This window comes from Natrialba magadii ATCC 43099, from assembly GCF_000025625.1.
GTDB lineage: Archaea > Halobacteriota > Halobacteria > Halobacteriales > Natrialbaceae > Natrialba > Natrialba magadii.
Map to the genome: position 1 here is coordinate 2151973 of NC_013922.1, position 56691 is coordinate 2208663.

General features: G+C 62.3%; 52 protein-coding genes and 2 tRNA genes (2 of these 54 cut by a window edge). 25 read left to right on the forward strand and 29 right to left on the reverse strand.

Annotated elements, in window-relative coordinates; genetic code table 11:
- Together NMAG_RS10075 and NMAG_RS10080 are read left to right on the forward strand one after the other, a co-directional pair.
- Positions 1-301, forward strand: partial view of a DUF4385 domain-containing protein gene (locus NMAG_RS10075; RefSeq protein WP_004267350.1) — the 3' portion only. It extends 170 nt beyond the left edge of the window; only the last 301 of its 471 coding nucleotides appear in the window; the start codon falls outside the window, past its left edge; the stop codon is at positions 299-301.
- A 60-nt stretch (positions 302-361) separates the two neighbouring features.
- Positions 362-1864 (forward strand): serpin family protein, encoded by a 1503-nt coding sequence (locus tag NMAG_RS10080; protein WP_012996634.1) that lies wholly within the window; start codon positions 362-364, stop codon positions 1862-1864.
- 32 nt (positions 1865-1896) lie between these two features.
- Here the strand turns inward: NMAG_RS10080 and NMAG_RS10085 are convergent, their stop codons facing one another.
- Positions 1897-2802, reverse strand: coding sequence for a hypothetical protein (locus tag NMAG_RS10085; RefSeq protein ID WP_004267348.1), 906 nt, complete (start codon positions 2800-2802; stop codon positions 1897-1899).
- A 59-nt stretch (positions 2803-2861) separates the two neighbouring features.
- Between NMAG_RS10085 and NMAG_RS10090 the strand changes: the two genes are divergently transcribed.
- Together NMAG_RS10090 and NMAG_RS10095 are read left to right on the forward strand one after the other, a co-directional pair.
- Positions 2862-3671 carry a lipoate--protein ligase family protein gene (locus tag NMAG_RS10090; protein WP_004267347.1) on the forward strand — a complete coding sequence of 270 codons (810 nt, stop codon included), beginning with the start codon at positions 2862-2864 and terminating at the stop codon, positions 3669-3671.
- A 202-nt stretch (positions 3672-3873) separates the two neighbouring features.
- Complete coding sequence (locus NMAG_RS10095) at positions 3874-4407, forward strand: DUF7529 family protein (protein ID WP_004267346.1); 534 nt, start codon at positions 3874-3876, stop codon at positions 4405-4407.
- Between the two features lie 48 nt (positions 4408-4455).
- Here the strand turns inward: NMAG_RS10095 and NMAG_RS10100 are convergent, their stop codons facing one another.
- From NMAG_RS10100 to NMAG_RS10110, 3 genes are all read right to left on the reverse strand, one after another.
- A complete protein-coding gene (locus NMAG_RS10100) occupies positions 4456-5577 on the reverse strand; it encodes a hypothetical protein (RefSeq protein ID WP_004267345.1) in 1122 nt (373 codons plus the stop codon).
- A 196-nt stretch (positions 5578-5773) separates the two neighbouring features.
- Positions 5774-6499 carry a DUF5806 family protein gene (locus tag NMAG_RS10105; protein ID WP_004267344.1) on the reverse strand — a complete coding sequence of 242 codons (726 nt, stop codon included), beginning with the start codon at positions 6497-6499 and terminating at the stop codon, positions 5774-5776.
- Positions 6426-7127 (reverse strand): hypothetical protein, encoded by a 702-nt coding sequence (locus NMAG_RS10110; RefSeq protein WP_004267343.1) that lies wholly within the window; start codon positions 7125-7127, stop codon positions 6426-6428. The genes NMAG_RS10105 and NMAG_RS10110 overlap by 74 nt, the downstream gene beginning before the upstream one ends.
- Positions 7128-7306: 179 nt before the next feature.
- On the opposite strand from NMAG_RS10110, the gene NMAG_RS10115 reads away from it, so the two are divergent.
- Both NMAG_RS10115 and NMAG_RS10120 read left to right on the forward strand, forming a co-directional pair.
- On the forward strand, positions 7307-8443 hold the full coding sequence (locus NMAG_RS10115; RefSeq protein ID WP_004267342.1) for a thiolase family protein: 1137 nt from the start codon (positions 7307-7309) through the stop codon (positions 8441-8443).
- A 494-nt stretch (positions 8444-8937) separates the two neighbouring features.
- Positions 8938-9375, forward strand: coding sequence for a PLD nuclease N-terminal domain-containing protein (locus NMAG_RS10120; protein WP_004267341.1), 438 nt, complete (start codon positions 8938-8940; stop codon positions 9373-9375).
- Between the two features lie 135 nt (positions 9376-9510).
- Here NMAG_RS10120 and NMAG_RS10125 read toward each other — a convergent pair whose 3' ends face one another.
- The 7 genes from NMAG_RS10125 to NMAG_RS10155 all read right to left on the reverse strand — a co-directional run bounded on the left by NMAG_RS10125 (position 9511) and on the right by NMAG_RS10155 (position 19594).
- Positions 9511-11202 carry an aldehyde ferredoxin oxidoreductase family protein gene (locus NMAG_RS10125; protein WP_004267340.1) on the reverse strand — a complete coding sequence of 564 codons (1692 nt, stop codon included), beginning with the start codon at positions 11200-11202 and terminating at the stop codon, positions 9511-9513.
- Positions 11203-11298: 96 nt separating this feature from the next.
- Entirely contained in the window at positions 11299-11589 is a 291-nt protein-coding gene (locus NMAG_RS10130; protein WP_004267339.1) for a hypothetical protein, read from the reverse strand.
- Positions 11590-11723: 134 nt separating this feature from the next.
- Positions 11724-13742: an AMP-dependent synthetase/ligase gene (locus NMAG_RS10135; protein ID WP_004267338.1), complete on the reverse strand. Its 2019-nt coding sequence runs from the start codon at positions 13740-13742 to the stop codon at positions 11724-11726.
- A gap of 581 nt (positions 13743-14323) precedes the next feature.
- Positions 14324-14689 (reverse strand): cupin domain-containing protein, encoded by a 366-nt coding sequence (locus NMAG_RS10140; RefSeq protein WP_004267337.1) that lies wholly within the window; start codon positions 14687-14689, stop codon positions 14324-14326.
- 63 nt (positions 14690-14752) lie between these two features.
- Complete coding sequence (locus tag NMAG_RS10145; RefSeq protein WP_004267336.1) at positions 14753-16630, reverse strand: acyl-CoA carboxylase subunit beta; 1878 nt, start codon at positions 16628-16630, stop codon at positions 14753-14755.
- A 9-nt stretch (positions 16631-16639) separates the two neighbouring features.
- Entirely contained in the window at positions 16640-18418 is a 1779-nt protein-coding gene (locus tag NMAG_RS10150; protein ID WP_012996635.1) for an acetyl/propionyl/methylcrotonyl-CoA carboxylase subunit alpha, read from the reverse strand.
- Between the two features lie 9 nt (positions 18419-18427).
- Complete coding sequence (locus NMAG_RS10155; RefSeq protein WP_004267335.1) at positions 18428-19594, reverse strand: acyl-CoA dehydrogenase family protein; 1167 nt, start codon at positions 19592-19594, stop codon at positions 18428-18430.
- 488 nt (positions 19595-20082) lie between these two features.
- On the opposite strand from NMAG_RS10155, the gene NMAG_RS20930 reads away from it, so the two are divergent.
- On the forward strand, positions 20083-20352 hold the full coding sequence (locus tag NMAG_RS20930; RefSeq protein ID WP_004267334.1) for a hypothetical protein: 270 nt from the start codon (positions 20083-20085) through the stop codon (positions 20350-20352).
- Between the two features lie 269 nt (positions 20353-20621).
- Here the strand turns inward: NMAG_RS20930 and NMAG_RS10160 are convergent, their stop codons facing one another.
- The 4 genes from NMAG_RS10160 to NMAG_RS10175 all read right to left on the reverse strand — a co-directional run bounded on the left by NMAG_RS10160 (position 20622) and on the right by NMAG_RS10175 (position 24890).
- Positions 20622-22169 carry a UbiD family decarboxylase gene (locus NMAG_RS10160; protein ID WP_004267333.1) on the reverse strand — a complete coding sequence of 516 codons (1548 nt, stop codon included), beginning with the start codon at positions 22167-22169 and terminating at the stop codon, positions 20622-20624.
- Positions 22166-23764 (reverse strand): UbiD family decarboxylase, encoded by a 1599-nt coding sequence (locus NMAG_RS10165; RefSeq protein WP_004267332.1) that lies wholly within the window; start codon positions 23762-23764, stop codon positions 22166-22168. Before NMAG_RS10165 ends, NMAG_RS10160 begins: the two co-directional genes overlap by 4 nt.
- Positions 23761-24378 carry a hypothetical protein gene (locus NMAG_RS10170; RefSeq protein ID WP_004267331.1) on the reverse strand — a complete coding sequence of 206 codons (618 nt, stop codon included), beginning with the start codon at positions 24376-24378 and terminating at the stop codon, positions 23761-23763. The genes NMAG_RS10165 and NMAG_RS10170 overlap by 4 nt, the downstream gene beginning before the upstream one ends.
- 317 nt (positions 24379-24695) lie before the next feature.
- Positions 24696-24890 (reverse strand): cold-shock protein, encoded by a 195-nt coding sequence (locus tag NMAG_RS10175; RefSeq protein WP_004267330.1) that lies wholly within the window; start codon positions 24888-24890, stop codon positions 24696-24698.
- Positions 24891-25111: 221 nt separating this feature from the next.
- On the opposite strand from NMAG_RS10175, the gene NMAG_RS10180 reads away from it, so the two are divergent.
- Positions 25112-25321, forward strand: a complete 210-nt coding sequence (locus tag NMAG_RS10180; RefSeq protein WP_004267329.1) for a hypothetical protein — start codon at positions 25112-25114, stop codon at positions 25319-25321.
- A gap of 9 nt (positions 25322-25330) precedes the next feature.
- Here the strand turns inward: NMAG_RS10180 and NMAG_RS10185 are convergent, their stop codons facing one another.
- On the reverse strand, positions 25331-26074 hold the full coding sequence (locus NMAG_RS10185) for a carbonic anhydrase (protein WP_004267328.1): 744 nt from the start codon (positions 26072-26074) through the stop codon (positions 25331-25333).
- A gap of 113 nt (positions 26075-26187) precedes the next feature.
- On the opposite strand from NMAG_RS10185, the gene NMAG_RS10190 reads away from it, so the two are divergent.
- Positions 26188-27204, forward strand: a complete 1017-nt coding sequence (locus tag NMAG_RS10190; protein ID WP_004267327.1) for an NADP-dependent oxidoreductase — start codon at positions 26188-26190, stop codon at positions 27202-27204.
- Positions 27205-27290: 86 nt separating this feature from the next.
- On the opposite strand, the gene NMAG_RS10195 is transcribed toward NMAG_RS10190, so the two are convergent.
- The 4 genes from NMAG_RS10195 to NMAG_RS10210 all read right to left on the reverse strand — a co-directional run bounded on the left by NMAG_RS10195 (position 27291) and on the right by NMAG_RS10210 (position 31193).
- Positions 27291-27863, reverse strand: coding sequence for a zinc ribbon domain-containing protein (locus tag NMAG_RS10195; protein WP_004267326.1), 573 nt, complete (start codon positions 27861-27863; stop codon positions 27291-27293).
- Positions 27864-27949: 86 nt separating this feature from the next.
- Positions 27950-28762 (reverse strand): ABC transporter permease, encoded by an 813-nt coding sequence (locus tag NMAG_RS10200; RefSeq protein ID WP_004267325.1) that lies wholly within the window; start codon positions 28760-28762, stop codon positions 27950-27952.
- Positions 28762-29829, reverse strand: coding sequence for an ABC transporter ATP-binding protein (locus NMAG_RS10205; RefSeq protein WP_004267324.1), 1068 nt, complete (start codon positions 29827-29829; stop codon positions 28762-28764). The genes NMAG_RS10200 and NMAG_RS10205 overlap by 1 nt, the downstream gene beginning before the upstream one ends.
- 116 nt (positions 29830-29945) lie before the next feature.
- Entirely contained in the window at positions 29946-31193 is a 1248-nt protein-coding gene (locus NMAG_RS10210; protein WP_004267323.1) for a site-2 protease family protein, read from the reverse strand.
- A gap of 281 nt (positions 31194-31474) precedes the next feature.
- Here NMAG_RS10210 and NMAG_RS10215 point away from each other — a divergent pair, with 281 nt between their 5' ends.
- The 3 genes from NMAG_RS10215 to NMAG_RS10225 all read left to right on the forward strand — a co-directional run bounded on the left by NMAG_RS10215 (position 31475) and on the right by NMAG_RS10225 (position 33912).
- Positions 31475-32005: a 50S ribosomal protein L16 gene (locus NMAG_RS10215; RefSeq protein WP_004267322.1), complete on the forward strand. Its 531-nt coding sequence runs from the start codon at positions 31475-31477 to the stop codon at positions 32003-32005.
- Positions 32006-32238: 233 nt separating this feature from the next.
- Positions 32239-32988 carry a hypothetical protein gene (locus NMAG_RS10220; RefSeq protein WP_012996637.1) on the forward strand — a complete coding sequence of 250 codons (750 nt, stop codon included), beginning with the start codon at positions 32239-32241 and terminating at the stop codon, positions 32986-32988.
- 48 nt (positions 32989-33036) lie between these two features.
- Positions 33037-33912, forward strand: coding sequence for an ATP-grasp domain-containing protein (locus NMAG_RS10225; protein ID WP_004267320.1), 876 nt, complete (start codon positions 33037-33039; stop codon positions 33910-33912).
- Positions 33913-34039: 127 nt separating this feature from the next.
- Here NMAG_RS10225 and NMAG_RS10230 read toward each other — a convergent pair whose 3' ends face one another.
- Positions 34040-34441, reverse strand: coding sequence for an Hsp20/alpha crystallin family protein (locus NMAG_RS10230; RefSeq protein ID WP_004267319.1), 402 nt, complete (start codon positions 34439-34441; stop codon positions 34040-34042).
- Positions 34442-34612: 171 nt separating this feature from the next.
- Positions 34613-35626: a type II glyceraldehyde-3-phosphate dehydrogenase gene (locus NMAG_RS10235; RefSeq protein ID WP_004267318.1), complete on the reverse strand. Its 1014-nt coding sequence runs from the start codon at positions 35624-35626 to the stop codon at positions 34613-34615.
- A gap of 196 nt (positions 35627-35822) precedes the next feature.
- Between NMAG_RS10235 and NMAG_RS10240 the strand changes: the two genes are divergently transcribed.
- Positions 35823-36785: an aminopeptidase gene (locus NMAG_RS10240; RefSeq protein ID WP_004267317.1), complete on the forward strand. Its 963-nt coding sequence runs from the start codon at positions 35823-35825 to the stop codon at positions 36783-36785.
- 154 nt (positions 36786-36939) lie between these two features.
- Here NMAG_RS10240 and NMAG_RS10245 read toward each other — a convergent pair whose 3' ends face one another.
- Together NMAG_RS10245 and NMAG_RS22100 are read right to left on the reverse strand one after the other, a co-directional pair.
- Positions 36940-37188 (reverse strand): hypothetical protein, encoded by a 249-nt coding sequence (locus NMAG_RS10245; protein WP_004267316.1) that lies wholly within the window; start codon positions 37186-37188, stop codon positions 36940-36942.
- A 29-nt stretch (positions 37189-37217) separates the two neighbouring features.
- Complete coding sequence (locus NMAG_RS22100; protein WP_160165662.1) at positions 37218-37391, reverse strand: hypothetical protein; 174 nt, start codon at positions 37389-37391, stop codon at positions 37218-37220.
- A gap of 144 nt (positions 37392-37535) precedes the next feature.
- Between NMAG_RS22100 and NMAG_RS10250 the strand changes: the two genes are divergently transcribed.
- The 3 genes from NMAG_RS10250 to NMAG_RS10260 all read left to right on the forward strand — a co-directional run bounded on the left by NMAG_RS10250 (position 37536) and on the right by NMAG_RS10260 (position 39798).
- Positions 37536-38189: an HVO_0476 family zinc finger protein gene (locus tag NMAG_RS10250; protein ID WP_004267315.1), complete on the forward strand. Its 654-nt coding sequence runs from the start codon at positions 37536-37538 to the stop codon at positions 38187-38189.
- 103 nt (positions 38190-38292) lie between these two features.
- Entirely contained in the window at positions 38293-38958 is a 666-nt protein-coding gene (locus NMAG_RS10255; protein WP_004267314.1) for a protein-L-isoaspartate(D-aspartate) O-methyltransferase, read from the forward strand.
- 93 nt (positions 38959-39051) lie between these two features.
- Positions 39052-39798, forward strand: coding sequence for a protein-L-isoaspartate O-methyltransferase family protein (locus NMAG_RS10260; protein ID WP_004267313.1), 747 nt, complete (start codon positions 39052-39054; stop codon positions 39796-39798).
- Between the two features lie 252 nt (positions 39799-40050).
- On the opposite strand, the gene NMAG_RS10265 is transcribed toward NMAG_RS10260, so the two are convergent.
- The 4 genes from NMAG_RS10265 to NMAG_RS10280 all read right to left on the reverse strand — a co-directional run bounded on the left by NMAG_RS10265 (position 40051) and on the right by NMAG_RS10280 (position 44017).
- The gene (locus NMAG_RS10265) at positions 40051-42189 is read right to left on the reverse strand and encodes a bacterio-opsin activator domain-containing protein (protein WP_004267312.1); all 2139 of its coding nucleotides are present in this window, start codon (positions 42187-42189) and stop codon (positions 40051-40053) included.
- Positions 42190-42425: 236 nt separating this feature from the next.
- Positions 42426-42854, reverse strand: coding sequence for a group I intron-associated PD-(D/E)XK endonuclease (locus NMAG_RS10270; protein ID WP_004267311.1), 429 nt, complete (start codon positions 42852-42854; stop codon positions 42426-42428).
- Between the two features lie 484 nt (positions 42855-43338).
- Positions 43339-43411, reverse strand: a tRNA-Asp gene (locus tag NMAG_RS10275).
- Positions 43412-43944: 533 nt separating this feature from the next.
- A tRNA-Asp gene (locus NMAG_RS10280) sits at positions 43945-44017 on the reverse strand.
- A 324-nt stretch (positions 44018-44341) separates the two neighbouring features.
- Here NMAG_RS10280 and NMAG_RS10285 point away from each other — a divergent pair.
- The 7 genes from NMAG_RS10285 (at position 44342) to NMAG_RS10315 (ending at position 54423) form a co-directional block, all read left to right on the forward strand.
- Positions 44342-44569 carry a DNA-directed RNA polymerase subunit H gene (locus NMAG_RS10285; protein WP_004267310.1) on the forward strand — a complete coding sequence of 76 codons (228 nt, stop codon included), beginning with the start codon at positions 44342-44344 and terminating at the stop codon, positions 44567-44569.
- Positions 44570-46150 (forward strand): DNA-directed RNA polymerase subunit B'', encoded by a 1581-nt coding sequence (locus NMAG_RS10290; RefSeq protein WP_004267309.1) that lies wholly within the window; start codon positions 44570-44572, stop codon positions 46148-46150. It begins immediately after the preceding gene.
- A 6-nt stretch (positions 46151-46156) separates the two neighbouring features.
- Positions 46157-47986, forward strand: coding sequence for a DNA-directed RNA polymerase subunit B (gene rpoB, locus NMAG_RS10295; RefSeq protein ID WP_012996638.1), 1830 nt, complete (start codon positions 46157-46159; stop codon positions 47984-47986).
- Positions 47987-47993: 7 nt separating this feature from the next.
- Positions 47994-50924, forward strand: a complete 2931-nt coding sequence (locus NMAG_RS10300) for a DNA-directed RNA polymerase subunit A' (protein ID WP_004267307.1) — start codon at positions 47994-47996, stop codon at positions 50922-50924.
- Complete coding sequence (gene rpoA2, locus NMAG_RS10305) at positions 50917-52116, forward strand: DNA-directed RNA polymerase subunit A'' (protein WP_012996639.1); 1200 nt, start codon at positions 50917-50919, stop codon at positions 52114-52116. Before NMAG_RS10300 ends, rpoA2 begins: the two co-directional genes overlap by 8 nt.
- Positions 52117-52119: 3 nt before the next feature.
- Positions 52120-52620: a NusA-like transcription termination signal-binding factor gene (locus NMAG_RS10310; RefSeq protein WP_004267305.1), complete on the forward strand. Its 501-nt coding sequence runs from the start codon at positions 52120-52122 to the stop codon at positions 52618-52620.
- Between the two features lie 291 nt (positions 52621-52911).
- On the forward strand, positions 52912-54423 hold the full coding sequence (locus NMAG_RS10315; RefSeq protein ID WP_004267304.1) for an aldehyde dehydrogenase family protein: 1512 nt from the start codon (positions 52912-52914) through the stop codon (positions 54421-54423).
- 183 nt (positions 54424-54606) lie between these two features.
- On the opposite strand, the gene NMAG_RS10320 is transcribed toward NMAG_RS10315, so the two are convergent.
- Complete coding sequence (locus NMAG_RS10320; protein WP_004267303.1) at positions 54607-55260, reverse strand: hypothetical protein; 654 nt, start codon at positions 55258-55260, stop codon at positions 54607-54609.
- A gap of 394 nt (positions 55261-55654) precedes the next feature.
- On the opposite strand from NMAG_RS10320, the gene NMAG_RS10325 reads away from it, so the two are divergent.
- Positions 55655-56083 carry a 30S ribosomal protein S12 gene (locus NMAG_RS10325; protein ID WP_004267302.1) on the forward strand — a complete coding sequence of 143 codons (429 nt, stop codon included), beginning with the start codon at positions 55655-55657 and terminating at the stop codon, positions 56081-56083.
- 2 nt (positions 56084-56085) lie between these two features.
- A protein-coding gene (locus NMAG_RS10330; RefSeq protein WP_004267301.1) for a 30S ribosomal protein S7 crosses the window boundary here: on the forward strand, positions 56086-56691 show its 5' portion. 3 nt of this gene lie beyond the right edge of the window; 606 of the gene's 609 nt are visible here — the first part of the coding sequence; the start codon lies at positions 56086-56088; its stop codon lies off the right edge, out of view.

Consider the following 56691-nt stretch of genomic DNA (forward strand, 5'->3'; position numbering starts at 1 on the left):
GGCGTCCGCCGAGGCAATCTATGACCAGTACGAACAGTACCGAGCGAACGACGAGTTCCCCGGGATGGATATGGCCCGCAAGTACCTCCAGATGGGCTATACGCGGGCGATGCGCTACGCGAAGTACCCTGGCGGACAGAAGTACGACGAGGACGGTACCGAGCGCGACCCCGAACAGTGGGCAGACCCCGACAAACGCGAGGCAGCGCTCGTCTTCGAGTCCTACTGGGAACGAGTGCGCGAAGACGACGTCTACCAGCAGGCGAAAGAGCGCCACCGCGAGCGCACCGCCGAGCCGTAAGCTGAAACCGTCGTTTCACTTTGGAGAACACGTTTGCTATCCCAGTTCGTTGTATCGTATATGTCACAGGGTCACACCGATCGGCGGACGATGCTCGCCCTCTCCGGTGCCTTTCTCGCGGGGATGGCCGGCTGTACAGGGACGGCTCCCGATTCGGAAGACGAGGCCGGAAACGGGGATTCGAACGGAACCGAACCCGACGGCGAGACAGGTGGGTCCGACTCCGATATCGACTTCGACGGCGAGTTTCCTGAACTCGAGTTCGTCACTGATCCCGACCTCGAGGACGACCTGCTCGCAGCACAGATTCGACACAACGTTGCGTTCTCGCTCGACCTACTTTCGCAGCTCCGAGCGGACCGACCGGATGAGAATCTCTTTTTCTCCCCGTACAGCGTCTCCGTGGCGCTGGCGATGACCTACGCCGGTGCGCGCGGTGAGACGGCCGACGAGATGCGCGAGGCACTGCGGTACGATCTGCCGGGAAGTGGCGACGACTGGTCGACAGCAACCGGATCCGATGACGCGACTCTCCACGCAGCCTTCGGTGCACTCGAGTCCGAGTTCGATCGGCGAAACGAAGACGGGGAGGAAGTCGACCAGCCGCGGGCTGATTCGGATGGAGATGACGACGGCGCTACCGAGAACGAAGACGTGGACGACAGCGAGGACGAGCTGGGCTTCCAGCTCTCGAGTGCCAACGCCGTCTGGGCGGCTGAGGATCATCCGTTCGACGACGCGTACTTCGACCTCCTCGATGCCTACTACGGGGCCGGCGAGCACCTCGTGGACTTCTCGGGCAGTCCCGAAGCAGCGCGAGAGGAGATCAACACCTGGGTCGAGGAACGGACGAACGACCGCATCGAGGACCTTCTGCCTCAGGGCTCGGTGGACGCCTCGACGCGGCTCGTGCTGACGAACGCGGTTTACTTCCTCGCGGCCTGGAAGCACGATTTCGACCCTGCGAACACCGAGCCGGAGACGTTCACCGGGCTTGCTGGTGCCGAGACCGAGGTCGAGATGATGCACCAGACCGCCCAACTGCGCTACGCCGAGCACGATGGTCACCAGTTCGTCGAACTTCCCTACGCCAACGAGGAGACGAGCATGGTCATTATCTTCCCCGCAGAGGACGAGTTCGAGTCCTTCGAGGAGTCGTTCTCGGTGGACGTCCTCGCGGCGATGCTCGACGATGCCTCGGCCTCACAGGTCGACCTCGCGATGCCGAAGTTCGGTATCGAGTCGAAGTTCAGTCTCGTCGAAATCATGCAAGACCTCGGGATGCAGCGAGCATTCACCACCAGCGCAGATTTCAGCGGGATGGTTGACGGTGAGACGAGTGACCTCTTCATCGGCGATATCGTCCACCAGAGTTTCGTCGAGGTGGACGAGGAGGGAACCGAAGCCGCCGCGGCGACGGCCGTCACGATGCCGGTTTCGGCTCCAACGAATCAGGTCGAACTGGTGCTCAACCGGCCGTTTCTCTTCTACATCCGTGACCAGCCGACCGAGACGCCGCTGTTTCTGGGTCGTGTCGTCGACGGTGAGACAATCGAGGACTGACTCAGCGAGTCTGTTCCGCCACCGTTACTCCGCTATTGCCTTCGAACGCGGACCTGTACCTGCTCGCCCTCTTCGAATGCCCGATCCGGGCAGATCAGTTTCGCACCGAAATCCGCATCTCGCGCACAAAATAGCGAGAGTCCTGTAATCGGATCGCCGTTCGCCATGACCACCACATCGTTCCACGTGATCGAGCGGCCGTCGTCTGCGACCGAGCCGAGTTCGTCCCCGTTCAGCGAAATCGGTGACGGAAGCCGGGTACTCGAGTACACACCGCCGCCGTCGTAATGCGGGAGCCCGCCGTCGAGGACGCCGCTCGTGTCGTTGCCGTCGGCTCCGACACCGACGAATTCCGTGCCCGGATTCGGGTGTGTCGGCGCGTCGAGGACGGCGTACGTTTCGCCGGTCGCGACGACGGTTCCCGTCCCGTCCCATGCGAGTGGCCGCGGGCGGACGTCGTCTGTGAGGTCGATCGGAATTGACCCCGACGCACGGTACGGGTTCTGCTCCGGTGTTCGAAAGCCGACGTGGAGGTGGTTGTCGACCCACGGCGCGAAGAAGCCGGCGCGGACGAGTGAGCCGAGCGAGTCACCCGGTTCGACGCGGTCGCCGGCCTCGACGGCGGGGTCGACGTGGAGGATTCGGGCTGTCAGCCCCGCGCAGGCATCGGGGCCGTCGCAGTCGATCAGGATGAGGTAGTCGTGTTCTGGCGCGTATGATTTCGGCGGTGCGCGGACCGTTCGCGTCTCGCGGACGGTGCCGGCGACGGGGCTCGGTGCGGCGGTCGTTCGGCCGTCGCGCAACGTCCCGGGATAGAGGTCGATCGCACACCCTGCGTCGTGGGCCGGATACGGCGAGTTGTACAGCGAGAAGCGGGCGTACGGTGCCAGTGCTGCCGCCGAGAGCGGTACCGCGTCCGTGTCCGTCAGATCGATCACAACTGTACCGACGACTCGCAGCGAGAGCGTTTAGGTGCGTCGACACAAATGTCACTGGTATGCGAGTGCTTCGCGGCCGCGCCGACACGATCGACGCAGACCGGCGGGCAAGCGAGTCGCTACTCGAGTTCGCCGCCAACGGCGAACCCGCAGTTCGGGTCTGGCGACCGCACCGACAGGTCGCCTTCGGCCGGCGTGATCGCAGGCAAGAGGGGTACGACGAGGCTTACGAGGCCGCACGCGAGCACGGATTCGCACCGATCGAGCGGGCGGTCGGTGGCCGCGCGGTCGCCTACGACGGCGAGACATCGATTGCGTTCGCGCGCGCTGACCCGGTCGACGACTTCCGGCGCGGGACCGACGCGCGCTACGAACGAACCACGAACGCGACGGAGCGGGCACTCTCCGAATTGGGTGTCGACGCCGAGCGCGGCGAGCCGGCGGATGCGTTCTGTCCCGGCTCGCACTCTGTCTCAGCCGGGCTCACCGCCGACGCGGAACCATCACTCGGCAAACTCGTCGGCCTCGCCCAGCGCGTTCGGCAGGACGCCGCCGTCACGGCAGGAATCGTGCTCGTCGATAACCGCGAGCTGATTGGAACGGTACTCGAGTCGGTCTACAGCGCGCTCGGGATTGCGTTCGACCCCGACTCGGTGGGGTCGATTGCAGCGGTCGGTGGCGAGGCGGAGCCGGCTGTTGTCCGTGCGCGGTTCGAGGACGAACTTGTCGGCGATGTCGACTCGGAGGCCGTCACTGTCGAGTCTGTGCCGGTCGAGGGCGATGGTGATCCGGCAGATAGCGGTCAGTCCAACGGTGGTCCGGCGGCACAGCAACCGGATGCCGATGTGGTAGACGACAGATCGATGTGAGGGGGGAGTGGCATTTGGTGTGCGAGAGCGGGTGTGTGAGTGGGTGGGAGTGCGAGAGCGGGTGTGTGAATGAGTGAGAGCGACGAGCGAAAAGCGAAAAGCGAAAGGTACTGTTTTCGGGCTTCGGCCCGTCGGCCTCGAGTATGCACACCGACGCAACGATGATTCTACAGCGTAGCGGCGGAACCGCGGAGGGATCGCGATGAGGAACGACGCACCCACAGCCGACGACCGGTGGACGGAACTGCTCACCGACGCGAACGCAATCGCCGCGGAGTACGACGACGACGGCTGGGAGTCGGTCGTTCTCGAGCCATCGTCGGTCTCACCGAGCGAGGCCGAGGAGCGTTTCGGGCTCAACGTTAGCATCGATCGAGAGACGTTCGAGCAGGTTGAAGCGCACGTCGCGGATTCGGAGGCGACGTTCGGCGACGCGGAGGTGTACTATCTACCGGTCGACGAGGATGGCACCACTCACGACGACAGCCGTCGCTTCGCACTCGCCGTCGAACGCGACGCCGACAACTCGATCGCTGTGTTCGTCCCGGTGACTTACACCCTCCCCGAAGCGAAAACAGTCTTCGAGACGGCACTCCTCGAGGAGCAATTGCTGCTCCACGTTCGGGCGACCGATGCGGACGAGACGGACCCGTGGGTGACGTTTTCGCACGACGATCCGTCGCTGTTTCTCTCGAAGTCGGACGTGCAGTCGTGGGAGTTCTCGCCAGGTGAGTGACGACTGCTTCAGACAGGTTCAGTCAGGTTCAGTCAGGTTCAGACTGATTCAACATGGTTCGAACTCGAACGCCCCGTTCAACGCCATCGAGTGGTCGTCGTAGTAGGCATAGAGATTCTGCGGTGCGGTGTACTGGCCGCCGTAGTGCCCCGCGGGACCGTTCGAATCGATGATGTTGTCCGCGTGGTCCGTCGTGAACCGAAGATCCTCGCGCTCGTAGACGAGGTCGTCGTCGAGCCAGTAGCGAACGATCCCGTCCGGATTCGCCGCGCCGTCGGTCACGGTGTTCACACAGACGTAGTACTCGAACTCGTACCAGTTCCCGAGGACGAGCTCGGGCTGGCCGAGCGCGTACGGCTCACCCTCCATGACGAAATCGTGGTCCTGGTTCTGATCCAGATGGTACGTGTGCGAGAGCAGATAGAACGGGCCGTCGGGGTCAGACCCCTGGTTGGTGATGTAGAGGCGATTACTCCAGCCGTTCGTCCCGTCAGGCCTCCCGCCACCGGCGCTCCCTTCGCCGAGCGCCATCGCACAGTTCCAGAGCCGGCAGTTCGCCGGATACCGGCCTGTCATTTCCCAGCCCGTATCGAGTGCGAACCGGACGCGCCCGGTGAGTTCGAACAGGCCGTCCGAGAAATCGTAGTGCGTGCTCGCACCCCAGTGCCCACCCTCCTGCATGCGCATCTGCAGCGCCCGGTTCCCGGAAGCGGTCGGATCAGCGACGAGGTCGAGCGCCGCCGGATCGCCGTTCGACAGGCGATAGACGTCGTTCCACTCGTCGTACTCGTCGTAGTCGAGATGAACTACGTCATCCGGCCGACCACACTGCATTGTGTCCGGTGTCTGTGCTGCACCGACGTTTGTTCCGAACTCGAGTCCTCCTACGATTCCACCCAGTCCGAGCGCTCCCAGAACGCCACTTGCGCGTATCGTTTGTCTGCGACTCAGGTTCGGGCTCAGGTCCTGGTTTTGGTTCTGATTGTGGTTCTGGTTCTGATTGTGGTTCTGGTTCTGGCTCTGGTTCTGACCCAGGTTATCCGCTGCTGGCGGAGCACTCGAGTTTGCGCTGGTATCGGCATCAGAAGACTCACCAGTGGTTACAGTCTCGCATCGGTCGCGGCTCTCGTCGGTGTCGCTGGTCCCGTCGTCTGCTGCGTGGGATGTCATGCACGACTCGCTCTCACAGGAGGACGGTTAGTATCGAGTCAGCTACCGGACAGTCCCGATTCAGAAACGGTGTTTTCCGATGGTTACTACCACTCTGGACGATTTTGCTCGGTGCAACGGTCGCTTCCGTTTGCGGGTAGTCCCTGCATTCGCACTGCGTGGGGTCTCCGCTACTCTGCTTCGGCTGCGTCTTCCGTTACTCCGCCTCGTCTTCTCCTGTTCCTTCCTGTTCGCGCAATTCCTCGCTTGCCTCGCGAACCTCGCGCATCACACTGGAGATTCGTTCTTCGGCCTCGAGTTCGTCCTCGACGGAGAGGTCGACGCCCTCGACCTCCAGCAGGAATTTTGCGACTTCGGTGGACTCGTACATCACGTCGTCGAGTTCTTCGGCGGTGAAGAAGTCACACATCGCGCCGTAGAGGAAGGTTGCGCCGGCGGTTCGGACCTTGTCTTCGAAGGAGGAACGGGCCTGGTTGACTGCCTGGGGCGTGTAGGTGTCGGTCATGAACGGCACGAGTTCGGGCAGATTCTCGCCGATTTTGGTCATCTCGACGCCGGTTTCGGTCCGGAAGTCAGAACAGAGCCGCGCGATGGCCCACTCGCGGGCGGTGATGTAGGTTCGATCGCGCAGGAACTCGTTGACTCGGTCGTACTGCGCGCCGTCCATCTTCTTGAAACGGGCGTACTTCTGGACGTCTTCGGGGACATCGGACTCTTCGGGTTCGGTGTCCGGGACGTTCGGTAGTGGGTCAGTGTCGTCGCCCGCTCGTGCTTGGTCCTCGCTGCTCGATTGCTCCGTAGGCGAACTTTCGGCGACGGTTTGTGATTGGTCCCCCGCTGATTCACCGTCACTGTCGGCGTCGGCGTTGGTCCCGGTCGATCGGTCCGACTCCGTGCTGACTTTCGGGCCGTCCTCGTCCATGCGCGCCTATTTCTGCAGGCTCGAGATAAGGGTTCTTGGTTCGGGGACGCTTTTTGATTCTACTCGCACCGCCGTCCGCCGAACCCATGTCGTCGGTGTAGGGACTGTCGGTTCGACGAGCACGGGCGGCGCTTCGTCGTCGGCAAGTTGATCCGGCACGTAGGTAGTACGGATAGTTGAACCCGGACGATGGATCCGCTTCGACGAACCGTTCGTCCACCCCGGGGACGACATCGACTGTGTCTTCGAAGGTGACCGTCGCAACCTCACGAGCAATCCCCTGCCTGGTCTCGCCGTCGTAGATACTGACAGCAATATCGATCTCCCCATCATCGCCGATCGGCTCGCTGAACTCGAGTGTCAGGTCCTCGATTGTCGTGCCGGCCTCGATTGTCGTTCGTCCGAACTCTCCGGTTTCGTCGCTACGAGCTGCTAGCATGCCATCGACCGAGGAACTCGCTTCAGCGATGGTGATCGAAGTGCCATCGGATGTCTGTTCGTCGAAGACGAGTGATGCGTCCGGATCGCTCGTCGCACCAGCCGTATTCGAAGCTAGACTGGCCGCTGAGACCAGTCCTGCCCCGGCCAGTTGAAACAGCGTTCTCCGAGTCGACTTCGGTTCGCTCATGGGGGTGTCCCCCGTTCACATGATTCAACCTGTTTCATCGACTGGCTGTTCTGAATGGGATCAAATCATCGTTATGGCCGACTGCCGGTTTCGCGTGACTGGATCTCGTCTCAGTAAACTCTCCTCGCATCCTCGTGAGTTCTCCCGGATTTAAGTTTGTTAAGCGTCTTCGATACGGTATGTCACAGACGCCAGTCGTAGTGAAGGCCGTGCGGACACCACAGGGCAAGGAGGACGGCGTGTACGCTGATCTCCGTAGTGAGGACCTCTCGGTCCCGCTGATCGACGAAATCCTGTCCGAAACCGGTCTCTCCGGCGAGGATGTCGACGACCTGATGTGGGGCTGTGCACAGCAGCGCGACGAACAGGGCAACAACGTCGCTCGCGTCATCGCCTTGCTCTCCGAACTCGGCGAGCACACTCCCGCGACGACGATCAACCGATGGTGTGCCTCCTCGATGCAGGCCGTCATCTCCGCCTCGGACGCTATCGCCGCCGGCAACCGCGACGCTGTCATCGCGGGCGGTGTCGAGAGCATGAGCCGCGTCGCGATGGGGCAGAACACGCACAACGTCCACCCCAAGATGGCCGAACTGTACAACATGGGCGAACTCCAGATGGGGATGACCGCCGAGAAGGTCTCCGAGGAGTACGGCGTCAGCCGCGAGGAGCAGGACGAGTACGCCGCCCAGAGCCAGCAGCGCGCCGTCGAGGCAACCGAGGAAGGCCGCTTCGACGACGAAATCGTCCCGATCGAAACCGAGGACGGCACCGTCGAGGAAGACGAAGGTCTCCGCCCAGGCACGACCGCCGAGAAGCTCGGCGAGCTGCCGACCGTCTTCAAGTCCGACGGCACCGTCACGCCCGGCAACGCCTCCCAGATCTCCGACGGCGCGTCCGCGCTGCTCATCACCAGCAAGGCATTCGCCGAGGAGAACGACCTCGAGATTATGGCCGAAGTCGGCATGAACAACGTCGCCGGTGTCGACCCGACCGTGATGGGTATCGGTCCGGTGCCCGCGACGCGTGGTCTGCTTGAGCGCAACGGCCGCGACATCGACGAGTACGACCTCGTCGAACTCAACGAGGCTTTTGCCAGCCAGTCGCTCTATTCGCGTGACGAACTCGGCATCGATCCCGACATTTTCAACGTCAACGGCGGCGCAATCGCCATCGGTCACCCGCTGGGTGCCTCCGGCGCGCGCCTCCCCGTGACGCTGATCCACGAACTCCAGAAGCGCGGCGGCGGCCTCGGACTGGCGACGCTCTGTGTCGGCTTCGGCCAGGGTGCAGCGATCGAGTTCGACGTGAACTAGAGCGGTCGATAGGGCTTTTGGTCCAGATTTTGCGAGCGAGCGGTGTAGTCGCGAGCGAGACAAAAGGTGGTTGTGCCAGGGTGCAGCGATCGAGTTCGACGTGAACTAGAGCGGTCGATAGGGCTTTTGGTCCAGATTTTACGAGCGAGCGGTGTAGTCGCGAGCGAGACAAAAGGTGGTTGTGCCAGGGCGCAGCGATCGAGTTCGACGTGAACTAGAGCGGTCGATAGGGCTTTTGGTCCAGATTTTACGAGCGAGCGGTGTAGTCGCGAGCGAGACAAAAGGTGGTTGTGCCAGGGCGCAGCGATCGAGTTCGACGTGAACTATAGTAGCCACTGCAAGTCACTGCACACCTGATCGCCAGCCTGCTCGGCGATCAGTGTGTAACTAGTTGCAGTTGTTACTATAACTGCGGACACGGTTTCACGGGGTTGCGGTAGTTTTCACCACGCCCGAGCAGTCGACTTACAATCCTCGGGCACGTAGCACCACCAATGGACCTGCTGCTCCTGGCTATCGTCGTCGGGATCCCACTCGCCTGGCACATTGGGCTGACGGCGTTCACCTATTACGACGCCGGCAACGTTGGACTCGAGCCGCCGATGAAATGGGCGGCGATCACGTTCTTCATCCCGCTCTTTGGCTTCTTCATCTATCTCTTCGAGCGCAGCGAACTCGACTACGATCCGGAGACGGACCCGTATCGTGGTCACAACTTCAATATTCATCCCTCGCGAGCGGACGACACCCCGATTCGATCTCGCGGCGACAATCGCCTGTCACCGGAGGACGAACAGGAAGGCGGTGTCGGTAGCGACCGTGATCGTAACGGCGAGAGCACCACAGACCACAACAGCGTTCCGAGCAACGACAGCGACCAGAGAAACAGCAGAGAGGCCGAGAACGACCGCTCGAGCTCACGCTGGGAGTGACAGACATCGCTCCGATCGAGCACCGCTCCCGTCTGGTTGGTCACGCTCGGAGCACGCGTTCCTCACTGGCCACACTCTCGTACAATCGGAACTGGCTCGGAATGCGAACCGAAATCGAACCGCAGCCACACCCCCTCAGTCGTCAGCCGGTGCCGCGTCAGAGCCACTCGACTCGAGTGCACTCGCTGGGACCGTGCCGTCCTCGTTCCAGCCGCGTTCCTCGTAGTACTCGTCGAGTCCCTGCTCGAAGCCGGGGACGTCGTACGGCAGACTGTCGTCCTCGCGGTCGAAGCCGCGCTGGTTGTTGAAGTGGCGCTCGAGGGCGACGGTTTCACCACCGAGTGCGAGCAGTTCCTCGTAGTCGGCATCGAGCAGCGTCTCCATGCGCTCGTTGGTCATGAAATCACGAGAGAACTTACAGAGGACGGCGCTGTCCTTGATCGCGTTGATGTTCTCGAGTTCGATGATTTTCGGTGGCTTGTCCTCGAGTCCGTCCTTGCTGAAAGCCTTCTCGGCGTCGACGAGTGGGTACTCGTAGGGGTAGAACTCGGCGTACATGTGGTCAGCGCCGCGGTTCGAGGTGGCAAAGGAGAGGCCCTGTCCGTTCAGCGTGCGGCCGTCGTGGGCTGGGAACTCCATCCCTTTGACACTCCAGTTGTCGACGCCGAGGTCATCGTGAACGCGGTCGATGCCTTCGGCGAGGTCGTCGCCGATGCCCTCGCGGTGGGCAATCTCCTCGACGGTTTCGTGGATGAGGTCGACGTTGCCGAATTCGTCTTCGCTGGCGAGGTAGGCGGCGACGACGTCGCCGGCGGAGATCGTGTCCAGTCCGAGTTCGTCACAGAGCTTGTTCGACTTCATGACGTCGACGATGTCGTCGACGCCGGAGTTCGAGCCGAACGCCATGACGGTCTCGTATTCGGGGCCTTCCGTTTCGAATCCGGCCTCCTCGTCCTTCGTCGGGAGCTTGCAGGCGAACGCACAGGCCGAGCAGGTCCCCTTCTTGTACTTTTTCTCCTCGACACGGTCGCCGTTGATGCCTTCGGCGCCCTCGAATGAGAGTTCCGAGAAGTACCGCGTCGGCAGGGCCTCGACGGTGTTCGCGTATTCGGTCATCGAGGAGGTGCCCTGTCGCTTCATGATGTGGTCAGACTGGGCGGCCTCGCGGTGGACGTCCATCTGCAGTGGCGGGATCTCGACCTCGTGGGTGGAGTCGCCCTCGAAGGTGATCGCCTTGACGTTCTTCGACCCGAGGACGGCACCGAGGCCGCCGCGGCCGAACGCGCGCTCCTCGGACGTCATAATCGAGGCGAAACGAACCTCGTTCTCACCACTGGGTCCGATCACGACCGTGTGTTCTGCGTCCAACCCGTGTTCGTCCTCGATGTACGAACAGGTTTCTGGCACGGTGGCCTCCGCGAGATCGGATACGTCCTCGAACTCGACGCCCTCGTCAGTCACGTGAACGATAACGAGGTCGTCGCTCGAGCCGGTGATTTCGACGGCACTGTAGCCGGTACCGGTGAAGTTCCGCGAGAGGAAGCCGCCCGCGTTCGAGGAGAGCAGGCCGTCGGTCAGCGGCGAGACGCCGGTGGCTGACATGCGACCCGTGAAGCTCATCGTCGAGTGCTGGAGCGGGCCAGTCGCGAAGTAGAGACGATTTTCCGGCCCGAGCGGGTCGGCGTCGAACGGGATGCGCTCGTGGGCGAGGGATGTCCCGAGCGCGCGGCCGCCGATCGACGATTCGAGAACCTCGTCGATCGATTCAGTTTCGACTGTTTGTTCGCCGACGTCGATCGTACACAGTGGTCCCCGGACGTGTTTCATACACGGTACCGTGGTACGCGCTCCGGCAAAATGATACCGGTTCTGCGACTGTGGCTATTTGACCATGAGTCGACGTCGATGTACTATTCTTCTGCTTTAGGCAGTATCCTGTGTGCTTTTCGAAGCTAGGTCAAACATTCCTTCGCCTGCCGGTGGCAGGTGGTCGGTGTCGTCGAGGACGACCTCGAGTCGCCCGTCTCGAATCAGGCGGTCGATCTGGTCGTGCGTGAACCGGCCGTTGCACTCCTCACCGATGAACGTAACGTAGCGCTCGGTGCGCTCTGTAACGGTAGCGAGGGAGTCGCCGGTTCGGTAGTAGTAGCGAACGGTCGTGCCGGGGTGGAGGGCATCTGCACTCGTGCGATACGCCCAGCGGTGGAGGACCATCGGTGGCTGATGCTTGGATGGGGGGCTTGTCTGTCTTCTGGTCTCAGCGTTGCTGGCTAACCAATATATCCTGCAGGCGAAAATCAAAACTCCCCAGCAGCGGTCGTGCTGGGGACTCGTTACAGCACCCCGCCTCAGGCTTCGGGTGCTTGCTCGGCCGAGTCCTCCGCGTAGATCGACTCGATCTCGTCGTCGAACGCATCGAGGATCGCGCGGCGCTTCTTCTTCATCGTCGGGGTGAGCAGATCGTTCTCCTCCGTGAACTCGATCGGAACGAGCCGGTACTCCTTGATCGTCTCGTGGGACTCGAAGTCCTCGTTGACTGTGTCGACCACCTGGTCGATCTGGTCGCGAACCCACTCGTGATCGCAGATGTCGGACGGATTCTCCGGGAGCGCGACGCCCTCGTCTGCGGCCGCGCGCTCGATCGCGTCGATGTTCGGCACGAGGAGCGCGCCGACGAACTTCTCGCTGTCGCCGACGACCATACACTGTTCGACGAGTTCCTTCGAGGCGAAGGCGTCCTCGATCGGCGCTGGCGCGACGTTCTTCCCGGTCGAGAGCACGACGAGCTGTTTCGTGCGCTCGTGGAACTCGATGTAGCCGTCGGGGCGGATCGTGACGATGTCGCCGGTACGGAACCACTTGCCTTTGTCCTCACCGTCATCGTCTTCGTCTACACCCGGTGCGTGCTCAGTGAACGCCCGATCCGTCGCCTCGGGCTTATTCCAGTAGCCCTGGGTCACGTTCGGCCCGCGGACGAGGAGTTCACCCGTCTCGCCGGGCGTGCTCGCAGCGTCGCCGTCCGGGACGATCGAGTCGTCGACGGTCACGTCGCAGTCGACGATCGCCGGGCCGACGGTACCGATCTTCGGCTCCTCGGGCGGATTCGTCGTGACGACCGGCGAGGTCTCGGTCAGGCCGTACCCCTCGAAAATCGGCAGTCCCATGCCGTGGTAGAGCTGGCAGAGCTCCGGCGAGAGGCTGCCACCGCCGCTGACGAGCATCTCGATGTTCCCGCCGAGCGCTTCCTTGACCTTGCTGAACACGAGTTTGTCCGCAACCGAGAGCTTGAATTCCAGAACCGGCCCCGGATCGTCCGCACGGTAGTACTCGCGGCTCACGTCGGTCGCCCAGTTGAAGATACGCTCTTTGACCGGAGACTCCGTCGCTTGCTCGCGGATCGTGTCGTAAATTTTCTCGTAGACGCGTGGCACACTCGTCGCACCAGTCGGCTGGACGGCCTGGAAATCCTCCTTCAGCGTATCCGAACTCTCCGCGTAGGCGACGGTCGCGCCCGCAGCGAACAGCAGGAAGTGTCCCGCCGTCCGCTCGAAGACGTGCGCCAGCGGCAGGTAGGAGACCAGCGTGCTGTCCTGGTCGATCGTCGGCACGTCGTCGTCCTTGTCCGGCCGCGGCCCGTACCGCCGATAGACCTGGTTGACGTTCGTCCGGAAGTTTCCGTGGGTGAGCATGACACCCTTCGGCTTGCCCGTCGTCCCGCTCGTGTAGATGATACTCGCCAGATCGTCGAGATCACGCTCCTCGAGCCACTCCTGGTAGGCGTCCGGATCGTGTCGCTCCTCGCCGATCTCGTAGACGTCCGCGAGCGTGTAAATCTCCGTCTCAGCGTCTGCGTATTCGCCGTCTAACTCGTCCATCGAGACGATGAACTCCAGATCGAGTTCGTCCTCGACTTCCAGCACGCGCTCTAACACGTCCGCATTTTCGACGACGACACCCTCCGCGTCAGGATCGTCGAGCAAATACCTGGCTTTCTCCGTCGAGGAGTTCTTGTAGACCGTCGTGACGACTGCGCCGGCGGCAAGCAGCGCGAAGTCAGTCTGTGCCCACTCCATGCGCGTCTGGGCGAAGATGCCGACCCGATCGCCCCCCTCGACGCCGAGTTCTCGAAAGCCGGTCGCCAGCGGCCGGACAATCTCGGCCATCTCGGTATAGGTAAGACTCGCGTAGTCGCCGTGTGGGGCGGGTTCGAACGCCGTCCCCGCCAAACTACGGTCGTAGATTCCGCCCTGATACTGCTGGGCGACCGCGTTCGGATTCCGCTCGACCGACGCCTCGAACAGCTGCCCCAGTGGTTCCCCTCCCAGTACGTCGCTCGAGAACTCTCGCTCTGCAGTCTGCCAATCCATGGCTTATCATACCAAGGGAAGCGATCACTCTTGAAAGCATAGGATGTTTCACAGAACAGAGTTTGAAATAATCCTGGAAAACAGGAGCGGTAAGCGGAACGTCTGGTTTGAGTGAACACTGGTAACCAGGCGGTGCCAGCAGCGAACCGTTTGGGCACCCCTCCCCAAATGGCAGACAGCAGACGACCGTGACAACCATAGTATATAAATAGGCTCGAAATTCACACAATTCGTTTATTCACGTACCGACGACAGTTCCTATAGTGAGTGGAGAAGACAAACTGATGGTTGTCTGTCAGTCGTGTGGACGGATGTATGCGGGCAAAACCACGATCAGTGATCGTGCCCTGCCGATTGGTCGACCGCAAGGCTGTGATTGTGGATGTGAAACGTTCGAACCGTTGCGCTCTTCGCAGGTGGACATTTCAGAGGACCCTGACTGAGTACCCCTCTTCTGTAGGATCCGGGTATCGTGTCGAGACAGAAGCTCATGAGCGCAATCTGTCACACTTCATCCACTGCTCCGTTTCGCCGACCCCCAATCAGGCACAGTGTACGGAACCAATGGACAGTCGCCCGCCTCACTCGAGTAGTTCGATCTCGTCGTCGCCGTTCGGGACCGCACAGAGGAACGCACCGTCTTCGTCGCCCTCGTTTCGGTACCAGTGGACCGTTCCCGCAGGAATGAGCAGCGAGTCGCCCGCCTCGACCTCGTACTCCTCATCGTCGATGCCGACGGTGTACGCGCCCTCGAGGACGTACTGCTCGTGTTCGACCGCGTTCGTGTGCTCCGGAACCTCGGCTCCCGACTCGAGGACGAACCGCCGGATCGCGAAGTTCGGCGCGCCGTGGTCGTCCGCGATCAGCACGCCCTTCTCGAGTCCGTCCGCAGCGTCGACGGCCTCGTACTCAATCTCGTCGCTGGTTCGGATCAGTGGATCAGCCATGGACGCCGGTTCGGAGGCCAGAACCAAAACAGCACCCGGTTTGGGTGCGCTCGACAGCCAGGCTCAGAGAATCGTCCCGTGCTTCTTGTCCGGAATATCCTTTTCGACCGTCTCGTAGAATTCGAAGCGGTTCTCGAGTTCCTCGCGCAGCGAACTCGGCGGGACGATCTCGTCGACGACGACCTCGCTGGCCATCCGGTGGATGTCGATATCTTCGCGGTACTCCTCGCGCAGTTCCTGTTCTCGCTCGGCGCGCTCCTCGAGATCGTCGATGTCCGCGAGTCGGTTCGCGTAGACTGCGTTGATCGCGGCCTCGGGGCCCATGATCGCGATTTCGCCGCTCGGCAGGCCGATGACGCTCTCCGGATCGTAGGCCGGGCCGGACATCGCGTAGATGCCCGCGCCGTAGGCCTTGCGGACGACTACCGACTGCTTCGGGACTGTCGCCGAGGAGGTCGCGTAGATCATCTTCTTGCCCTGCTCTAAGATGCCGTCCTTCTCGACCTGTGAGCCGGCCATGAACCCCGGCGTGTCACAGAGGTATAGCAACGGCACGTCGTAGGCGTCGCAGGTCCAGATGAACTCGGCGGCCTTCTCGGCCGCGTCGGGGAAGATTGCGCCCGCGCGGTGGTTCGGCTGGTTGGCCACGATGCCGACCGGCCGGCCGTCGATTCGCGCGAAGGCGGTGATGATCTCCTTGCCGTACTCCGGCCGCAGTTCGAGTACCGAGTCGGCGTCGACGACGCGCTCGATGACGTTGAACATGTCGTAGCCGCGGTTCGGTTCCTGCGGAACGACGGCGTCGATGCCCTCGGGTGAGAGCCGCGGCGCTGTTCCCGCAGTTTGGGGCGGCTTCTCGTCGCTGTTGTCCGGCAGGTAGCTGATCAGCTTCGCGACGAGTTCGCGGGCGTGTTCTTCGTCCTCGGCGATCAGATCCGCGCTACCCGAGTGCTGGGCGTGAACGTCTGGGCCACCGAGGTCCTGCAGGTCGATGTTCTCGCCGGTGACCATCTCGACCATCCGGGGCGAGGCGATGGCCATCGCGCTCACGTCCCGGACCATGATCGTGAAGTCCGCGAAGACGGGCGTGTAGGCCGCGCCGGCGATACACGGGCCGTAGAGCACGCAGATCTGTGGGACGCGCCCGGAAAGCATCGAGTGGTTGTAGTAGTACTTCCCGATGCCTTCGCGGTTAGCGAAGAAGCCGGTCTGCTGGTCGATGCGGCCGCCCGAGGAGTCCATCAGGTAGAGGACGGGGCGGCCGGTCTTGAGCGCCCGCTGTTGCATCCGCAGAAACTTCTCGACGCCCTTCTCGGCCATCGAGCCCGCCTTGACGGTGAAGTCGTTGGCCATGAAGTGGAGGTCACGCCCCTCGAACTCCGCCGCGCCGGTGATGAGGCCATCCGCCGGCAGGTCGTCCTCGGCGTCGAAGTTGGCGAACTTGCCGTCCTCGAACTTGATGGTATTCCCGCTCTCGCTCCCGCCCGCCTCGCTGTCTGAACTCCCCTCATCCGTCCCGCCGTCGTCACCGAACCAGAGATCCAGTCGGTCGCGGACGAACAGCTTCCCCTGGTCGGGGAGTCGCTCCTTGTACTTCTCGGGGCCGCCCTCGAGTATCTCTTCAATCTCCTCACGGAGCAGTTCCTCGCGCTCGGTTGGCCCGAGGTCGTCCGCTGCCCTGCTGCGGTCGCGGCTTCGGCCGGCGCTCTGGACTGGTCCGGAGCCCGAACCAGATCCGGAGCCGGCAGCGCCACTGCCACCACTACCGCCACTCGCCGCACCGGTGGGCGCTGACGCGCTCGCGAGCAGGTCCTCACCCGACTGCGTGTACAGTTCGACATCCTCGCCGAAGTGCTCGGCGAGCGCCGAGGCGACCGCCTGCACTTCGCTCTCGTCCTGTGCCGCCGCGTCCGAAATCCTGAGTTTGAGGTCTATCGTCATCGTTTCAGCTCACTCCAGTACGACCAGCGGATCGCCCATATCGACCGAATCGCCCTCGGAAACGGGAACCGAGGCGACGGTTCCAGTCCCCGGCGCGACCACGTCATTTTCCATCTTCATCGCCTCGAGGACGCAGACCACGTCCCCGCTGGCGATTTCGTCGCCCGGTTCGACGTTGATCGAGAGCACGGTGCCTTGCATCTCGGCCGTGACCGCGTCGCCGGCCGCAACCTGTTCGGTAGCGCCAGACCCACCACCCGATCCTGACGACTCACCAGCGGCTGTGCCGCCGTTGCTGGCCGCCCGCGGCAGGCCGTCTTCGACCAGTACGTCGAATCGGCGGCCGTCGACTTCGACGGTAAGTTCGTGCTCGCTCGCGTCGTCACCGCTTGCGCCGCCGCTCGCTACACCCGAGCCCCAGCGCTCGACTGCGTCGGCGAGTTCGTCCTGGCTCACTTCGTGGTCGAGGTAGGCCGTCGTGTGCTCGCCTGCGCGGAAGACCTCGTCTGTGAGCATGAGTCGGTGGAACGGCACGATGGTTTCGGGACCCGAGATGTCGAAGTGGGCGAGTGCGCGCTGTGAGCGGTCGAGACAACGCTCGCGCGTCGGTGCGCGAACGATCAGTTTCGCGATCATCGAGTCGTAGTCGCCCGCTATCTCGTCGCCCTGGGAGACCGCGTCGTCGAGGCGAACGCCGAGGCCGCTCGGCGGGTTGTAGGTTTCCAGTGTCCCTGGTGTCGGCGCGAACTCCTTCGCAGGGTTCTCGGCGTTGATCCGGAACTCGATGGCGTGGCCCTCGATCGAGATGTCGTCCTGTGCGTAGGGGAGTTCCTCGCCTGCCGCGATGCGAAGCTGTTCCCGGACGATATCGATTCCCGTCACCTCCTCGGAGACGGTGTGCTCGACCTGAATCCGGGTGTTGACCTCCATGAAGTAGAACTCGCCGTCCTCGACGAGGAACTCGACGGTGCCGGCGTTCGTATAGCCTGCCTCGCGGACCCCGCGGCGTGCTGCCTCGCCGATCGACTCGCGCAGTGAGTCGTCCAGTGCTGGACTCGGCGCTTCCTCGATGACCTTCTGGTGCCGGCGTTGCAGCGAGCAGTCGCGTTCGCCCAGGTGGAGCACGGTGTCGTGTTCGTCCGCCAGGATCTGCACCTCGACGTGCTTGGGGGACTCGAGATACTTCTCGACGTAGACCGTGTCGTCGTCGAAGTAGGCCTCGCCCTCGCGTTTTGCGCTCTCGAAGGCGTCGTCGGCCTCCTCGGCGCTGCGGACGATCTTCATACCGCGACCGCCACCGCCGCCGGCTGCCTTGATCGCGACGGGATAGCCGTACTCCTCGCCGAGTTCGCGGACTTCGTCGGCGGAGTCGACGGGATCAGTCGTGCCGGGGACGACCGGCACGTCGGCCTCCTGCATGACCTGTCGGGCCGTCGTCTTCTCGCCGAGGGCTTCCATGGCCTCGCTCGGTGGGCCGACCCAGGTGACTCCCTCGGCATCCTCGACACGGGCGGCGAACGTGGCGTTCTCCGCGAGGAAGCCGTAGCCGGGGTGGATCGCGTCGGCACCCGCGCGGTCGGCGACGTCGATGATCGTCTCCTGATCGAGGTAGGAGTCGCTCGCGGGTGCGGGGCCGACGTTGTACGCCTCGTCGGCGTACTCGACGTGGCCCGCGTTCCGGTCCGCGTCGCTGTAGATGGCGACGGTGTCGATACCCAGTTCCTCACAGGCCTGCATGACGCGCACGGCGATTTCGCCGCGGTTGGCAACGAGTAGTTTGTCGAACATTGTGATCACTCAGTAGGACTTGGGGAACCCGAGCTGCTGGCTGATGTGATTGTACGCCATCTGCTGGGAGACCGGGGCGAGCCGGGTCAGGTTGATCTCGCGCCACCAGCGCTCGACGTCGTACTCGGTGGCGTACCCCCAGCCGCCGAAGGCCTGCATCGACTGCTTGACGGCCTCAATGCCGGCTGACACGGCGGTCGCCTTCGCGACGTTGGTCTCGTAGGCACAGTCCTCGCCCTGATCGTAGAGCCAGGCCGCCTTCTCGCGCATGAGCGTGGCGGTCTCCATCTTCGCGTAGGGTTTCGCGATCGGGAACGAGACACCCTGGTGGGAGCCGATCGGCGCGTCGAACACCTCGCGCTCGTTTGCGTACTCGATAGCCGTGTTCGCAGCGAGTTTGCCGATTCCCGTTCCAGCCGCGGCGAAGCCGATTCGCTCGGGATTGAGCATGTCGACCAGGACCCACCAGCCGTCGCCCTCGTCACCGAGCATGTTCTCCTCGGGAACGCGGACGTTCTCCAGGAAGACCTCGCAGGACTTCGAGTAGTTGATGCCGTGTTTGTCGATCGGCGAGACGTCGATGTTCGAGTCGTCCATATCGACGATGAACAGGCTGATGCCGTCTGTGCCGCGGTCGACTTCCTCCCGCGGAGTCGTCCGCGTGACGATGATCATGTTCTCGGCGCGATCCGAGAACGTGATCCAGGCCTTCTGGCCGTTGAGAACGTACTCGTCCCCGTCCTTCTCTGCCTTCGTCGCCACGTTCAGCGTGTTCGTCCCCGCTTCAGGCTCCGTGATGCCGATCGAGAAGTTGCGCTTCCCGTTCGCGATGTCCGGCAAATAGGTCTCCTTCTGGGACTCGGTGCCGTACTCGCGGATGCCGACCGCGGCCATCCCCGCGGTGAGCACGAGGTACCAGGTGCCCGCCATGCCACAGCCCTCCGCACAGAGGGTCTCCATGGCGAGGCCCATCTCCTGCATTCCCATGCCAGCGCCCTCGTACTCCTCGGGGATCAGCAGGCCGTGAAAGCCCGCCTCGGCGAGTTCGTCCCAGAAGGCCTCGGAGAACTCGCCGGCTTCTTCCTTCTCGCGCCAGTGCTCGGGGCCGTACTCCGCGGCCACGTCGGCCGCCGTCTGTCGGATCAGATCGCGTTCCTGTGTAGATTCGAAGTTCATAGTCTGTAGTCTGCGTATCGTCGTGCACCGGTATCCGTGTCCCCACCCGATAGTTGGGTCGTCGACACGTCGTGACTGACCTCGCGCGACCACCCAGTTCGCGGGACGTGAACCAGTCGGTTGCCGCGCGATGGCATACACCGAAGCGGTTTCCCCATCCCCAATAACTATTCCGGTAACTTTTGCGCGGTTAGCTGGGGGAACCAACCTGTTCGATACAACAACAAGGTCACTAACCCGACGCCCACTTGCGTAAACAGTTTCGTATACACCAGTACCGAGCGTGACCAGTTCAGTACCTACTGGTCGGTACTCGAGTCCCTTTCGTCCGACTCTGTCGAGCCCCTCACTCCCTGATAAGAGAAGCGTGCTGAATACAAAGCGCGAATGTCCCACGAGATTCGACGCGATTTGCGAGTTTAGAGATTGTTCAGTACAGAGCCAGTTAAACAGAAGATATATGCTTTTGTGATAGTATAGTTATACATATGTCTGAGTCTCATCACAGCACGTCTTCTCCCAGAGAGCGAGCCTATATCGCTTCTGGTCTGATTAGTGCGGTGATTGCTGTCTACTATTTACCGATTGTGTTCGGGCCTGTAGCGGGGTATTTTGGTTTCCGACTGTATAGTGATAGAGCAGAACCGACTGGCGTAGCGATTGTTCTTCTGGGAATATTGGGAATGCTACTTGGGTTCTTCAACATTGTCATTCCGTCAACACTTGGCATAGAAATTGGTGGCCGTCTGGGGAATTGACGTACTCACGAACGCACCAGATGCATTCTCCGTGAAGCAAAACAACTTTTCCTTGATTCTGTCAGGCAACTTCTGTGCTGCATCCATGCTCTCTATTCAGCACGCCTGCTGAAACCTATCACCGATCGAGGGTTTCAGCAAGGCCTTTCGTCCAGAAACACACCCGTTGTTGCTATAGTAGCCACTGCAAGTCACTGCACACCTGATCGCCGAGCAGGCTGGCGATCAGTGTGTAACTAGTTGCAGTTGTTACTATAATTCCCAACTCGTCACTCCGCCGACTCGGACTCGTCGCCGACGTTGGCCATCGATTCGGGCTCGAATCCGAACTCCGTCCACGAGTCCCGAACTGCCTCGCGGAGTTCTGGCGGGTACGACTCGTCGAACGAGACTCTGGGTGCGATGTACTCGTCCGTCCAGCGCGGGTCCCAGGTGGCGTCGACGTAGAGGCGTGCACCGGTCTCGCCGCCGTCTTCGTGGGTGTTCTCGCCCGCACCTCCACTGCTGCCTCGGCCGTACGTCGGCATCCGCGCGCTCGGCGCGTCGGGCTCGCTCACCAGCCAGTCCCGCGAGGGGTGGGCCTTGACCCAGCTATCGCCGAGTGCCCGGCCGAGATTTCGCGGGCTAATCTCGGTGTCGACGACGAGCACCTTGTCGAAGCAATCAGAGAGCGAGAACAGCAGGTTCGCAAGCTGCCACTCGAAGCCGGCGTAGAGAATCTCCGAAGCCACGAGACAGAGTCCGAGTCGCCCCTCCGCGGGCAACAACAGCCAGTCAACCGGCGCGACACCCCAGTAGCTGTTGACCCGATTGAACAGCGTCGCCGACAGCGACAGGGCTGCAAGCTGCAGGTCGTCCGACAGCGGCACCCCCAGCGGCGTGAACGGCACGACCGGCTCCTCACGAGTGAAGATCGCGTCGGACTCGAGTGTCAGCGTCGCTCCGCCACCCAGTCGCTCCCAGAACTCGCGTTTCTCGGACTGCGTTGCAGGCTGGCGGTCGGCAACGGTGGTCTCGACGACGACCTCCGCGGAACTTGGGACCACGCCGCCGGCGGTGGGAATAACGGGAACCGTCGCGCCGACGCCGCGGTCCTCGATCGGCGTCTCGAGTCGGTCCGTGATCGCGAGCAAGTGTGTCGCCGCGAGTGCTTCCGGGGGAACACCGAGTGCAATGGTGATCGACGTGCCCGTCTCGAGGAGGTCTCGCTCGGCGACCGCTGCCGGCACTCGGGCACGGATGGTGTCGCCGTCGAGGACGGTGCCGTGAATCGGTGCCCAGTAGGAGCCTCGATCGGTGCCGATCGAGAGCAGTCCGAGGGTAAACCGCGGCCAGGCTTCGTCCGGCGGTGTCGGGAGTCCGAGTTCCCGGAGATCCTGCGCCGTCGCGTCGGCAGCGCGCTCGACGTAGGTCACGTCGCGCTCGTCGCGGCGCTCGCCGAGCGCGAGGAGGGACTCGAGTACGTCGGTGTAGGCAGGGTCCTGGTCGATGCCGAGTCCGATGCCGAGTCGGGTCCAGGGGTAGCGCTGGCGGTGTCGGGAGTCCGTTGTGCGTTGGCCGCGAGATTGGTCGATGCCGCCGTAGACGCCGCTTGCGAGGGTGACAGTGGTTGCGGTTGGTGCGGTTGGTGCGGTGGGTACGGTGGGTACGGTGGATGTACCCTCGCGGCCGGTTTCGGGTTCTATCTCGATCGCGTGGCCACCCGCTCGAAGCGCCTCCGCGGCGACGACCTGCGGGGAGCAGTCGGTGGGCCGGGAGAGCGTGCGACAGTCGTCGGTTCGGTGGAGGAACTCGAGGTGTTTGCGGAAGGCGGTCATCGGTGGTGCTGTGTTCGACTCGTTCGGGACTGGTCGCTGCGGTCGGTCGTGTGGTGCGGTTCGCCCATCGTGTCGGTTTCGGCAGCGACGCCTGCCACGTCGGACACACCGGACACACCGGCCTCGGCGAGCAGATCGCGTGCGCGCCGACGCTCCTCGGGATTGCCGATAGTCTGGGTCGGCCGGTCGCCGTCCGAGAGCGCGTCGATGTACGCCTTCGCGGTCTTCGACTTCGACGTGCCGACGGCGGCGCTGCCCTTCTCGTCGGGCGTCTGGTAGATGTTGAGCGGCACTTTTGGCATGCGCTCGACGCCGAACTGGTGGAAGTCCGTCGCCGGATCGGCGTGCAGCGCGAGCGCTTCTACAACTGCGCGCGAATCGAGCGGGTTGACCTCGCGGTCGACGAAGACGAAGCAGTCGATGTGGAGCATCCCCCAGGTGGTGAAGATGAAGTTCGCGAGTTCGTGTAGCGCGCCCGGATAGGGCCGATCCGTTGCAATCACCCAGACCGTTCGCTCGGTGTAGGGCCAGGGCGCGGCCATCTCGACGTCGTAGCCCGCGGCGCGCAGGCCAAGGGTGGCGTCCGGTCCGGCGGCCGCGACCTGCAGCGAACTCGTCGAGTTGCTGGCGTCGCCGACGCCAGACCCCTCCACACAGAAGGGAAGGTACGGCCGCTCACGGTGGGTAATCGCGTCGACTGCGAGCACCGGCATGGAACGGCGCGGCCCGTTCACGTAACCGAAGTAGTCGCCAAAGGGTCCCTCGTCGAGTCGTTCCTCCGGAAGAATCCGCCCCTCGATGACGAGCTCGGCCGACGCCGGCACACGGAGGTCGCTCGTCTCGCAGGGAACGAGTTCGACCGGCGACTCCTGCAGCCCGCCGGCGAACGTCGCCTCGCTCCGGCCGACGGGAATCCACATCTCGCTGGCAGCGGTAACCGCCGGCCCCCCGCCCAGAGTGAGGGCAACCGGCATCGCCTCGTCGCGGCGCTCGTACTCGTAGTAGTAGCGATTCGGGAGCTGCTCGCCCGCGAGGAACAACACGCTCGCTCGCGACTCGCCGTGAATCATCGCCCGGTGGCGCGACCAGCGTCCCCACTCGCCGTCCGGATCAGGTGCGACCAGCGTCGTCAGGGTCGCGTAGCGTCCGCCGTCCTGCTGGTGGATGTACGGCCAGGGGAACTCGAGTAGGTCCGGATCGCTGCCAGCATCCGTGTGAGTGCGAACGACCTCCTTGCACGGCGCTGTCTCTGGCTCGACGACGGTCGGCTCGCGCTGGCTCTCGAGTCGGTCGATAAGCTGGGCGTAGTAGGCAGGCCCCGACTGCCGCGCCGGCTTCGGCAGAGCGAACGCCCGCGCGAGGTGGTCGAATTCCCGCCCGCGGGGACCGCGGTAGGGATCACCGACGAGGCGGGCAGCCGTCTCGTTCCCCTCGACGGATTCGAAGACCGGAATCCGCTCGTCGATTGCGTTCGCGGCCATCGTGATCGCGCTCGCCTCGAGATCCCAGGAGACTGGCGTTTCGATTTCGGTGAGTGTACCGGCGTTCTCGAGTACGGTGAGAAACTCACGGAACGTCGTTGCGGGGGTCGTCATCGGGAGGGATGGGTGCGATCGCGGTCAGTCGGGGTTGTCGTGGTCGGCGCGGTATCAGCATCGCTGCCCGCATCCCTACTCCCATTCCCATCCGCCTCCGTATTCGAGGCTGCGCGCTCGTTCCTGTCAGCCGTCCGCTCGAGCGCCTCACGCAACGGATCGGAGTCGTACTCGGTGCGAATCTCGTCGTACGCGTCGACCAACGACGGCTCTTGCTCGGCCAACTGGCTGAACAACAGTTCGCGGATGGCTGCCGACGAGGACTCGTAGCGTCCCGTCTCGACGAGATACTCGAGAAGAACCTTCAGATCGTCTGACCTCGTGTTGAGCACGTTCGAGCGCTCGCGCTGGGAGGACGCAAGGGACTCGAGTAGTGTCTCGTCGACGGCGCGGTCGACGAACTCGACGTACCACTGTTCGGTCGTGGTCTCGTGGGGGCCGCTGACGACCGAGAGGGGGTGTGGCTCCTCGAGGTGTGGTTCGGTTCTGGACAGACGGACGCGGGCCTCGAAGATTTCCTTCGTTTCGGGGTCGCGTAGCTGGAGGGTCGTTACTGTCTCGCCTGTCGCATCCTCGGGGACGTGTTCTGCGGCGGTGACGTACTGGTTCGCCATTGGTGGTGAGTCGTGTTCGGCTGCGTGCCAGTCGATTCGGTCGCCGAAAACCGCCCGACTGGGAAGTCAAACCGAAGCTACAGAGGCGAGCGAAATAAAAGGGCACGGTCCAATCGACCGGTTACGGTGCAGTCGCTCGGCTCGAGGTGCCAGGTACTGAACAGCCAGTGAGTGACGACAGCGCTGTCGCTCACAGGTGTAGAATACTGCAGTAAAGAGTCGATACCGTTACGAATTGGTAGTCCAACTGAAACGGGTTACACCCGCTCACACGAGAACGTGCGAGCGATGTGCACTGTGTTTCAGTTGTGTCTACCTTACAGGCGCTCGACGTTCGTCGCGCGTGGGCCCTTTGGGGCCTGCTCGATTTCGAACTCGAGCTCCTGTCCTTCCTCAAGGTCCGGGCCGCCGATGTCTTCCATGTGGAAGAACACGTCGTCGTCCGCGTCCTCAGTCTCGATGAATCCGTAGCCGCCAGTGTCGTTGAAGAAATCAACGGTTCCTTTCGCCATTGCTTTTGAAGAGATGGGTGCTGGACCCATAAACCCTGCGACTCGTCCGGTAGTGCGCAATAGCGGCGTGTTATGGGTGCTGTGTGCGCTTGGGGAGATAATTGCCGATACGTATCAGTATGGTCGCTGCTGAACTGAGTGACTCTGGTATCGCGCTTGCCTACTCGCGCCGACGTGTGTTGGTACCGCAACTATGTGATCTGGTCGTGCCATTGAATACCATGGATGGAGTTCTGAACGAACACACGAAAACGATCCACAAGCACCGGGGTGAGCACGTGGACCAGTCCGACGTGCAGACGATTTGCGGTGCGACTGCCCACGTGACTCACGGCCGATTACAACTCGTCTCAATCGACCGAACGACCGACGATCGAAGTATCACGCGCTGCGGGCGCTGTTTTTCGGACGCTGACAGCGGCGGCTACTGACTGGCCGGCTCACCACAGCAGACTGCACGTCGCAGACTCGAACTCCGACGGGAGGAGTTCGGCGATTGCCTCTGGCTTCGTCTCGCCATCGACGTTGACCAGATACGCGCGTCCGTGTTTGTCGCCGTAGACGCCCTGGAAGTCGTAGACGAATCCGTACACGCTGATCTCTTCGGGCACGTCCGCTGCGGTGCGGAGGAATTCGACCTGTCGGTCCACGTTGAACTCGACGAGCTGGTTGATGACCGTCTCGTCGTCGGCATCGGTATCGATCTGGTCGGACTCGAGTCCGGCCTCCACGACGGGGACGAGCTGTTCGACCCACTTGTCGACGCCGCGCGGGCCGGGAAGCTCGCCACCAGTTGCTGCCTCGTAGGCGGCTGTGACAGCACCGCAGCCGGTGTGACCGACGATGACGGCGGCGCTGGTGCCGGCGTGATGGATCGGATACAGCAGGCCGCCATCGACGATTCGCTCGCCGTGGTCGACGTCCCAGACCTGGTTGCCGATGTTGCTCGGTGTGAAGACGGAGCCGGGGTCGGCGACGTCCCACATTCGCTCCTGAGGGACGCGCGAGTCGGAACAACAGATCGAGACGACGTCCGGCTGCTGTCCGTCCTGCACGGCAGCGAAGTACTCGTCCGGTAGTGCGTCGGCATGTGCTGCATTGCCGGCGAGCAGGTCAGTTAGCACGGTGTGCTCGTCGCTCGGACAGGGTGGCACCTGTGAGTCCTGTTCGGCGTTCTCGCCCATATGAACTCACCCGCACACTGGCGTCAAAGGCGTTACTCTTTGGGAGTTCGCTGGCCTCGGTTGGTGGGTTCCGGGAACCAAATATTGACCTGTCGACACGCCGATGGAGGCGTATGGTAACGACGCGCCAGTGGCACCTCGCGAGCCGCCCGACCGGCGAACCGACGATGGAGAACTTCGACCTCGTCACGGTCGACCTCGATGATCCCGGTTCGGGTGAGGTACTCGTCCGGACGCTGTACCAGTCCGTCGACCCATACATGCGCGGCCGGATGCGCGACGCCGAATCCTATGAGGAGCCGTGGGACGTCGGCGAGCCGATGCAAGCCGGTGTCGTCGGCGAAGTCGTCGAGTCAAACCACGACGCCTATGAGTCGGGCGACATCGTCACCGGCGAACTTCTGTGGGCGGAACACGCCATCGCGGACGGCGACGACCTCCGGCCGGTCGATCCCGACCACGGCCCGATTTCGACTGCGCTCGGGACGCTCGGCATGCCCGGCGTCACTGCGTACTTCGGCATGCTCGACGTAGCCGAGCCGACACCGGGCGACACAGTCGTCGTCTCGGCGGCTGCTGGCGCGGTCGGCTCCGTCGCGGGCCAACTCGCTCGCCTCGCTGGCGCGCGCGTCGTCGGTACCGCAGGGTCCGACGAGAAGGTCGAGTGGCTCACCGACGAACTGGGCTTCGACGCGGCGATCAACTACAAGGAAACTGACGACCTCGGTCGTGCGATGGCTGAGGCCTGTCCGGACGGTATCGACGTCTACTTCGACAACGTCGGCGGGCCGATTACGGACGCCGTCTGGCCGCTACTCAACGTCCGCTCGCGGGTCGCTGTCTGCGGACAGATCTCGATTTACAACGCGACAGAGGTCCCGACCGGGCCGCGAAAGCTCGCCAAACTCATCGAGAGTCGCGCCCGCGTAGAAGGATTACTCGTTCGTGACTACGAGGATCGATGGGGCGAAGCACTCCGACGGCTCTCGACGTTCATCCAGAACGAGGAGATCCGGTACCGCCAGCACACTGTGGAGGGCTTCGAGAACGCACCCGACGCGTTCCTCGGGCTGTTTGAAGGGGACAATATCGGCAAACAGCTCGTGCAGGTCGGCGAGTACGAGTCGTAGTGGGGAAGAACAGCGACACACGGCGACAGACAGCGCCAAACCGCGACAGACAGCAACAAACGGCGACACACAGTGTTTGCCACTTCTCAGACAATCTCCGGTGTGAGCGGATACTGCCAGGCCTCTCCATCGTTCGCCTTCACCGCCGCGACGACACAGAACGCGATATCGAGGAGCGGGAGGATGAGCAGACCGAGAATACCGACGCCGACGATGACCAGCATCAGCGAGAGCAGCATGTAGATGGCGAACATAATCTGCCAGTTCACCGCCATCCGCGCGTTCGCGTCGACGAACTCGTCCTCCGTGACGAGGAGGACGATCAGCGGGCCGATGACCCACGTGAAGATTGCGAGCAGATGCGTCACGGCAGCGAACGACGTATCGTTTCGCCGTGTTCCGTACCCTGCCGCATCGTAGCCGCCCGCCCCGTATCCAGCCTGCTCGTAACTCCCGGAGCCGTAGTCGTCCGTTCCATAGTCATCGGCCCCGTAGTCGTCGGTTCCGTAGTCGTTCGTTCCCCACTCATCCGTTCGGCCTCCGTCCCTACCTTCATCACCTTCGCTATCGCGACCGACTTCCGCACCACACGCCGAACAATAATTTGCGCCGGACTCGAGTACCGACCCGCAGTTCCAGCAGTATTCCTCAGTCGCCATACTGTGAAAATACCCTCTAGATACAATAAAACGGCGTTACTCGAGTGGCTGGTACCGACCAGTGCGTTCGCGCTCCGGTCGCCCGCTCAGTCAGTGAGCCCGTACCCGATCTTGAACAGGTAGACGTCGATCGCGAGGACGACGACGGTCAGCAGTGTGAGCACGCCGAGAGAGGCAAGCGGCGCAAACTCGGCGTAGGCGGCCGGCGCGACCTCGAACATGTCCGAGTAGCCGAGCAGACCGTAGCGGACGCTGTCGACCATGTAGACCATCGGGTTCAGCAGCGAGACGGCCTGCCAGAGCGGTTCGAGCATCGTCAGCGAGTAGAAGACGGCACCGAAGAACACCAGCGGGCGCAGGATGAACTGGTTCATGACGGTGAGGTCGTCGAAGTCCCGCGCGACGAGGCCGCCGATGATCCCCAGTCCCGCAAAGAGCGCGGCGATGACGACCATCGTGGCCACGAGGAAGAGACCGTTCTCGATGCTGATCGGCACGAACAGGCGGCCAATGGCGGCAATGATGACGCCGACGATCAGCCCGCGGACGGCACTCGCGGAGACGTAGGCGACGACCATTTCGACGTACGACAGCGGCGAGGTCAGCGTTTCGTGGATGTACTCGTTCCATCGCCCGTGGAAGATCGAGAACGAGGCGTTCTCGAAGGCGTTCGAGATGGTCCCGAGGACGATGAGTCCAGGGATGAGAAAGAGGATGTAGCCAAAGTCGGCACCCTCCACGCCCTCAACCGGGCTGTCGATGCGGCCGCCGAGAATCATCCCGAAGACGGCGAAGTAGAGCACGTTCGTGATCGCCGGCGGCATGAACGTGTTCTTCGGCCGGCGGATGAATCGTAGGAGTTCGCGCTTGAACAGGGCGCGAAAGCCAACGGAGAGCATCAGGCGACCCCCTCCTGTTCGCGCTCTTGCTCGTGTTCCTGATCGTGCTCTTGCGTCTGGTCGTACTCCGATTCACTAGCACCATCATCGCCAGCAGCCCCTCCACTTGCGCTCGACGCAGACGACCGCGTCACCGACCGGTCCTCCTGGCGCGTCAGATCCACGAAAATCTCCTCGAGTGACGTCCGCGAAATCTCGAGGTCCGCAATCTCGTGACCCGCCGCTTCCAGATCGTGCAACACCTGCGGCACGGTCGACCCGCCGTCGTCGACGCGGATCTCGAGTTGGTCGCCGCTCGTCGACACCTCGTGGGCGTACGCACCGAGTTCGGACTCGATGGTCGTGCCAGCGGGTGGGGTGGACTCGAGTAGAATTTCGATCGTGTCGGTGCCGCGCCGTTTGAGGTCGTCCGGTGTTGCCACGGTAACTTTGTGGCCCTCGTTCATGATGGCGACGCGGTCACAGAGGCGTTCAGCTTCCTCGATGTAGTGGGTCGTCAGGAGGATGGTGGTCCCTTCCTCGTTGAGTTCGGTGACGAGGTCCCAGAGGTCGTGGCGCAGTTGGACGTCCACGCCCGCGGTTGGCTCGTCCAGAATCAGCAAGTCAGGATCAGTAACGAGCGCCCGCGCGAGGAGCAGGCGGCGTTTCATCCCGCCGGAAAGCCAGTCGAAGCGTTCGTTTCGCTTGTCGTAGATGCCGACACGCTTGAGTACCTCGTCGGCGCGGTCGGCGGCTTCGTCTTCGGCGATTCCGTGGTAGCCGGCCTTATGCTGCAGCACTTCCCGAACCGGAAAGAATCTGTCAACATTAAATTCCTGTGGTGCAAGCCCGATTGCATTGCGAGCCTGCTGGTAGTCGTCCTCGACGTCGTAGCCGAAGACCTGCGCTTCGCCACCCGACTTGCGGACGAGACCGACGAGCGTGTTGATGAACGTCGTCTTCCCGGCCCCGTTGGGGCCGAGAAGGCCGAAGAACTCGCCCTCTCCGACGGTGAGCGACAGCTCGTTTAACGCGCGCAACTCCCCGTAATCCTTCACGAGATCGACGGTCTCGATGGCCGGTGGCATCGGCGCACTCTCGGCCACCGTTGCGGTTAAGAATGTTGGTCTCGGCACGCGAAACGGGTGTTTCGGCGGCTATCGAACCCCCAGTTTGGTCGTCAATCGGTCGTCGATCGTCACTCTCAGTCCGCGCGCTGGGCCTGTGCTGCGGCCCCGACCGCACCGCTTTTCTGGACGATGTCGAAGGCGGTCATGATGTCAGAGCGCGAGATGAGGCCAACGAGGTCGTCGCCCGCCCGTGGTTCACTGCCTGGCGGAACGTCGGTGTCCTGACCCGGCACAGTGCCGTGGCCATTTCGCTCGACGACGAGCAGCCGACCGATACCGTTCTCGTGCATCTGTTCGATCGCGGTCATCGCGTCGGACTCCGCGGAGATGGTCTTCAGATCCGTCGTCATAATCTCTTCGACCGTGTGGGCGTCGCGTTCGACTGGCTGGATCTCGCGAGCGTCCTCGAGCGTCACGAGTCCGACCAGCTGACCGCCGCCGGAACCGTTGGATTCGACGACCGGGTATCCCGTGTGGCGCTCACTGAACATCCGCTGGATTAGCTGTGCGACGGAGGCGTCGGGGGTGACCGTGTGGAGGTCATTCGCGGGCGTCATGATGTCCGAGACGGTCACGTCCTGAAACGCTGCTTTCATCGTCACCTGCTGGGCCTCGCTGGAGGCGGCGATGTAAACGAAGAACGCGACCCCGAGCAGGATGATGTTGATTGGTGGAAGAAGCGCAAACAGCCCCATCAGGACTGCGAAGAGCTTCCCGATGCTTGCGGCCTGCTGGGTCGCCTTGGCGTATGGCCTCGTGCGAGCGAGGAAAGCACGCAGGACGCGACCACCGTCCATCGGGAACGCAGGCAGCATGTTGAATACTGCCAACGCGATGTTCAGGATTGCGAGGTACGCGAGCACGAACTGGGTGCCGTCCATGCTCGATGGAGTGACGTAGAAGAGCCCGAACGAAGCGATACCGACGAGGACCGAGACGATGGGGCCAGCGATGGCGATTGCGAATTCCTGCCGCCAGTCTTCGGGCATTTCAGAGAACGCAGCGACGCCGCCGAACAGCCAGAGCGTAATCGACTCAATCGGGAAACCGTACCGCTGGGCGGTCAGCGAGTGGCCGAGTTCGTGAAAGATGACGCCGACGAACAGACCGAGCGCGGCCGCGAGGCCGAAGATCCAGGGGTTCCACCCGGCAGTAACGTACCCGATGTCGATGTCGGCCCCCATCATTACGTTGAGGAGTTCTGCGACGGTACCGATCTGGAGCCCGATAACATACGCAAAGAACGGGAGCACCAACAAGAACGTAATATCGAGTTTGATCGGAATCCCAAAGAGGGATCCGATCCGGAAACTCTTCATCATGCGTTATGATACCTGTGCTAGAAACTTAAGCACGCCGCCGCAATGAGCGGGTTTGCCTCACTCGAGTGGTCGCGTCTCGCTCCTGGCTCGCCTACTCGGTTTCGCCTTCTTGCTCCCTTCTTGCTCCCTTCTTGCTCCCTTCTTGCTCCTCCTTGCCCCGTTCTTGCGATACACTCACACGCGAAGCGCGAGTGCGAGCGGTCTCGTGGAGCGGTTTCGAGCGCGCGCTTCGAAGGCTTTATCCGGACGGTAGGCCTGCCTTTTCGTAAGTAACCACAACCATGTCAGACAAACCCGCCTCAATGTACCGGGACATTAGCAAGCCAGCATACACGCGACGCGAGTACATCACTGGCATTCCCGGCTCGAAGATTGCACAGCACCAGATGGGCGACCTGCAGGCAGATCCCGAGGACTACCCGGTTCAGATCAGCCTCATCACCGAAGAAGAGGTCCAGATCCGCCACGGCAGCCTCGAGGCCTCCCGCCTCTCGGCCAACCGTCACATGCTGAAAAACGCTGGCGAGCACCAGTACAAGATGATCCTGCGCAAGTTCCCCCACCACGTCATCCGGGAGAACAAGCAGGCAACCGGCGCGGGTGCAGACCGTGTTTCCGACGGGATGCGTCAGTCGTTCGGTAAAATCGTCGGCACCGCAGCCCGCATCGACGCCGGCGAGCGTATCTTCACGATCTGGTGTGACGTCGACGACGCCGAGTTCGCCAAGGACGCGCTCCGTCGCTCCTACAACAAGATCACGCCGCCGTGTCGCATCGTCGTGGAGAAGGGCGAAGAGAAGCTCATCGCCTAGACCGAGGCCCACCTTTTCCCTGCAGTCTATCGCACTGCTGCAGCAACGCTGTCAGACAGCGCGGTGTCTCTCGACACCACCCAGATACCCACCTGCTGCTCTGTCACTCCAGTCTTTCAGCGTTCGAGTGAGTTGCTGTATTTCGAACTGGCTGCTCAGAGTCCGCCACCGCCCGTTGGTTCGAGAGTCATCGAGACGAAAGAATAACGAGGGTTCGCTGTGGCTGACGGCGTATGGAACGTCGACGAGTGCTCGCCACTGCTGGCGGTTTGCTCCCGATCTCGGTCGCAGGCTGTGTTACCGTTTCGACTGAGTCAGCGGACGAAGACGACAGCCTTCCCGACCCAGTTGTCGAAGCCGTTCGCATTCCAGCAGTCACACACGTCGACCGCGAGGGCATGCCGCCTATCGAATCGATCGATGTGGATGCCGATTCTGATTCCGGCTCCGATTCCGGTTCCGATTCCGGTTCCGATTCCAAGACTAATACCAATACCAATACCAACACCAATACCAATACTAATTCAACTCCCGAACCCGCCGGCACGTTCGCAAACGATGGCGACCCCGGCGAGGCTACGATCCTGCTATATCTCCTCGAATCGGACGACAACACCGACTCCGTCCTCACAGCCGCCGCGCCCGCCTATGCCAGCAGTGCCCACTTCGACGCGGGCGAACGGCGCGAAATCGTCTTCGACGATGCCGATGTCGATCTCGACGGATACGACGCCTACTACCTCGAGGCCCAGATCGGTGCCATCGAGGCAGATGTCCGAAACGACGGCGAGGCCGGCCCCATCGACGTCACGCTCACCACACCGAGTGGTGGAGAGGTTCGCGGCCATATCGACGACCACCGGGCACTCGAGTTGGGCGCAGACGAAACCGAGACGGTCTCCTTCGAGGGGGCGTTTTCGCGGGAACAGGAGTCCTACGACGTGCGCGCGGAGGCGACGCATGCGGCGGAAGCCGACGAGTAGGTTCGGTATCGAGCTACCTTTTTGCCGTTCTACTCCTGACGTCGGTGTATGATCGATCTCGCGGTCGCCAACGCGAAGCAGACGTTCCAGCGGATGCGTGACCCGCTCGCAGAACGTGACATTCGAGTCCACCACGTGCCCGCGAGCGAGCGCGTAGTGGATCTGACCGACCCGCCGTGGGAGCCTGACGAGTACGATGTCGGCTTCGTCTACCCCGGCCGGCTGATGGAGGGCGGCGTCGCGGACGCCCTGCTCGAGATACCGTGGCTCAACGATCGCGAGGCAGTGTTGACCTCGCGGAACAAAGCTGCGGTCATCGCGCGACTCGATCGGGCTGGCCTCCCAGTTCCGACGTCGGTCTACGTCTCGAACGATGTCGACGAGGACGAACTGGCCGCTGTCTTCGCGCAGTTCGAACCCCCTGTCGTCGTCAAACCGAACTCGACCACGCGCGGCGTCGGCGTCGCGAAGGCCCACGATCTGGACTCGTTTCTGGGAATCTGTGACTACCTCTCGCTAGTCCACGACTACCGGGCGACCGGCGACCGCTCGTTTCTCGTCCAGGAGTACCTCCCCGACGCGACCGACTATCGCGTGATGGTACTCGAGTCCGACTACGTTGGCGCGGTCGAGCGGCGGTTGCCGGACGACGCGGTTCGGGAGGGGCAGTGGAAGCACAACGTCCACCGCGGTGCCGAGGCGACAGGGGTCGAGTTGTCGTCGGAGTGGCGAGAGATTGCCGAGGCTGCGGCGCGGGAACTCGAGATTCCCTTCGTCGGCGTCGATCTGCTCGTGACGGACGAGCGGGTGGTGATTAACGAGACGAACGCACGCCCGACGATCGACGCGGAGACGAAGTACGAACCGGCGTTTTACGATCGGCTGGCGGCTGCGATTCGTGCGACTGCGGCGCAGGGGCTGTGAGTCGGTGGTGTATGGTGAATCGGTACTCGGTGGCTGACCCAGAGGCAGAAGCAGAACAAGCGCGAACGGAAGTAGAACAAGCGCGAACGGAGACCGAAACCGGACGACTACTGGACCGCGGATCGACTTACTCGAGACTGATTCCCGAGGACTGTTCGGCCGGATCGAAGACGACCTCGAGCACGCCGTTGTTGTAGGTTGCAGAGGCCGTGTGTTCGTTGACCCGCTGTGGGAGCGTGATGCGCTCGTCGTACTGGCGGTGGTCGCTGCCCGCGGAGATGGTCAGCGTTTCACCGTCACACTCGAGGTCGATGTTTTCCTTTTCGACGCCGGGGAGGTCCGCAACGACGCGCAGTTCATCGTCAGTTTCGTGAATATCGACGTGCGTATCCATGCCAAAGCCGGTGTCGACGTTTCGAGCAGAGTTGAAGTTGACATTCGCGTCGGCACCGTTCATCATCTCGTTCATCATCCGCTCAATCTCGCGAAAGAGGTCATCGAAGGGCTCGTCGCGGTCGTCTCTTCGCATAGTCACCAGTAGTGGCCCACGGGGGAAAAACTTTCTGTCGGAACTAGTTGTTACGGTAACTCGAGGGGCGTTTCGAGCGTCGAATCAACTGTTTCGGTCCGAAACTGTTCGGCTCTTCTCGTGCCTTGTGGTGCCGTGATTGTGTGCTGGTGGAGAAGCGCGGTCGACGGCTCAGAGCCCGATGCCGAGCGTCTCGTCGGTCGTCTCGATGCTCTCCTCGGCGTCGGCTGTGCCGAGTACCGCACGAACCGCGTCGATGTTCTCCGGCACCACGTCGCTCTCCTGGTGGATTCCCTGGAAGAGGTAGAGGTCGCGACCCACGGTCGAGATGGACTCCTCCCAGATGGCGTTCTCCCAGACGTCGCCGCGTGGCCGGCCCGCATCGAGGGCGTACTCCTTCAGCTTCCCGCTGCCGTCGATAGCCATGTGTTCGGGGATCAGGAACAGTCGCGACTCGTCGGCGAACAGGTCGCGAACGTCGGCCGCGTCGACTTCCTCCTCGAGTGTGACGTTGAGGCTGTGCATGTGCATCTGCGTCGCCGGGACCTTCATCCCGAGCGTGTCGATGTCGAGGTCATCGAAGATGGTCTCGACGTCGGGGCCGTGGTGGGACGGAATCGTCACCGGGTTCGGGAGGATATCGTTGATCGGTCCACGGTCGGTCTGACCTGGATCGCCGCCGCGGCGGACGAGCGTGGCGCGGACCTTCTCGACGCCGTAGGTCTCGCGAAGCGGTGCGATGACGCGGGAGAGTCCGGTCGTGTTACAGGAGACGACGCGGACGTGATCGGCGTCGGTGGCGTCCTCGAAATTCGAGCGCGCGTTGAAGCTCACGTCGACCAGGTCGGCGTCCTCGCCACCCTGGTAGAGTGCGGGCGTCTCGTACTCCTCGTACAGCGATTTGTTCTCAGCGCCGATGCCGGAGGGCGTAGCGTCGACGACGATATCCGCGTCGGCGACGAGCTCGTCGACGGAGCCGGCGATGTCGAGTCCGGCCTCGTCGAACAGGTGCTCGCGTTCCTCGATGGCGGCGTAGAGGGCGAATCCCTTCTCGATAGCGGTCTCGGCCTCGAAGTTCGGCCGCGTCTTCGCGACGCCGAGAACTTCCATGTCGGGCTGGGCCCGGACGGCGTCTGCGACGCGTTTGCCGATCGTTCCGTAGCCGTTGATCGCGACCTGGATCATTGTGTGTATCCGGCAGTCCACTACCGAGGCGGATAACCGTTTCGAGGCTTCTCGCGGGATTTTTACTCGACTCAGAGTTTCTCAGCACGGTTTCCAGCACACTTCACAGCCCGTGTCCCGACCGCGGCACCACACCCTCCAGCGGCGCGACTCACAGAAGGGAAGACATATTCACTCCCCGCACACACCCTGTGGTATGTCTACCACTCCCACCACCCTTCGGGACCCAGCCGAAACCGCGGTCGAACAGTGTCTGGCACTCGAGTCCGACGAGTCCTGCGTGATCGTCACGGACGACAAGCGCGAGCAGATTGGTGAGGCGCTCTACGACGTGGCGAGTGAGGTTACAGACGATGCGGTGATCGTACGCTACCCGCCGGGATCGACCCACGGGAGCGAGCCACCAGCGCCGGTGTCGGCGGCGATGGCTGACGCGGACGTGGTGCTCGCGCCGACGACCAAGAGTTTGAGTCACACCCGCGCCCGAACCGAGGCCAACGAGGCTGGCGCGCGCGTCGCCACGCTGCCCGGAATCACCGAGGAAGTCTTCACGACCGGGCTCGATGCGGACTACGAACTGATCGCGGACCACTGTGCCGACGTTCGCGAGCAGGTCGACGACGCAGACGAGATTCGCGTCACTGCGCCCGCGGGGACCGACATCACGTTCGATGTCAGCGGCCGCGACTTCCTCTCGGATACCGGCATCGTCCACGAGCCAGGCGTCATGTCGAACCTCCCCGCCGGCGAGGTGTTCATCAGCCCCGAGAGCGCCAACGGGACGTTCGTCGTCGACGGGACGATGATGCCCCACGGACTCCTCGCAGACGACCAGACGCTCGCCTTCGAGGTCGAGGACGGCCTCGTCACGGACATTTCGGACGACGACATCCGCGAGACAGTCGAGAGTGCGGCCGAGGAGGTTGGCGACGCAGCGCGCAACCTCGCGGAACTCGGTATTGGAACCAACGTCGCCGTCACGGAACTCGTCGGTTCGGTCCTGCTGGATGAGAAGGCCGGCGGAACGGTCCACATCGCGATCGGTGACGACGCCGGTATCGGCGGCGACGTGGAGGCACCAATCCACCTCGACGGCATTATTCGTGGACCGACGGTGTACGCGGACGGCGCGGAAGTGAAACTTCCGCGAAGCGAGTGAGCGGTGTAACCGCGAACGCGTGGAGGTCGTAGACCTCCCAGAAAGCGAGCGGCGGTAGCCGCGAGTAGGCGCGGAAGTGAAACTTCCGCAGCGCGAGTAACGGAACGGCAGTCGCTGTTCTCACCCTGCTGAGGAGTGCCACAGTAGCAGCGTCTCAGAGCTCTTTGCGCGTTTCTTCTCTGCCGTACGCACCGTTTTCGATCGCGACGACGGTTCCCGGCGGTGAGCCCTCGAACTCGACGACGATTCGGTACGACGTCGTGTTGAACACGTCCTCGCAGGTATCCCTGCCATCGTGTTCCCGACCGATGCGGACCGTCAGTTCGTCGGTGTCTGCATCGTACTCCGGCTCCTCGATTTGGCTGGTGTAACAACTGTTTCCGATCGGAAAGACACCGCTCACCTGAATCTCTCGGCTGTCGGCGTCGTACGCTACCGTCGGCGGATCCTCACCGATTCCGGATTCATCTCCCGACTCCGTTCGTGTCTCGACAATTTCGGTTCCCCGGCCGCCTCCGTGCCGACCGCAGCGGAATCGACACAGCCGGCCAGTGCCGCCAGCATGAGTCCGGACGCCGACAGCAGGTCTCGTCGCGAGCGTCGCATACGTTCTCCCACAGTGACAGGATACAAGTGTTTTCTGTCGTCCACTCGTTGCGGCTGGCAGGCACCCTCCAGTACCGAGCAGTCGAATCGCTCCGTCAGCACAGGTCCAATCGCCTTTTAGGCACGTAGCGTCTACGCCGTGTTATGAACGATATTCCGGATCGGATTCCGACGCCGTGTCCGTCGTGCTCGCCGGACCTCGAAACCGTCCACGAGGTCCTCACCGAGGGCGGCGGCTCCCTCACCGTGCGCTGCAGCGAGTGTGGCCACGTCCACAAGATACAGCCAGAACAAGAGCGCGAGGTCACGCTTGACGTCGTCGTCTCGCAGGACGACGAATCGTTCACTGCCAACGTGACGACACCCGACGGCGCGACCATCGAGGTCGGCGACGAATTCCTCCTCGAAACGGAGGAGGTCCTCTCGACCGTTCGCGTGACCAGCCTCGAACTCGACGGCCAGCGCCGCGTGGAGAGCGCCCCGGCCGACGAGATCGAGACCGTCTGGACCCGCGAGGTCGACAACGTCTCCGTCGATATCACGATCCACCCACAGGACGGCTCGCGCGACGACAGCCGAAGCATCACGGTTCACGTCCCCGGCGACTACGAATTCGAGGTCGGTGCGGTCGACGACTTCGGTGACGACGAGTTCGAAATCGACGCTTTCGTCGTCCGCAAGGCAGTCACGGGCTACGATCGCGACCGGTACGATATGGAAGGCGATACGGTGCCAGCGAAGGACGTCAAGCGCATCTATGCTTACGACGAGACCTCGAGCGCGTGGTCGGCCTGGTAGCGAGCGCAAGTTACCCCATCCCGGCGCTTACCCTTACTCTGAGCGAGCACGCACGTGCGCCCCCATACTCTTTCCTCCCGAACGCCAATTAGTACCTATACCTATGTTCGATCGCTTCGGTCGCGATACCGACGATCCGGACGTCGGCGACTTTACAGCCGCTCGCGAGCGGATGGTCCAAACCGTCTCCCACCGCGTCGACGACGAGCGCGTCCTCGACGCACTCGAGTCCGTTCCGCGCCACGAGTTCGTGCCCGCCGACCGGCGTGGGAACGCCTACGCGGATCGACCGCTTCCCATTGGGGACGGTCAGACGATCAGCGCGCCGCACATGGTCGCGATCATGGCCGACCGTCTCGCACTCGAGCCGGGTGACGAGGTACTCGAGATCGGAACGGGCTGTGGCTATCACGCGGCCGTGACGGCCGAGATTGTGGGTCCGGAGCACGTGTATACTGTCGAATACAGCGCTGACCTCGCCGAGTTGGCCCGCGAGACGCTCGCAGCACTCGGCTACGGTGAGGTTTCCGTTCGGACGGGTGACGGCCGAGACGGGTGGGCCGAACACGCACCCTACGACGCGGCCTACTTCACCTGTGCGACGCCGTCGATTCCGGATCCGGTGCGTGAGCAGCTCCGGCCCGGAGGAACGGTCCTTGCTCCCGTCGGGACGAGCCACCAGACGCTCGTCGAGGCGACGAAACGGGACGAGGGCTCACTCGATCGGTCCGAGCACGGCGCGGTCCGGTTCGTTCAACTGCGTGGGTAAGCCTTCGACAGCACGCGTGACCCACCTGCCGACAGCGCTGACTCCGTCTTGCGCAAGCGCGCCATTCATATCCACCGACCAGATAGCTCGACTATGGACCCCGCGGTACTGCGAGAGGACATGGTCGACGGACTCGAGTCCCCCGCCAAGGACGTCCTTCAGAACGAGACCGTCGCCGTTGCGATGCGGGACGTGCCACGCCACGAGTTCGTCGATGACGAGCGGACGGCGTACGCCGACCGCGACCACGAGGTGCTCGGGACGCGTATGCTCTCGCCGAGCACTGTCGCTCGATTCATGGACGCCCTCGCACCGACAGCCGGTGATGACGTACTCGTCGTCGGTGCCGGCGTCGGCTACACCGCTGCGCTTGCCGCCGAGATCGCCGGCGAGACGAACGTCCACGCGATCGACATCGCTCGCCCACTCGTCATCGAAGCCCGGCAGAACCTCGCCAGCGCGGGCTACGACGGCGTTCTCGTCGACCGCCGCGACGGAGCCGAGGGGCTCCCCGAGTACGCTCCGTTCGATTGCATTCTGCTGGAGGCCGCCGTCGTGTCACCGCCGCGGGCGTTACTCGACCAGCTGGCTCCAGAGGGGAGACTGGTCTACCCGGAGGGGACCCAGCGCCAGCGCGTGGTCGCGGTCACCGAAGGCGGTGACCGGACCGAACACGATGTTGTCTCTCTGGAGCCGTTACTGGTCGAGGGTGAACAGCAGGGAACCATCGAACGGAATCGGATGGCGCGCGAAGATCGCGAGTACGCCCAGCGCCGCGCCGAATCCAGACGCGGCTGGGAACAGGACTGGATCGAGTGGGAACGGTCGGTCGACTCGTAAGCACTTGGGTGCTACGGCGCACGAGTGTGGCTCTGTGCGGCACGAAGCCAGTACGAAGCGTTGCCTACGAGAGCATCTCTCCAACCAGTTGAAAACAGGCCTACCTGTCGCTCGCAGGTGTTAGTTCCGGAAAGTGGGGGTGGGGATTAGGGGGTGGCGACAGTCTCTCGCAGATCGCCAGTTATGGATATGGACGGGAGGGGGTTAAGTATACTTTCTAACTGATTAGATACTCTTTGACCAAGGTACTAATCAATTAGAATGGCTGTCGAGTGCCAGCGTTACCAGCTTTCGTTCGGCCGCTCGGAGATGATAATGATACGTCGGCGACGACACGTCGAGCGCTGCCGCGAGGTCCTCTCCCGTACTCTCACGAGGCCACTCGAAGAAGCCGCTGTAGAACGCTGCTTGCAGCGCCTCGTGTTGCTTGTCGGTTAACTCCTCCTCGAGATAGGTGTCCAGCTGTCGGGCTGATCTGGTGCTCGTCGTCTCGCGGCGCGCCTCGAGTTCGGTCTCCGGATACCGTTCGGTGATCGCTTCGATCAGTGTCCGAGCCTCGACTCGCTTTGGTACGTCAAGGACGAGTGTCGAGACGCCCGCCTCCGCGGTGACGCTGCGTACCGTCACGTCGTAGGTCCGCAACACGTCGAGTAGCGGCGTCGTCGAACCGGTAATCTCGAACAGCGTTTCGTCTTCTCCGTCCGAGACGACCGAACAGGTCTCGAGCGCCGCCCACTGCTCGGCAACCGGCCGGATATCGGCCGACGACGGCGTGCTGACGAAACAGACGAACTCGTCGTCGTTCCGGTCGATAACGCCAGCCACCGTCAACGACTCTTCGATCCGCGTCGTCAGCCTGTTGAACAACAACCGCGAGTCGCGACACTCGAGTTCCAACTCGAGTCGGCTGTCGGTGAGCATCGCTCGCGTGCGCTCGATGGAGTGAATCGCGTGGCCGATGGTCTCGCCGAGTTCCGCGAGCACCTCGCGTTCGGCGTCACCGATGTCTTCGCCACCGCCGATGTGAACAAGCAGGACGCCGAACTCCCGCTCGCCGTCGGTGACAGGAACTGCGAGGACGCGCTGGAAGCCGTAGGTAAGCGCCTCGGCGCGGCGCTGGTCCCAGGCGTCGGTCTCCAGTACGTCGCGGACGACACAGGGTCGCTCCGCCTCGAGCGTCTGTCGAACGAGCGTCGCTTCAGGGGCCTGGCACCCGCCGTCGCGGATCCGGTCCATGTACGCCGCGTCGACGCCTTCCCAGGTGGTTGGCTCGGGCGGCTCGTCGGTGCTCGCGATCCAGGCGAACCGATAGCGATCCGTGTCGGCGAGCCGATCGCATACCGTCGTTTCGACCTCGTTTCGGGTCGAGGCCTGCGCAACGCCGTGGTTGATCTCACGGACGATCTCGTTGATGTGGTTGAGCCGCGTCAACTCCTCGTTTTGCTCGGTCAGCGTTCGGTCGTGCTCTCGCAGCAACTGCTCGCGTTCGGCCCGGTCGAGCGCTGCCTCCGTGTTCGCTGCCAGAATCTGGATCACCTCTGTCGTCGTCTCGGCGAACCCATCCGAATCCGTCGTCCCCGCGACGAGCGCCCCGTGGGATCCGAGCGGTACCACGACCTCACTGCGGTGAACCAGCTCTGTACGCAGGATGCCGCCCGCCTGCGTGCACTCGTTGTACTCCGTCACCGACCCCTCGGAGAACGCCTCCCAAATCATATCATTCGACCGCGCAGCGTCGATATCGGGATCGACAACCGCCCGCGACTCACCCGTCGAGGTCGACGCCGAGGCCGCTGCGACGTGCTCGAGTACCCGCTCCGTCGGCTCGAAGGTGTAGGCCGCCGCAGCCGCGACGTTTCGCATCTCCGCCGCCGTCTCGACCGCCGACTCGTAGATTTCCGCTTTCGTCTCTGCGCGCATCAACTCACGTGTCGTCTCGTGCAGCGTCGTCACCGTCCGCTCGTACCGGCGCTCGCTCTCGCGCAACTCCGTCTCCGCCCGGTACTGGGCAACCGAGTTCGTGATCTGATTCGCAAGCAGCGTATACTGCTCCTTGCCCGACTGCTTCTGAAGATACTGGGTTACTCCCGCGTCGATCGCTTCGCTCGCGACCGCCTCTGACCCGCGGCCCGTAAACAAAATGAACGGCAACTCCGGATCCACCGCCCGCACGCGCTCGAGCAATTCCAGCCCCGTCAACTCCGCCATCTCGTAGTCGCTCACGATACAGTCGACCGGCTGGCTATCGGCCTCGAGGTACTCGAGTGCCTCCGGCGCACTGGTCGCGGGGGTTGCGGCGATTGCATCGTGCTCGCGCTCGAGCATTTCGCTGGCAAGCCCGGCGAACCCGGGTTCGTTGTCGACGACGAGAACGGCAATCTGCTGTGACATAGTCGAGATTGAACTCCAGGTCGCCGATACTACGCGCGACACCGTTCTGTGACCGGCGACCTGTAACTGCTTCTATAACGTTTCAACCTGTACTAAAAGTTAGCCTTCTGGCTCCTGTCGTTCGTATTCACTCGGCGTGTTCGACGACGACCTTTCCACGGCCGCGCGTTGCCGCACTCGGTTTCGTGGATGGTACTCGAGTGCAGCGCGACAACGGGTGCACCGCGATACCGACATCACGGAAGTGCGGTATCGAAGTGAAACGCCGATGCCAGTCTGACGTGGGGGTGATCAATTTCGGGCCCCTCGAGTCGGAGGTACGTACTCTTTGACCCAACCTGCTCAGCTGGAACCCAGTAAAGTGTGTCTGTCTCGACACACCTCACGGCGAACGCGTCGACCGAGTTTCCGTAGTCGACGACAGTCACCTCTCCGTTTCTCGTCGTCTTGCTTGCCGTCTTGAACCGGAGGACAGCACCATCGTCCTCCTGCCAGCCGGTTTTGCACTGCACTCGGAACAAATCAGTGCCGGTATCGAGAATGAGGTCATACTTGTCGTTGTCTCCGAACGGCTGCGAGACAGTGTAGCCCTTCTCGAGTAGCCGGCACATGATCTTGCACTCGGTTTCGTCGCCGGTTTGTTTCGTGTTCGTCCTCACAGTCATCGCAGTTCGCCGGTGTTGGTTGCGTCTTCGTCCTCACAGTCATCGCAGTTCGCCGGTGTTGGTTGCGTCTTCGTATATGAACTCTCGGCTGTGTTGTGGGGTCGTCGCGCTACAGGAACTCGAGGCCGCTTGCTCTTCGAGGCAGGATGTTCGCGACACAGCTACGCTGGTCGCTCACGAATTAGAAATCGAAGAAGCGCCCGAGGCGGGATTTGAACCACGGTCGCAGCAAGCTGCTCCCTGATTCAAATCCCTGTTGCCGTGTTCTCGAACACAGTATACTCGCAACACAGCACGCTGGTTGCTCGTGAGTTTACGTTCGAGAAAACGCCCGAGGCGGGATTTGAACCGGAGCCAGACGTGCCCGCTCACGCTGTTCGCTGTGCGCGACTGGCAGGGTTCAACTCCCGGTACTGACGCTCTCCGATTCAGGATGTTCGCGACACAGCTACGCTGATCGCTCACGAATTAGAAATCGAAGAAGCGCCCGAGGCGGGATTTGAACCCGCGTCACGACCGTGACAGGGTCGTATGATGGGCCACTACACCACCCGGGCTTGCAATACTTTGTTTCCTGGTCGGAGTATTAAGGGTTTTGTTCTCATCTCGCCGTGTGTGGGAATATTGACCACTCGGTGTACTCGAGTACCGCTGCGGAGGACACGCCCTGCAATCACAGCACACAGTTGTCGTACCTGCCGCTCACGCTGCGTGGAGTGACGGACGTCTTGTTTCTACTGTTCAGAACATCGACAAAATGATGAGAGCGGCTTGCTCAACTCATCGCCGCAGAAATATCCTACAGCACATGAAGAAACGCCCAAGACGGGATTTGAACCACGGTCGCAGCAAGCTGTTCCCTGATTCAAATCCCTAGTGCCGTGTTCTCGAACACAGGATACTCGCAACACAGCACGCTGGTTGCTCGTGAGTTTACGTTCGAGAAAACGCCCGAGGCGGGATTTGAACCACCTGAACTCGCTCGCGGTGCTCGCTCGTTCCGTAGTTCAAATCCGGTGCTGCCGTTCTTCGATTCAGCATGCTCGCGACACCGCTACGCGGGTCGCTCACGAATCAGGAATCGAAGAAACGCCCGAGGCGGGATTTGAACCCGCGTCACGACCGTGACAGGGTCGTATGATGGGCCACTACACCACCCGGGCTTGCAATGCTTTCTTTCCCGGTCGGAGTATTAAGGCTTTCCAATCGAACTCGCCTTGGTACGGGGAATCGCCACACAATTCCGCCTCATTCCGCCAAATCGTGGTGGTGATTGACACGACCCACAAGGGATTTAACTGAGAATCGGCTACTCACACTCGTGATCGTTCACACCGGTCAGGTCCGCCCGGCCGGATAGCGACGCTTCTGAGTCGAGTTAGTAACCGTTAAATGCCTGCCGCCGCTACCTCGCTGTAGTATCTCGTGACAGCCGCTTCTCTCCCAATAGCGCACACGCACATCACTGACCTCAACCAGACCAATACATGGTAGACGTAAGCCAACACGAACTCGTTCCAGACCACTCCGTCCTCGAGGAGGACGCACTCGAGGAGGTGCTCGACGAGTACGACATCGACCGTACCGATCTGCCAAAAATCAAACGCAACGACCCCGCGCTGCCGGACGATGCGGCGGTCGGCGACGTTATCAAAATCGTCCGAAACTCACGTACAACCGATCAGGCGGTCGTATATCGACTTGTGGTGGAATAAATGGCAATGGAACTTGACCGAGACAAACGACGGGACATTTCGCGCGAATACTTCTCGAGAGAACGGCTCGCAGAACATCACTATCGCTCCTTCAACGCCTTCCTCAACCGGGGGATGCAGGAGGTCGTCGACGAGAAGGCGACCATCGACACGGACATCGGTGACAAGGAAGGCGAGGAGCCGGTTCACGTCGAACTGGGCGACGTTCGCGTCGTCACGCCCCGCGTTCGCGAGGCAGACGGCTCGGAGGAACTGCTCTATCCGCAGGAGGCTCGACTCCGTAATATCACCTACTCTGCGCCGGTTTTCATGGAGATGTCGATCGTCAAGGGCGAGGAAGGTGACGAGCGCGTCGTCGACTCGACCGAGACGAAGATCGGCCGGATGCCGATTATGGTCGGCTCCGACAAGTGTAACATCGCCGGCTTCTCGGATGAAGAACTGATCGAGATCGGTGAGGACCCCGCCGACCCCGGCGGCTACTTCATCGTCAACGGCTCCGAGCGCGTGCTGATGACCAGCGAGGACCTCGCACCGAACAAGATCCTCGCGGAGTACGACACCAAGTACGGCGACGAGATTCAGGTCGCAAAGACCTTCTCTCAGCGCCGTGGCTATCGTGCGCTCGTCCTCTGTGAGCGCACCCGTAACGGGCTGCTCGAGGTCTCCTTCCCCTCGGTCTCCGGCTCGATCAACTTCGTGACGCTCGTGCGCGCACTCGGCCTCGAATCGGACGAGGAGATCGTTCACAAGGTCTCGAACGACCCAGAGGTCGTCAAGTACATGCTCGAGAACCTGGAGGAAGCGGAGGTCCAGACCGAGGAAGGGGCCATCGAGGCGCTCGGGAAGCGCGTCGCGTCGGGCCAGGGGAAAAACTACCAGCTCAAGCGCGCCAACTACGTCATCGACCGCTACCTCCTGCCGCATCTTCACGAGGAGGGCGTCGAGGAGGAAGACGTTCGGATCAACAAGGCCCACTACCTCTGTCGGATGGCCGAAGCCTGCTTCGAACTCGCACTCGGTCGCCGCGAGTCCGACGACAAGGACCACTACGCCAACAAGCGTCTCAAAGTGTCCGGCGATCTGATGAAGGACCTCTTCCGGACGGCACTGAACAAACTGGCACGTGACGTGAAGTACCAGCTCGAGCGCGCCAACATGCGTAATCGGAATCTTTCCGTTTCGACTGTCGTTCGCTCGGACGTGCTGACCGAGCGACTCGAGCACCCGATCGCGACGGGTAACTGGGTCGGTGGCCGTTCTGGAGTGTCTCAGCTGGTCGACCGGACCAACTACATGGGCGTTCTCTCTCACCTTCGCCGACTGCGCAGTCCGCTCTCGCGCAGCCAGCCACACTTCGAAGCACGGGACCTGCACGCCACGCAGTGGGGTCGTATCGGGCCGTCGGAAACGCCCGAGGGACCAAACTGTGGCCTCGTGAAGAACTTCGCGCAGGCGATGGAGCTCTCCCAGAACATCGAAGATGAACAGGCGCTCAAGCGGGAACTGGCCTCGATGGGGGTCGAGGGCATTCCCGGACTCGAGGGCATCGAACGATCGACATCCACTGCAGACGACTGATCTACAATGAGCAGCCAACAACGAGAAGCCAAAGTCTACGTCAACGGGTCGCTGGTGGGAACACACCCCGATCCACACGAGCTAGCCGAACAGATCCGCGAAGCGCGACGCATCGGTGACGTCAGCGAGATGGTCAACGTCTCCGTCAAAGACCGTACCCGCGAAGTCATCGTCAACGCCGACGCGGGCCGCGCTCGCCGCCCGCTGCTCGTCGTCGAGGACGGCGAGCCACGCATCTCCGAGCAGGAGATCGAGGCGCTTCGCGACGGTGATCTCGAGTTCGAGGATCTCGTCGACCACGGCTACGTCGAGTTTATCGACGCAGAGGAAGAAGAGGACATCTACGTCGCCGTCGAGGAAGCGGACCTGACCGCGGACCACACGCACCTCGAGATCGACCCACAGCTGATCTTCTCGATCGGCTCGGGGATGATTCCGTACCCGGAACACAACGCCTCGCCGCGAATTACGATGGGTGCCGGGATGATCAAGCAGTCGCTGGGGCTGCCGTCGGCCAACTACCGGATCCGGCCGGATACGCGCCAGCACCTGCTGCACTACCCACAGCTCTCGATGGTCAAGACCCAGACCACGGAGCAGATCGGCTACGACGACCGCCCTGCCGCACAGAACTTCGTCGTCGCCGTGATGAGCTACGAGGGGTTCAACATCGAGGACGCACTCGTCATGAACAAGGCCTCGGTCGAGCGTGCACTCGCTCGTTCGCACTTCTTCCGCACCTACGAGGGCGAGGAGCGACGATACCCTGGCGGTCAGGAGGACCGCTTCGAGATTCCGTCCCAGGACGTTCGCGGTGCGCGCGGTGAGGAAGCCTACGCGCATCTGGACGAGGACGGCCTCGTCAACCCCGAGACCGAGGTCGACGAGAACTCTGTCCTGCTCGGCAAGACGAGTCCACCGCGATTCTTAGAGGAGCCGGACGACATGGGTGGCCTTTCGCCACAGAAGCGCCGCGAAACCTCCGTGACGATGCGCTCGGGAGAGAGCGGCGTCGTCGACACGATCACGCTCATGGAGGGCGAGGACGGCTCGAAGCTGTCGAAGGTCTCTGTGCGCGACGAACGGATTCCGGAACTCGGCGACAAGTTCGCATCTCGACACGGCCAGAAGGGTGTTCTTGGCCACCTCGCACCGCAGGAGGACATGCCGTTCACCGAGAACGGCGTCGTTCCCGACCTCGTGCTCAACCCGCACGCGCTGCCATCGCGCATGACCGTCGGACACATCCTCGAGATGATCGGCGGCAAACTCGGCGCGATGGAAGGCCGTCGTGTCGACGGGACACCGTTCCTCGGCGAGGACGAGTCCGCACTGCGTGACGGTCTCGAGGAGGCCGGCTTCGACTCCGCGGGTAAGGAGACGATGTACTCCGGCGTGACCGGCGAGAAGATTGAAGCTGAAATCTTCGTCGGGATCATTTTCTACCAGAAGCTCTACCACATGGTCTCGAACAAGCTGCACGCCCGTTCGCGCGGGCCGGTGCAGGTCCTCACCCGCCAGCCGACCGAGGGTCGTGCCCGCGAAGGCGGTCTGCGTATCGGGGAGATGGAGAGCGACGTCTTCATCGGTCACGGTGCTGCGATGACGCTCAAGGAGCGACTCCTCGACGAGTCCGACCGCGAGTTCATCAACGTCTGTGGCCAGTGTGGGATGAGCGCAGTCGAGAACGTCGAACAACGGCGTGTCTACTGTCCGAACTGCGAGGAGGAGACCGACATCCACGAGATCGAGATGAGCTACGCGTTCAAGCTCCTCTTGGACGAGATGAAAGCACTGGGTATCGCGCCACGACTGGAACTGGCAGACGCCGTCTAACATCACAATGCGAAACAGTACACCAAAAGACATCGGATCGATCAACTTCGGGCTCATGGAGCCCGAAGAGTACCGGGAGATGAGCGCGACGAAGATCATCACCGCCGACACCTACGACGACGACGGGTTCCCCATCGACATGGGACTGATGGATCCGCGTCTCGGCGTGATCGACCCCGGACTCGAGTGCAAGACCTGTGGGAAGCATTCGGGTTCCTGTAACGGTCACTTCGGTCACATCGAACTCGCCGCGCCTGTCATCCACGTCGGCTTTACGAAGCTCATCCGCCGGCTGCTGCGTGGCACCTGCCGTGAGTGTTCGCGCCTGCTGCTGGTCGAGGACGAGCGCGAGGAGTTCCAGGACCAGATCGAGGAGTCTCGAAAGCTCGGCCGTGACCTGAACGACGTGACGAAGGCGGCGATCCGTCAGGCTCGCAAGAAAGACCGCTGTCCGTTCTGTGGCGAGGTCCAGTACGATATCGACCACGAGAAGCCGACGACCTACTACGAGGTTCAGCAGGTCCTGACCAGCGAGTACTCCCAGCGCATCGCCGGCGCGATGCAGGGGGACGAGGAGGCGGGCATCGAGCGGACCTCGCCGGACGAACTCGCCGCGGAGACGGAGATTGACCTCACCCGGATCAACGAGATCCTCTCGGGATCGTTCCGTCCGCGCGAGAGTCAGCGCGAGGCCATCGAGAAGGCACTCGACATCGACCTCACCGAGGAGGACACGAACAAGCTGATGCCAAGCGACATCCGGGACTGGTTCGAGAACATTCCGGACGAGGACATCGAAGTACTCGGCATTGATGCCGACCGCTCGCGGCCGGAGTGGATGATCCTCACCGTCCTTCCGGTCCCGCCGGTCACTGCGCGGCCGTCGATTACGCTCGACAACGGCCAGCGCTCCGAGGACGATCTTACGCACAAACTGGTCGACATCATCCGGATCAACCAGCGGTTCATGGAGAACCGTGAGGCAGGAGCGCCACAGCTGATCATCGAGGACCTCTGGGAACTGCTGCAGTACCACGTCACCACGTTCATGGACAACGAAATCTCGGGGACGCCGCCGGCCCGACACCGCTCCGGCCGGCCGCTCAAGACGCTCTCCCAGCGCCTGAAGGGCAAGGAGGGTCGATTCCGAGGCTCCCTGTCCGGGAAGCGTGTGAACTTCTCGGCTCGTACCGTCATCTCGCCGGACCCGACCCTCTCGCTGAACGAGGTCGGTGTGCCAGACCGCGTCGCAAAGGAGATGACCCAGACGATGAACGTCACCGACCGAAACGTCGAGGAGGCTCGACGCTACGTTTCGAACGGTCCCGAGGGCCACCCTGGCGCGAACTACGTCCGCCGACCCGACGGCCGCCGACTAAAGGTGACCGAGAAGAACTGCGAGGCACTTGCCGAGAAGGTCGACGCCGGCTGGGAAGTCAACCGGCACATGGTCGACGGCGACATCGTCATCTTCAACCGTCAGCCGTCGCTTCACCGCATGTCGATCATGGCCCACGAGGTCGTGGTCATGCCGTACAAGACGTTCCGCCTCAACACCGTCGTCTGTCCGCCGTACAACGCCGACTTCGACGGTGACGAGATGAACATGCACGCGCTGCAGAACGAGGAAGCCCGTGCGGAAGCGCGCGTCCTCATGCGCGTCCAGGAGCAGATCCTTTCCCCGCGGTTCGGTGAGAACATCATCGGAGCGATTCAGGACCACATCAGTGGGATGTACCTCCTGACCCACGACAACCCGCGGTTCAACGAAACGCAGGCACTCGACTTGCTCCGTGCAACGCGGATCGACGAACTGCCAGAGCCAAGCGGCATCGACGACGAAGGTGAGCCGTTCTGGACCGGTCACGACGTCTTCTCCGAACTCCTACCCGACGATCTGAACCTCGACTTCACCGGCACCGTCGGCGAGAAGGTCATCATCGAGGACGGCCAGCTCATCGAGGGCACCATCGCCGAGGACGAAGTCGGCGAGTTCGGCGGCGAGATCGTCGACACCATCACGAAGATCTACGGCAACACCCGCTCGCGGATCTTCATCAACGAGGTCTCGACGCTCGCGATGCGTGCCATCATGCACTTCGGATTCTCGATCGGGATCGACGACGAAACCATTCCGGGCGAGGCGCAGTCCCGAATCGACGAAACGATCGAGGACGCGAACGACCGCGTCGAGGAACTCATCGAGGCCTACGAGAACAACGAACTCGAGTCCCTCCCGGGCCGGACGCTCGACGAGACACTCGAGATGAAGATCATGCAGACGCTCTCGCGTGCGCGTGACAACGCTGGTAACATCGCAGACGAGCACTTCGATGACGAGAACCCGGCGGTTGTCATGGCCAACTCCGGTGCGCGTGGGTCGATGCTCAACCTGACGCAGATGGCCGGTGCAGTCGGTCAGCAGGCAGTTCGGGGCGAGCGAATCAACCGCGGCTACGAGGACCGCACGCTCAGCCACTACAAGCCAAACGACCTCTCTGCGGAGGCCCACGGCTTCGTGGAGAACTCTTACACGTCGGGGCTGACCCCGCGGGAATTCTTCTTCCACGCGATGGGTGGCCGCGAGGGTCTGGTCGACACGGCAGTCCGGACCTCGAAGTCCGGCTACCTGCAGCGTCGCCTGATTAACGCGCTCTCGGAACTCGAAGCGCAGTACGACGGCACTGTTCGGGACACCTCGGACACGATCGTCCAGTTCGAGTTCGGCGAGGACGGCACCTCGCCGGTGAAAGTCTCCTCGGGTGACGACAACGACATCGATGTCGAGCAGATCGCAGACCGTGTGCTCGACTCGGAGTTCGCCTCCGAGGCCGAGAAGGAAGAATTCCTCGGCACGAAGCGCCAGCCGACGAACCTCTCCGAGCACGCCGATACTCGCTTTGTCGAGGAGACAGAGGAGGTGACCTCCGATGACTGAGGTCGACTACGCCGTCGACGACGACATGATTGCGGTCGTCGAGGACGCCGACCTGCCGCGTCGGCTCAAGGACAACGTCTACGAGACACTCGAGGACCGTGGCGACGCGACCGTCGAGGATGCGGACGAACTCGCGAAGGCCGTCGAAGCCCGCTACGTCGATACGCGCGTCGAGCCGCTCGACCCCGTCGGCACTGTCTCGGCACAGTCGATCGGGGAGCCGGGGACGCAGCTGACGATGAACACGTTCCACTACGCGGGGGTCGCAGAGATCGACGTGACCCAGGGGCTGCCACGGCTGATCGAGCTGGTCGACGCCCGCAAGACCCCTGACACGCCGATGATGACGGTCTACCTCGAGGACGAGTACGCGACCGAACGCGAACGCGCTCACGAGGTCGTCTGGAACATTGAGGCGACGAAGATTCTCGCACTGGGTGACGTCTCGACGAACGTCGCCGATATGCGCGTCCAGATCTCGCTCAACCGCGATACCTTAGAAGAGCGCATGATCACGCCCGAGGAGGTCGCCGAGATCATCGAGGACAACCTCGGCGTGAGCACGGTTCAGCAGGGGACTGACATCCAGTTCGGACCAGAAGAGCCGTCCTACCGGGACCTGCTCCAGCTCGTCGAGGAACTGCGTGAGATCACGTTCAAGGGAATCGAGGAGATTTCTCGCGTCGTCATCCGCCGTGAGGAGATGGACGACGGCGACGAGCAGTTCGTCCTCTACACCGAAGGGTCGGCCTTCGGCGACGTGCTCGAGATCGAGGGTGTCGACGCCTCACGGACGACGTGTAACAACATCCACGAGATCCACCGCAACCTCGGGATCGAGGCTGCCCGCGAGGCCATCATCGAGGAGACGAACAACACGCTTGCAGAGCAGGGTCTCGACGACGTGAACGTACGCCATCTGATGCTGGTCGCGGACATGATGACCAACCGCGGCGAAATCGAGTCGATCGGTCGCCATGGTATCTCGGGTTCGAAGGACTCGGTCCTCGCTCGTGCAGCGTTCGAGGTGACGGTTAACCACCTGCTGAACGCGGCGATCCACGGCGAGATCGACGAACTCGACGGCGTCACCGAGAACGTCATCGTCGGCAAACCGATCAAGCTCGGGACCGGCGACGTCGACCTCCGCATGGGCTCGACCAGCCCTGAAAGCGGCGGTCAGGCAGACTGATCGATGGCGGTTACCCTCGACGACGACGCGCGTCAGTACCTCGCGACGTTCGAGGAGGTGACGGGCGCGGACGGGACCGATTGCATCCTCGATAGCGGCCGGACTGATGTCGCCGACGGGGGCGAGGCCGATGGAACCGCTGCTGCCGATTCCGGCGGTGAAGGCAACGGCACCGCTGATCGGCTAATAATTGTCGTTGCAAGCGGTCAGATGGGCGAGGCGATCGGCCCCGAGGGACGGACGATCAAGCGTTTCGAAGACCGGGTCGATCTCCCGGTTCGACTCGTCGAGAACGCGGCCGACCCGGAGACGTTCGTCGCGAACACGCTCGCGCCTGCAGCGGTCTACAACGTGACGATCAGCGAGAATAACGACACCGTCGCCTACGTCGAGGTCGCAGACGCCGACCGCGGTATTGCGATCGGATCGAACGGCCGGACGATCGAGGCTGCACGGACGCTCGCACAGCGCCACTTCGAGATCGACGACATTCAGCTCACCTGAGCTATCTGTTTTCTTTGTCTGGTGTCTCTCACTGCCCTCGTCGCCAACTGGCGACCGCAGCGTCGCTGAGTCAGTAGTTTGGGCCGCATATCTGCGGTTCTGTGCGTGCGTAGTCGCCCTCTTTGCCAGTTCGTTGTGGTCCGAGCTCATCTTACTACATCCAGACGTATTTGGAATTCTGACTGAACGTGACCGGCAGTAATCGAGCGACGGCAGTTCCGTGACGACTGATTTTCGACTGGGAGTATCAAAACCAAAACAATAAGCAGATGCCACCAAGAGAAACAGCATATGACGGGTACGAGTAAGCTACCTGCCGAAGAGCGTGCTGTAACCGAACTCGCTATCACACCGGACAACGGGTGGAACGCACTGTATCTCGATGGAGACTGGGTCCCGGCCGGCGACCGTGACCTGATCGACGTCGAAAATCCCGCAACGCGTTCGACCGTCGCGTCGGTTCCCTCGAGTACCGAAAGTGATGTCGACGAGGCGTACGCCATCGCGACGGACGCCCAGTCGGCGTGGGCGGAGCGACCGCCCCAGGAACGGGCGGCGATCGTCACCGAGGCCTGTGAACTGCTGGGCGAGTATGCAGACGACCTCGCGACGCTGTTCGCGGTCGAGTGCGGTGGTGTCCAGCTGAAAGCTGACTTCGAACTCCAGCTCGCACAGGGGACGATGGAGGTCGGTGCCGGGTTAGCGATGCGCGATGGCGGCCGGCGCAAGGAGTCGGTGACGCCGGGCAAAGAGAATCTGCTCGTTCGTGAACCGGCGGGCGTCGTCGGCGTTATTACACCGTGGAACTTCCCGCTGTATCTCTCCAGTCGCGTCGTCGCACCGGCCATCGCGCTTGGCAACAGCGTTGTCTTGAAACCCGACGAGCACACGCCGATCACAGGTGGGCTCGTCCTCGCGAAGGTCTTCGAGGAGGCTGGTCTCCCCGCGGGCGTCCTGAACGTCGTTCCCGGCTACGGCCACGAGATGGGTGACCACTTCTCGGGGCATTCGGTCCCGTCGGTGATGTCGTTTACCGGCTCCTCGGAAGTTGGCCGCGGCGTCGGCCAGCGCGCCGTCGGCTCCTACACGGAACCGGCGCTCGAACTTGGCGGCAACAACGCCCACATCGTCCTGTCGGATGCCGACCTCGAACGAGCAACCGACGCCGGCGCGTTCGGCTCGTTCACCCACCAGGGTCAGGAATGTATCTCGATCAACCGCCATCTGGTCCACGAGTCGTTGTACGACGAATACGTCGCCGGCCTGGCCGACCGCGCTGCACAGCTCCCGATCGGTGATCCGCGCGAGGAGGGGACGCTCGTGGGCCCGGTCATCAACGAGAGCCAGCGCGACAAAATCGTCGGCTTCGTCGACGAGTCGGTCGAGCGCGGCGCAACTGTCGAAGCCGGTGGCAGTCACGACGGCCTGTTCGTCGAGCCGACCGTGCTCTCGAACGTCACGAGCGACATGCCAGTCGCCTGTAACGAACACTTCGGGCCGGTCGCACCCGTTATTCCGTTCGAGACCGACGAAGAGGCGATCCGGATCGCAAACGATACCGAGTACGGTCTATCGGGCTCGGTCCACTCGAGTGACATCGCCCGAGCACGTGACGTGGCCGATGCACTGGAGACGGGGATGGTTCATATCAACGATCAGCCGTTGAACGACGAACCACACGTTGCGTTTGGTGGCGTTGGTGCGTCGGGGATGGGTCGGTACAACGACGAGTGGATCATGGACACCCTGACGACGCTGAAGTGGATCTCGATCCAGCGCGAACCGCGGGAGTATCCGTACTAATTCGTTCGCTGTCGGTATGGCGTCCGGAGACGAGAACAGTGCAGTATTCCAGTGTCGCGACGGGGACGGAAACAGCGTCGAACGCTGTCGAAAATCGCCGCAGGTCAGGGTGCCCGTTTCCGTCCCGTGCCTGTGCCCCTTTTCGTGTTTGTGTTCACGCCCGCGAAAGTTGCACTGACTCCGTTAGATCCAGTCGACGTGATACTCACAGCGCTGGCCACCATCTGACCGACACTGGTCGCCGATCTCCTCGACCGTGACGTAGCTGTCAGAGAACTTCTTTGCGACGCCCTTGATCAATCCCTTGTCGAACTCACACGGGTACGGCGTCTCGCAGGTCATTACGCCCTCGTTCTCTCCCTCCTGCTGGAACTCGTAGAAGCCGATTTCGCTCCCACGGTGGTTCTGCGTATAGGCCTGGTTGATTCCGTGGAGCGCGTTTGCGGGTTCGGTGAGATCTGGCGGGAATTCGACGTGTTCCGGGACGTTTTGCCCCATATTCCGCATCCTGGTTTCACCGTACTCGTCGCGCATATCGTACAGCATGGCGAGGGGAATTGCGAGCGAATACCATTCGTCGGCTTCGATTTCTTCGAGGCCGTACTCGGTGAGTTTGTGCGTCACCTGCTTGCCGACGAACGGCGAAATCGACTCGCCCGCAGCGACGTAGGACTGTGGACTACGTCCGATCACTTCCGCGTCCTCGAGTGTCCCCTCGAATCCGATTCGGCCGGCTGTCGGCGGCAGTTGCTCGTCGGCCTGTGCGTCGTCGTCATCGGATCCGACGAGTCGTTTTAGCCAGGAACCAGTGATAAGGACCGTCGAAACTGTCGTCATATTGAGTGCAGAATATGAGCCACCAAACTAATAGCTTTGTATTACTGACACCGAATTTGGTATCACAGTACGTCTGACACTACGTAGCAACGTAGGGTTCTGGTTCGTGGTTCTGATTTTCCACATCTCTGTCATCCAACGGATCTGTTATTCAGATCCTGACTAGAACCAAACACGATGTGCACGATCGACCACAACCGAACAGGGCCGACTGGCACTGGCCCGTTCGGAACGCTCCGGTCAGCCGAGGCCCGTTAACCTGCGCTCACGCGATCTCGTGAGTTGCCGAAACGCGTTCAGATCCGACGAGCGGGGTACCTCGAGCGTTCTCGTGGCGTAACGTCGTCTCCAAACAGGGACGCTTAAGTGGCTCCGACGGATAGCGACGGGTACTATGGCAAACGGCAAATACGCCGCGCGCAAGCTCAAGAAGGACCGCCAGAATCAGCGGTGGTCCGACTCTGACTACGCGCGCCGCGCTCGTGGCCTTCGCGAGAAGTCTGACCCACTCGAGGGAGCACCACAGGCACGCGGTATCGTCCTCGAGAAGGTCGGTATCGAAGCAAAGCAGCCAAACTCGGCAATCCGAAAGTGCGTCCGAGTGCAGCTGATCAAGAACGGAAAGCAGGTCACCGCGTTCTGTCCCGGTGACGGTGCAATTTCGTTCATCGACGAGCACGACGAAGTCACCATCGCCGGTATCGGTGGGGCGAAGGGTCGTGCGATGGGTGACCTCTCGGGTGTCAACTACAAGGTTGACAAGGTCAACGGCGTCGCGCTGAAAGAGCTCGTCCGCGGGAACGCGGAGAAACCGGTTCGATAATCATGGCAGCAGAAGATCAACCAGACCCAGATGCCCCAGCTGGCGGCGCAGACGTCGGCGCACAGCTCTTTGGCACGTGGGATATCGACGAGATCGCCTACGAGGATCCATCGACCGAACGCTACATCTCGGTGACACCGGTCGCACACACTGCCGGTCGCCACGCGAGCAAGCAGTTCAAGAAGTCCGAAATCTCGATCGTCGAGCGCTTCATCAACCGTCTGATGCAGACCGAGGACAACACGGGCAAGAAGCAGCAGACGCTCAACTTCGTCCGTGAGGCGTTCGAACTCATCCACGAGCGCACCGAGGAGAATCCGATTCAGATTCTCGTCACGGCCGTCGAGAACTCGGCACCGCGCGAGGAGACCGTCCGCCTGAAGTACGGTGGTATCTCGGTCCCGAAGGCCGTCGACGTCGCGCCACAGCGTCGCGTCGACCAGGCCCTGAAGTTCCTCGCTGAGGGCGTCCACAACGACTCGTTCAAGTCGTCCACGTCGGTTCCGGAGGCCATCGCCTCCCAGCTCACCGGCGCGGCGAACTACGACGTCCAGACCTACGCAGTCAGTCAGAAAGAAGAGAAAGAGCGCGTCGCGGCGGCTGCACGC

Coding starts and splice junctions, on each gene's coding strand:
- NMAG_RS10080 (WP_012996634.1), top strand. CDS start 362: ATGTCACAGGGTCACACCGATCGGCGGACGATGCTCGCCCTCTCCGGT.
- NMAG_RS10090 (WP_004267347.1), top strand. CDS start 2,862: ATGCGAGTGCTTCGCGGCCGCGCCGACACGATCGACGCAGACCGGCGG.
- NMAG_RS10095 (WP_004267346.1), top strand. CDS start 3,874: ATGAGGAACGACGCACCCACAGCCGACGACCGGTGGACGGAACTGCTC.
- NMAG_RS10100 (WP_004267345.1), bottom strand. CDS start 5,577: ATGACATCCCACGCAGCAGACGACGGGACCAGCGACACCGACGAGAGC.
- NMAG_RS10105 (WP_004267344.1), bottom strand. CDS start 6,499: ATGGACGAGGACGGCCCGAAAGTCAGCACGGAGTCGGACCGATCGACC.
- NMAG_RS10110 (WP_004267343.1), bottom strand. CDS start 7,127: ATGAGCGAACCGAAGTCGACTCGGAGAACGCTGTTTCAACTGGCCGGG.
- NMAG_RS10115 (WP_004267342.1), top strand. CDS start 7,307: ATGTCACAGACGCCAGTCGTAGTGAAGGCCGTGCGGACACCACAGGGC.
- NMAG_RS10120 (WP_004267341.1), top strand. CDS start 8,938: ATGGACCTGCTGCTCCTGGCTATCGTCGTCGGGATCCCACTCGCCTGG.
- NMAG_RS10125 (WP_004267340.1), bottom strand. CDS start 11,202: ATGAAACACGTCCGGGGACCACTGTGTACGATCGACGTCGGCGAACAA.
- NMAG_RS10130 (WP_004267339.1), bottom strand. CDS start 11,589: ATGGTCCTCCACCGCTGGGCGTATCGCACGAGTGCAGATGCCCTCCAC.
- NMAG_RS10135 (WP_004267338.1), bottom strand. CDS start 13,742: ATGGATTGGCAGACTGCAGAGCGAGAGTTCTCGAGCGACGTACTGGGA.
- NMAG_RS10140 (WP_004267337.1), bottom strand. CDS start 14,689: ATGGCTGATCCACTGATCCGAACCAGCGACGAGATTGAGTACGAGGCC.
- NMAG_RS10145 (WP_004267336.1), bottom strand. CDS start 16,630: ATGACGATAGACCTCAAACTCAGGATTTCGGACGCGGCGGCACAGGAC.
- NMAG_RS10150 (WP_012996635.1), bottom strand. CDS start 18,418: ATGTTCGACAAACTACTCGTTGCCAACCGCGGCGAAATCGCCGTGCGC.
- NMAG_RS10155 (WP_004267335.1), bottom strand. CDS start 19,594: ATGAACTTCGAATCTACACAGGAACGCGATCTGATCCGACAGACGGCG.
- NMAG_RS20930 (WP_004267334.1), top strand. CDS start 20,083: ATGTCTGAGTCTCATCACAGCACGTCTTCTCCCAGAGAGCGAGCCTAT.
- NMAG_RS10160 (WP_004267333.1), bottom strand. CDS start 22,169: ATGACCGCCTTCCGCAAACACCTCGAGTTCCTCCACCGAACCGACGAC.
- NMAG_RS10165 (WP_004267332.1), bottom strand. CDS start 23,764: ATGACGACCCCCGCAACGACGTTCCGTGAGTTTCTCACCGTACTCGAG.
- NMAG_RS10170 (WP_004267331.1), bottom strand. CDS start 24,378: ATGGCGAACCAGTACGTCACCGCCGCAGAACACGTCCCCGAGGATGCG.
- NMAG_RS10175 (WP_004267330.1), bottom strand. CDS start 24,890: ATGGCGAAAGGAACCGTTGATTTCTTCAACGACACTGGCGGCTACGGA.
- NMAG_RS10180 (WP_004267329.1), top strand. CDS start 25,112: ATGGATGGAGTTCTGAACGAACACACGAAAACGATCCACAAGCACCGG.
- NMAG_RS10185 (WP_004267328.1), bottom strand. CDS start 26,074: ATGGGCGAGAACGCCGAACAGGACTCACAGGTGCCACCCTGTCCGAGC.
- NMAG_RS10190 (WP_004267327.1), top strand. CDS start 26,188: ATGGTAACGACGCGCCAGTGGCACCTCGCGAGCCGCCCGACCGGCGAA.
- NMAG_RS10195 (WP_004267326.1), bottom strand. CDS start 27,863: ATGGCGACTGAGGAATACTGCTGGAACTGCGGGTCGGTACTCGAGTCC.
- NMAG_RS10200 (WP_004267325.1), bottom strand. CDS start 28,762: ATGCTCTCCGTTGGCTTTCGCGCCCTGTTCAAGCGCGAACTCCTACGA.
- NMAG_RS10205 (WP_004267324.1), bottom strand. CDS start 29,829: ATGCCACCGGCCATCGAGACCGTCGATCTCGTGAAGGATTACGGGGAG.
- NMAG_RS10210 (WP_004267323.1), bottom strand. CDS start 31,193: ATGATGAAGAGTTTCCGGATCGGATCCCTCTTTGGGATTCCGATCAAA.
- NMAG_RS10215 (WP_004267322.1), top strand. CDS start 31,475: ATGTCAGACAAACCCGCCTCAATGTACCGGGACATTAGCAAGCCAGCA.
- NMAG_RS10220 (WP_012996637.1), top strand. CDS start 32,239: ATGGAACGTCGACGAGTGCTCGCCACTGCTGGCGGTTTGCTCCCGATC.
- NMAG_RS10225 (WP_004267320.1), top strand. CDS start 33,037: ATGATCGATCTCGCGGTCGCCAACGCGAAGCAGACGTTCCAGCGGATG.
- NMAG_RS10230 (WP_004267319.1), bottom strand. CDS start 34,441: ATGCGAAGAGACGACCGCGACGAGCCCTTCGATGACCTCTTTCGCGAG.
- NMAG_RS10235 (WP_004267318.1), bottom strand. CDS start 35,626: ATGATCCAGGTCGCGATCAACGGCTACGGAACGATCGGCAAACGCGTC.
- NMAG_RS10240 (WP_004267317.1), top strand. CDS start 35,823: ATGTCTACCACTCCCACCACCCTTCGGGACCCAGCCGAAACCGCGGTC.
- NMAG_RS22100 (WP_160165662.1), bottom strand. CDS start 37,391: ATGCGACGCTCGCGACGAGACCTGCTGTCGGCGTCCGGACTCATGCTG.
- NMAG_RS10250 (WP_004267315.1), top strand. CDS start 37,536: ATGAACGATATTCCGGATCGGATTCCGACGCCGTGTCCGTCGTGCTCG.
- NMAG_RS10255 (WP_004267314.1), top strand. CDS start 38,293: ATGTTCGATCGCTTCGGTCGCGATACCGACGATCCGGACGTCGGCGAC.
- NMAG_RS10260 (WP_004267313.1), top strand. CDS start 39,052: ATGGACCCCGCGGTACTGCGAGAGGACATGGTCGACGGACTCGAGTCC.
- NMAG_RS10265 (WP_004267312.1), bottom strand. CDS start 42,189: ATGTCACAGCAGATTGCCGTTCTCGTCGTCGACAACGAACCCGGGTTC.
- NMAG_RS10270 (WP_004267311.1), bottom strand. CDS start 42,854: ATGACTGTGAGGACGAACACGAAACAAACCGGCGACGAAACCGAGTGC.
- NMAG_RS10285 (WP_004267310.1), top strand. CDS start 44,342: ATGGTAGACGTAAGCCAACACGAACTCGTTCCAGACCACTCCGTCCTC.
- NMAG_RS10290 (WP_004267309.1), top strand. CDS start 44,570: ATGGCAATGGAACTTGACCGAGACAAACGACGGGACATTTCGCGCGAA.
- rpoB (WP_012996638.1), top strand. CDS start 46,157: ATGAGCAGCCAACAACGAGAAGCCAAAGTCTACGTCAACGGGTCGCTG.
- NMAG_RS10300 (WP_004267307.1), top strand. CDS start 47,994: ATGCGAAACAGTACACCAAAAGACATCGGATCGATCAACTTCGGGCTC.
- rpoA2 (WP_012996639.1), top strand. CDS start 50,917: ATGACTGAGGTCGACTACGCCGTCGACGACGACATGATTGCGGTCGTC.
- NMAG_RS10310 (WP_004267305.1), top strand. CDS start 52,120: ATGGCGGTTACCCTCGACGACGACGCGCGTCAGTACCTCGCGACGTTC.
- NMAG_RS10315 (WP_004267304.1), top strand. CDS start 52,912: ATGACGGGTACGAGTAAGCTACCTGCCGAAGAGCGTGCTGTAACCGAA.
- NMAG_RS10320 (WP_004267303.1), bottom strand. CDS start 55,260: ATGACGACAGTTTCGACGGTCCTTATCACTGGTTCCTGGCTAAAACGA.
- NMAG_RS10325 (WP_004267302.1), top strand. CDS start 55,655: ATGGCAAACGGCAAATACGCCGCGCGCAAGCTCAAGAAGGACCGCCAG.